Origin of the sequence: Sorangium sp. So ce726 (assembly GCF_051521405.1) — a bacterium.
GTDB lineage: Bacteria > Myxococcota_A > Polyangia > Polyangiales > Polyangiaceae > Sorangium.
Genome location: NZ_CP150349.1, coordinates 8,924,743 through 8,982,413, shown reverse-complemented (window position 1 = coordinate 8,982,413; position 57,671 = coordinate 8,924,743). Strand labels below are relative to the sequence as shown.

Annotated in this window: 47 protein-coding genes (2 of these 47 only partly in view); 33 read left to right on the top strand and 14 right to left on the bottom strand. The window is 70.5% G+C overall.

The features are described 5' to 3' along the window. The 10 genes from WME79_RS33215 to WME79_RS33170 form a co-directional block, all read left to right on the top strand. Positions 1 to 772 carry the 3' portion of a hypothetical protein gene (locus tag WME79_RS33215; protein ID WP_437523003.1) on the top strand. It extends 92 nt beyond the left edge of the window, so the window shows 772 of its 864 coding nt (coding positions 93-864); its start codon lies beyond the left edge, outside the window; its stop codon occupies positions 770 to 772. Between the two features lie 26 nt (positions 773 to 798). Beyond that, positions 799 to 3,207 carry a tetratricopeptide repeat protein gene (locus WME79_RS33210; protein ID WP_437523001.1) on the top strand — a complete coding sequence of 803 codons (2,409 nt, stop codon included), beginning with the start codon at positions 799 to 801 and terminating at the stop codon, positions 3,205 to 3,207. Then, a complete protein-coding gene (locus WME79_RS33205) occupies positions 3,204 to 7,595 on the top strand; it encodes a tetratricopeptide repeat protein (protein WP_437522999.1) in 4,392 nt (1,463 codons plus the stop codon). The genes WME79_RS33210 and WME79_RS33205 overlap by 4 nt, the downstream gene beginning before the upstream one ends. Then, positions 7,592 to 8,944 carry a tetratricopeptide repeat protein gene (locus WME79_RS33200; RefSeq protein ID WP_437522997.1) on the top strand — a complete coding sequence of 451 codons (1,353 nt, stop codon included), beginning with the start codon at positions 7,592 to 7,594 and terminating at the stop codon, positions 8,942 to 8,944. The genes WME79_RS33205 and WME79_RS33200 overlap by 4 nt, the downstream gene beginning before the upstream one ends. Positions 8,945 to 8,958: 14 nt before the next feature. Continuing rightward, positions 8,959 to 9,207: a hypothetical protein gene (locus tag WME79_RS33195; RefSeq protein ID WP_437522996.1), complete on the top strand. Its 249-nt coding sequence runs from the start codon at positions 8,959 to 8,961 to the stop codon at positions 9,205 to 9,207. An 8-nt stretch (positions 9,208 to 9,215) separates the two neighbouring features. Further along, a complete protein-coding gene (locus WME79_RS33190) occupies positions 9,216 to 9,827 on the top strand; it encodes a hypothetical protein (RefSeq protein ID WP_437522994.1) in 612 nt (203 codons plus the stop codon). Between the two features lie 190 nt (positions 9,828 to 10,017). Next, positions 10,018 to 11,466, top strand: coding sequence for an AgmX/PglI C-terminal domain-containing protein (locus WME79_RS33185; protein WP_437522992.1), 1,449 nt, complete (start codon positions 10,018 to 10,020; stop codon positions 11,464 to 11,466). A gap of 207 nt (positions 11,467 to 11,673) precedes the next feature. After that, a complete protein-coding gene (locus WME79_RS33180) occupies positions 11,674 to 12,249 on the top strand; it encodes a hypothetical protein (RefSeq protein ID WP_012238568.1) in 576 nt (191 codons plus the stop codon). Between the two features lie 38 nt (positions 12,250 to 12,287). Further along, complete coding sequence (locus tag WME79_RS33175; RefSeq protein WP_437522990.1) at positions 12,288 to 13,670, top strand: hypothetical protein; 1,383 nt, start codon at positions 12,288 to 12,290, stop codon at positions 13,668 to 13,670. 95 nt (positions 13,671 to 13,765) lie between these two features. After that, the gene (locus WME79_RS33170) at positions 13,766 to 14,263 is read left to right on the top strand and encodes a polysaccharide biosynthesis/export family protein (protein WP_437522988.1); all 498 of its coding nucleotides are present in this window, start codon (positions 13,766 to 13,768) and stop codon (positions 14,261 to 14,263) included. A 50-nt stretch (positions 14,264 to 14,313) separates the two neighbouring features. Here WME79_RS33170 and WME79_RS33165 read toward each other — a convergent pair whose 3' ends face one another. Together WME79_RS33165 and WME79_RS33160 are read right to left on the bottom strand one after the other, a co-directional pair. Then, on the bottom strand, positions 14,314 to 15,216 hold the full coding sequence (locus tag WME79_RS33165) for a PPC domain-containing DNA-binding protein (RefSeq protein WP_437522987.1): 903 nt from the start codon (positions 15,214 to 15,216) through the stop codon (positions 14,314 to 14,316). Beyond that, positions 15,213 to 17,234: an OmpA family protein gene (locus WME79_RS33160; protein WP_437522985.1), complete on the bottom strand. Its 2,022-nt coding sequence runs from the start codon at positions 17,232 to 17,234 to the stop codon at positions 15,213 to 15,215. The genes WME79_RS33165 and WME79_RS33160 overlap by 4 nt, the downstream gene beginning before the upstream one ends. Between WME79_RS33160 and WME79_RS33155 the strand changes: the two genes are divergently transcribed. The 3 genes from WME79_RS33155 (at position 17,167) to WME79_RS33145 (ending at position 19,952) form a co-directional block, all read left to right on the top strand. Further along, on the top strand, positions 17,167 to 18,069 hold the full coding sequence (locus WME79_RS33155; protein ID WP_437522983.1) for a Maf family protein: 903 nt from the start codon (positions 17,167 to 17,169) through the stop codon (positions 18,067 to 18,069). The genes WME79_RS33160 and WME79_RS33155 overlap by 68 nt on opposite strands. After that, entirely contained in the window at positions 18,066 to 19,604 is a 1,539-nt protein-coding gene (locus tag WME79_RS33150; protein ID WP_437522981.1) for a hypothetical protein, read from the top strand. The genes WME79_RS33155 and WME79_RS33150 overlap by 4 nt, the downstream gene beginning before the upstream one ends. A gap of 84 nt (positions 19,605 to 19,688) precedes the next feature. Continuing rightward, positions 19,689 to 19,952 (top strand): hypothetical protein, encoded by a 264-nt coding sequence (locus tag WME79_RS33145; RefSeq protein ID WP_437522980.1) that lies wholly within the window; start codon positions 19,689 to 19,691, stop codon positions 19,950 to 19,952. Here WME79_RS33145 and WME79_RS33140 read toward each other — a convergent pair. Both WME79_RS33140 and WME79_RS33135 read right to left on the bottom strand, forming a co-directional pair. Beyond that, the gene (locus WME79_RS33140; RefSeq protein WP_437522978.1) at positions 19,933 to 20,991 is read right to left on the bottom strand and encodes an RluA family pseudouridine synthase; all 1,059 of its coding nucleotides are present in this window, start codon (positions 20,989 to 20,991) and stop codon (positions 19,933 to 19,935) included. The two genes, WME79_RS33145 and WME79_RS33140, sit on opposite strands and share 20 nt — an antisense overlap. A gap of 66 nt (positions 20,992 to 21,057) precedes the next feature. Further along, positions 21,058 to 21,618, bottom strand: a complete 561-nt coding sequence (locus tag WME79_RS33135; RefSeq protein ID WP_437522977.1) for an SMI1/KNR4 family protein — start codon at positions 21,616 to 21,618, stop codon at positions 21,058 to 21,060. A 728-nt stretch (positions 21,619 to 22,346) separates the two neighbouring features. Here WME79_RS33135 and WME79_RS33130 point away from each other — a divergent pair. Beyond that, the gene (locus WME79_RS33130; RefSeq protein WP_437522975.1) at positions 22,347 to 24,296 is read left to right on the top strand and encodes a MopE-related protein; all 1,950 of its coding nucleotides are present in this window, start codon (positions 22,347 to 22,349) and stop codon (positions 24,294 to 24,296) included. A gap of 80 nt (positions 24,297 to 24,376) precedes the next feature. Next, a complete protein-coding gene (gene sixA / locus WME79_RS33125; protein WP_437522974.1) occupies positions 24,377 to 24,904 on the top strand; it encodes a phosphohistidine phosphatase SixA in 528 nt (175 codons plus the stop codon). A gap of 16 nt (positions 24,905 to 24,920) precedes the next feature. Here sixA and WME79_RS33120 read toward each other — a convergent pair whose 3' ends face one another. After that, on the bottom strand, positions 24,921 to 25,955 hold the full coding sequence (locus WME79_RS33120; RefSeq protein ID WP_437323915.1) for an AAA family ATPase: 1,035 nt from the start codon (positions 25,953 to 25,955) through the stop codon (positions 24,921 to 24,923). A gap of 130 nt (positions 25,956 to 26,085) precedes the next feature. Here WME79_RS33120 and WME79_RS33115 point away from each other — a divergent pair, with 130 nt between their 5' ends. Beyond that, the gene (locus WME79_RS33115) at positions 26,086 to 27,630 is read left to right on the top strand and encodes a flavohemoglobin expression-modulating QEGLA motif protein (protein WP_437522972.1); all 1,545 of its coding nucleotides are present in this window, start codon (positions 26,086 to 26,088) and stop codon (positions 27,628 to 27,630) included. 60 nt (positions 27,631 to 27,690) lie between these two features. On the opposite strand, the gene WME79_RS33110 is transcribed toward WME79_RS33115, so the two are convergent. Together WME79_RS33110 and WME79_RS33105 are read right to left on the bottom strand one after the other, a co-directional pair. Continuing rightward, on the bottom strand, positions 27,691 to 28,539 hold the full coding sequence (locus tag WME79_RS33110) for an RNA polymerase sigma factor (protein ID WP_437522971.1): 849 nt from the start codon (positions 28,537 to 28,539) through the stop codon (positions 27,691 to 27,693). A 169-nt stretch (positions 28,540 to 28,708) separates the two neighbouring features. Continuing rightward, the gene (locus WME79_RS33105) at positions 28,709 to 29,500 is read right to left on the bottom strand and encodes an enoyl-CoA hydratase/isomerase family protein (RefSeq protein ID WP_012238553.1); all 792 of its coding nucleotides are present in this window, start codon (positions 29,498 to 29,500) and stop codon (positions 28,709 to 28,711) included. Between the two features lie 84 nt (positions 29,501 to 29,584). On the opposite strand from WME79_RS33105, the gene WME79_RS33100 reads away from it, so the two are divergent. The 5 genes from WME79_RS33100 (at position 29,585) to WME79_RS33080 (ending at position 35,616) form a co-directional block, all read left to right on the top strand. Beyond that, on the top strand, positions 29,585 to 29,851 hold the full coding sequence (locus WME79_RS33100) for a phosphopantetheine-binding protein (RefSeq protein WP_044969499.1): 267 nt from the start codon (positions 29,585 to 29,587) through the stop codon (positions 29,849 to 29,851). Between the two features lie 25 nt (positions 29,852 to 29,876). Further along, positions 29,877 to 32,189: a beta-ketoacyl synthase N-terminal-like domain-containing protein gene (locus WME79_RS33095; RefSeq protein ID WP_437522969.1), complete on the top strand. Its 2,313-nt coding sequence runs from the start codon at positions 29,877 to 29,879 to the stop codon at positions 32,187 to 32,189. After that, positions 32,186 to 33,100 (top strand): hypothetical protein, encoded by a 915-nt coding sequence (locus tag WME79_RS33090; protein ID WP_437522968.1) that lies wholly within the window; start codon positions 32,186 to 32,188, stop codon positions 33,098 to 33,100. The genes WME79_RS33095 and WME79_RS33090 overlap by 4 nt, the downstream gene beginning before the upstream one ends. Beyond that, a complete protein-coding gene (locus tag WME79_RS33085; protein ID WP_437522966.1) occupies positions 33,097 to 35,007 on the top strand; it encodes a beta-ketoacyl synthase N-terminal-like domain-containing protein in 1,911 nt (636 codons plus the stop codon). The genes WME79_RS33090 and WME79_RS33085 overlap by 4 nt, the downstream gene beginning before the upstream one ends. A gap of 123 nt (positions 35,008 to 35,130) precedes the next feature. Further along, positions 35,131 to 35,616 carry a hypothetical protein gene (locus WME79_RS33080; RefSeq protein WP_012238548.1) on the top strand — a complete coding sequence of 162 codons (486 nt, stop codon included), beginning with the start codon at positions 35,131 to 35,133 and terminating at the stop codon, positions 35,614 to 35,616. A gap of 234 nt (positions 35,617 to 35,850) precedes the next feature. On the opposite strand, the gene WME79_RS33075 is transcribed toward WME79_RS33080, so the two are convergent. The 4 genes from WME79_RS33075 to asnS form a co-directional block, all read right to left on the bottom strand. After that, positions 35,851 to 36,765 carry a patatin-like phospholipase family protein gene (locus WME79_RS33075; protein WP_437522963.1) on the bottom strand — a complete coding sequence of 305 codons (915 nt, stop codon included), beginning with the start codon at positions 36,763 to 36,765 and terminating at the stop codon, positions 35,851 to 35,853. A 41-nt stretch (positions 36,766 to 36,806) separates the two neighbouring features. After that, a complete protein-coding gene (locus WME79_RS33070) occupies positions 36,807 to 37,433 on the bottom strand; it encodes a hypothetical protein (protein WP_437522962.1) in 627 nt (208 codons plus the stop codon). 100 nt (positions 37,434 to 37,533) lie between these two features. Beyond that, complete coding sequence (locus WME79_RS33065; RefSeq protein WP_437522960.1) at positions 37,534 to 38,271, bottom strand: class II glutamine amidotransferase; 738 nt, start codon at positions 38,269 to 38,271, stop codon at positions 37,534 to 37,536. Positions 38,272 to 38,827: 556 nt separating this feature from the next. Further along, positions 38,828 to 40,168: an asparagine--tRNA ligase gene (asnS, locus tag WME79_RS33060; RefSeq protein ID WP_437522958.1), complete on the bottom strand. Its 1,341-nt coding sequence runs from the start codon at positions 40,166 to 40,168 to the stop codon at positions 38,828 to 38,830. Between the two features lie 64 nt (positions 40,169 to 40,232). On the opposite strand from asnS, the gene WME79_RS33055 reads away from it, so the two are divergent. Then, positions 40,233 to 41,054: a PDZ domain-containing protein gene (locus tag WME79_RS33055; RefSeq protein WP_437522956.1), complete on the top strand. Its 822-nt coding sequence runs from the start codon at positions 40,233 to 40,235 to the stop codon at positions 41,052 to 41,054. 15 nt (positions 41,055 to 41,069) lie between these two features. Further along, entirely contained in the window at positions 41,070 to 41,597 is a 528-nt protein-coding gene (locus WME79_RS33050) for a TrmH family RNA methyltransferase (RefSeq protein WP_437522954.1), read from the top strand. A gap of 41 nt (positions 41,598 to 41,638) precedes the next feature. Here WME79_RS33050 and WME79_RS33045 read toward each other — a convergent pair whose 3' ends face one another. The 3 genes from WME79_RS33045 to groES form a co-directional block, all read right to left on the bottom strand. Then, positions 41,639 to 42,172 carry a GNAT family N-acetyltransferase gene (locus WME79_RS33045; RefSeq protein ID WP_437522952.1) on the bottom strand — a complete coding sequence of 178 codons (534 nt, stop codon included), beginning with the start codon at positions 42,170 to 42,172 and terminating at the stop codon, positions 41,639 to 41,641. A gap of 128 nt (positions 42,173 to 42,300) precedes the next feature. Next, positions 42,301 to 43,929 carry a chaperonin GroEL gene (groL, locus tag WME79_RS33040; RefSeq protein WP_012238540.1) on the bottom strand — a complete coding sequence of 543 codons (1,629 nt, stop codon included), beginning with the start codon at positions 43,927 to 43,929 and terminating at the stop codon, positions 42,301 to 42,303. Positions 43,930 to 43,962: 33 nt separating this feature from the next. Further along, positions 43,963 to 44,253 carry a co-chaperone GroES gene (gene groES, locus WME79_RS33035; protein ID WP_437522950.1) on the bottom strand — a complete coding sequence of 97 codons (291 nt, stop codon included), beginning with the start codon at positions 44,251 to 44,253 and terminating at the stop codon, positions 43,963 to 43,965. A gap of 506 nt (positions 44,254 to 44,759) precedes the next feature. On the opposite strand from groES, the gene WME79_RS33030 reads away from it, so the two are divergent. The 10 genes from WME79_RS33030 to WME79_RS32985 form a co-directional block, all read left to right on the top strand. Further along, positions 44,760 to 45,311: a hypothetical protein gene (locus WME79_RS33030; protein WP_437522948.1), complete on the top strand. Its 552-nt coding sequence runs from the start codon at positions 44,760 to 44,762 to the stop codon at positions 45,309 to 45,311. Then, positions 45,311 to 45,979 (top strand): hypothetical protein, encoded by a 669-nt coding sequence (locus tag WME79_RS33025; protein ID WP_437522946.1) that lies wholly within the window; start codon positions 45,311 to 45,313, stop codon positions 45,977 to 45,979. Before WME79_RS33030 ends, WME79_RS33025 begins: the two co-directional genes overlap by 1 nt. A 126-nt stretch (positions 45,980 to 46,105) precedes the next feature. Further along, positions 46,106 to 46,951 carry a response regulator transcription factor gene (locus WME79_RS33020; protein WP_437522944.1) on the top strand — a complete coding sequence of 282 codons (846 nt, stop codon included), beginning with the start codon at positions 46,106 to 46,108 and terminating at the stop codon, positions 46,949 to 46,951. Positions 46,952 to 47,294: 343 nt separating this feature from the next. Further along, positions 47,295 to 49,235: a hypothetical protein gene (locus WME79_RS33015; protein WP_437522942.1), complete on the top strand. Its 1,941-nt coding sequence runs from the start codon at positions 47,295 to 47,297 to the stop codon at positions 49,233 to 49,235. Positions 49,236 to 49,307: 72 nt separating this feature from the next. Continuing rightward, the gene (locus tag WME79_RS33010; protein ID WP_437522940.1) at positions 49,308 to 50,312 is read left to right on the top strand and encodes an AAA family ATPase; all 1,005 of its coding nucleotides are present in this window, start codon (positions 49,308 to 49,310) and stop codon (positions 50,310 to 50,312) included. An 18-nt stretch (positions 50,313 to 50,330) separates the two neighbouring features. After that, complete coding sequence (locus WME79_RS33005) at positions 50,331 to 51,284, top strand: DUF58 domain-containing protein (protein WP_437522938.1); 954 nt, start codon at positions 50,331 to 50,333, stop codon at positions 51,282 to 51,284. 2 nt (positions 51,285 to 51,286) lie between these two features. Continuing rightward, the gene (locus WME79_RS33000; RefSeq protein ID WP_437522936.1) at positions 51,287 to 53,194 is read left to right on the top strand and encodes a vWA domain-containing protein; all 1,908 of its coding nucleotides are present in this window, start codon (positions 51,287 to 51,289) and stop codon (positions 53,192 to 53,194) included. Next, positions 53,191 to 56,013, top strand: coding sequence for a VWA domain-containing protein (locus WME79_RS32995; protein WP_437522934.1), 2,823 nt, complete (start codon positions 53,191 to 53,193; stop codon positions 56,011 to 56,013). The genes WME79_RS33000 and WME79_RS32995 overlap by 4 nt, the downstream gene beginning before the upstream one ends. Positions 56,014 to 56,239: 226 nt before the next feature. Then, positions 56,240 to 57,181: a homocysteine S-methyltransferase family protein gene (locus WME79_RS32990; RefSeq protein WP_437522932.1), complete on the top strand. Its 942-nt coding sequence runs from the start codon at positions 56,240 to 56,242 to the stop codon at positions 57,179 to 57,181. 73 nt (positions 57,182 to 57,254) lie between these two features. Then, positions 57,255 to 57,671 carry the 5' end (the start) of a glutamate--cysteine ligase gene (locus tag WME79_RS32985; protein WP_437522931.1) on the top strand. 915 nt of this gene lie beyond the right edge of the window, so only the first 417 of its 1,332 coding nucleotides appear in the window; it begins with the start codon at positions 57,255 to 57,257; its stop codon lies off the right edge, out of view.

The window sequence follows — 57,671 nt, the reverse complement described above, 5'->3', positions numbered from 1 at the left end:
ACCGGCTGTCCCCGCAGCGCCTGCACCCGTCAACGGAGCGCAAGCGGCCCCTGCGCCAGCTTCCGCGACGGTCGCGCCGGCTGCGGGCGCGGCGGCGCCTTCCGCGACGGTCGCCCCCGCTGCGGGCGCGGCGGCTGCGCCCGCCCCGGCGGCGCCTGCTGCTCCGACGAGCGCTCCGGCTGCGGGCGCGGCCGCCGCTCCGGCGATGGATGGTCCGACCTATGCGGTGCGGCTGCGCGATCTGGAGCAACGCATCGACGAGCTCAAGGAGCAGATCCGCCGCAGCCACACGCGGCTGTCGCTCCTCAGCGACACGATCCTCTCCGGCGGCGGCGCCGGCTCGCGCGCCGCGATCCGATTCAATAACGAGCTGTCGTCCGCGTTCCGCGTCACCCGCGTGCTGATCGTCCTGGATGGCGCCGTCCAGTACAACAAGACCGATCAGTCGGGCGCCCTCGCCGAGCAGAGCGAGATCCCGATCTTCAACGGCTCCGTTCCGCCGGGGGATCACACGCTCCAGGTGCTCGTGAACCTGCAGGGCAACGGCTACGGGGTGTTCTCCTACCTCCGGGGCTACCGCTTCGAGGTGCGCTCCAGCCATTCCTTCACGGCGGTCGAGGGCAAGACCATCAACCTTCAGGCGGTCGCGTTCGAGAAGGGCGGCGTCACGACCCCGCTCGAAGAGCGGCCAGCCGTCCGCTTCGTTGAGAAGATTGTGAGCGGCCTCTCGGATGCTCCCGGGCAGCCGTCCGCCGCCGCGGGTGGGAAGTAGGTTCGAGCTCGTTAGGACAAGCCACCATGACCTGGGACACCGGATCGCGGGTACTCCCTGCCTTGCTTGGCGTGCTCGCGCTCGGCGCGGCCACGACCGCGGCCCCCGCCGAAGCGTGGGCCCTGGACGCAGAGCGCGCCTACACGAGCGCCTCTCAGCAGATCGGCAGCGTCACCTCCGGGCTGGGCGCCATCCAGGCGGCGATCCACAAGTCCCGCGGCGAGCAGCGCACGCCGGCCCAGCGCATCGCGGATGCCCAGATCCTGATGAACTCCAGGGATTACGAGCGGGCGGCGAACGTGCTGAACCAGGTGGTCGAGAAGTACCCCGACCATCCGACGGCGTTCCCGGACGCGCTCACGCTGCTCGGGGAGACGTACTTCCGCTCGAAGCAGTACCTCTCGGCCCGCCGGGTCTTCCAGCGGATCGTCGCGAGCAGCGCCGAGCCGCGCTTCGCCGCCTACCAGGCGAAGGCGCTCGGCCGGCTCGTGGACATCTGCCTCCGGATCAAGGACTACGACGCGCTCGACGCCATCTTCGCGTCGATGAACAGCGTCCCGGCCTCCACGGCGGGGAGCGCCCTCGCGTACGCGCGCGGCAAGGGCCTCTACGTGAAGAAGGACTTCGGCGGCGCGAAGGCCTCGCTCGGCGCGGTCGACCCGCAGAGCGAGTACTTCCACCAGGCGAGGTACCTGCTCGGCCTGATCGCGGTGAAGGAGGCGACGCCCCCGCCCGAGCCGCTCAAGGAGGGCGAGGCGCCCCCGGCGGTGCCCAAGACCCGTTACGTCGCCGCGATCGATCTGTTCCAGAAGGTGACGCAGCTGCCGGCCGACACCCCGGAGCACCAGCGCGTCATCGACCTCGCGTGGCTCGCGATCGGGCGGCTCTTCTACGAGGCCGACCAGTGGTCCCAGGCGGTGCAGGCCTACGGCCACATCGACCGCATCTCGCCCGAGTTCGGGACGATGCTCTACGAGCTCGCGTGGGTGTATGTCCGCCTGGGCGACGTGGATCGCGCCCAGCGATCGCTCGAGATCCTCGCGATCGCCGAGCCGGACAGCCAGAACATCGCGGACGGCTCGCTGCTCCGCGGCGATCTGATGCTGCGCGCGGGCCGCTTCGAGAAGGCGCTGAAGGTGTACGAAGGGGTCCGCGCCACCTACGACCCGATGCGCGCGCGCGTGGACGCCTTCCTCGGCTCGACGAGCGATCCCGCGGTCTACTACGACAAGCTGAGCCAGGAGCAGCTCGAGGCGCTCGACACGACCACCTCGCTCCCGCCGCTGGCGGTGCAGTGGGCGCGCGAGGCCGAGGACGGCCCGGCCGCGTTCGCGGTGATCGACGACATCAACCACTGCCGCGAGCTGATCAAGCAGTCGAATGAGCTCATCGAGAAGCTGAACGCCGTGCTCAGCTCGCCCAACCGGGTGCGCGCGTTCCCGGAGCTCAAGGCCGGCGAGGAGAAGGCGCTCGCGCTGCTCAACCGGGTCGCGCTGGCGCGCCTCGCGCTCGGCCAGGGCATGGACGACGTGGAGGACGACTCGCTCTCGGGCGAGATCGGCAGCGCGCGCGCGAGGCGTAGGGCGCTGGAGAAGCGCCTCGCGCGGGTGCCCGTCACGGACGCCGACTTCCAGGATCGCGAGGCGCAGGCGCTCAAGCAGTGGAACACCCAGTCGCAGCGCCTGCAGCAGCTCACGCTGCAGATGGACTCGCTGCAGGCGACGGTCAACGGCCTCAGGCGGCTGCTCCGCGATGGCCCGCACGCCGGGGTCGTCCGGGATCCCGCGAGCATCGCCCGGTTCGAGATCGAGCTCGCTCAGAACGAGCGCGATCTCGCGCTCTACCGCCAGCAGGCCGACGTGCTCCGCAAGCAGGTCAGCGCGGGCCGGGTCCAGGTCGGCTTCGGCGATCAGCGCTTCATCGAGGACGCGCAGACGCGCAAGGCCCACCGCGACGCCTTGACGCGCGAGGTGGAGCTGGCCGCGGCGGGCGCCGGCGGTCCGGATCTCGCGGCGTACGCGCAGCGGATCACGCCGGTGCTCCGCGCAGGCGACGCGGCGGACGCGAGGGTCGAGGCGGCGCTCCGCGACATCGAGGGTGAGGTCGCCCAGAAGTCCTCCGGGCTCCGGCAGATCGTCGGCCGGGAGACGGCGAACGTCGTCCACTACTCGGTGCAGCTCGATGGGCTCGACAGGGAGGCGCGCCTCGTCGTCGGCGAGGTCGCGATGCGAAACTTCGGCCTCGTCCGCGACCGGCTGAAGAACATCATCCTGCGCGCCGACGTCGGCATCACCGAGGAGGCGTGGGAGGTCCGCGAGGAGCAGATGACGCGCGTTCGCAGCCTGCAGGTCGAGCGCGCCCGTGAGGATCGGGTGCTCAAGGAGGAGCTCAACGAGGTCCTCGACGACAGCGGCGATCCGGAGGACGAGAAGTGAGCAAGGAGCGTGGCGGCGCGAGCGCGCCGCAGATCTCTGACGCGCCGCGAAGAGGGGCAGGGGCGCAGATCGTCGAACCGGCGGGCGCGCGCGCGCCGCTCGGCGTCGTGCGAACGGGGCGCCGTCGCCCGCGCGGCGCGCTCGGGTTGGCCAGCCTTGCCCTGGTGCTGGCGGTCGCGCCGCTCGCGCTCTCCCAGCCGGGTGGCCAGCCAGCGCCGGCGGCGTCTGCCGTCCCCGCGGCTGTGCCGACCGCGTCTGCGCCTGGCGCCACGGCTGCGCCGACCACGGCTACACCCGGCGCCACGGCTGCGCCGACCACGCCTGCGCCTGGCGCCACGGCGCCGGCTGCGCCAGCGGTGCAACCCTTCGCGCCGCCGATGTCGGTCGGGCGCAAGCAGGCGCCGCCGCCTCCTCCTCCGACGCCGGCCCAGCTGGAAGCGCTCGCCGCGCTCGAGAAGGAGGCGGCCGCCTACGAGAAGGCGGCGCGCGACTACCGGAGCGCCATCACCCGCATCGTGCAGCACCACTACGAGGACAGGCGCCGCCGCATCCTCTCGTCGCTCGACCGCGAGATCGAGATCGAGAGGAAGGGGCTCCGCGACGCCCGGGAAGAGGCGATCCGCCGGCTCGAGGTGTTCGTCGAGCGCTACAGCGGCCCCAACGCCCACCCCGAGAACACGCCCGACGCGATGTTCCGCCTGGCCGCGCTGTACGAGGAGCGCGCGCGCACCGACAACGACGCGAGCGAGGATCTCAGCGTCGCGCTGCTCCCGGCCATCGCGCTCTACAAGCGCGTCATCCGCGAGTTCCCCCAGTACCGTGAGCTCGCCGGGATCTATTACTACCTCGGGCATGCGCTGAACGATTCGGTCCGGTTCCCCGAGGCGCAGCAGGTGTGGCGCTCGCTCGTGTGCCACAACAAGTATCCCTATCCGGTCGCGCTCGACCCGAAGGATCCGACGCGCGACACCGTCGGCAAGCTCCCGCAGGACCACGACAACGATTACTGGACCGGCTGGGAGGCGCGCCACCCGACGCCCATCGGGTCCACGCCGGGCGGCCGAGCGTCCCAGGCCACGCGCAAGGGCGCGCGGGGGCGGGCGCCCGTCACCGAGGACGAGACGGCGTACGTCGATCCCTATACGGACGATTGCCAGCCGATCCCGCAGAAGACGGCGCTCGGCGCGGAGCCCCGCTACATCGCCGAGGTCTGGTGGCAGATCGGCGACTACCATTTCAACGAGATCGACCGCGCCGGCGGCCCATTCAACTACAACAGGGCGGAATCGGCGTACCGGCAGTCCATCAAGTACAAGAAGCCCCCTGTCCACGGCGTCGCGATGTACAAGCTCGCCTGGACGTACTTCAAGCAGCAGCGTTACGAGACCTCGGTACGCCAGTTCATCGAGCTGCTCCGCTACACCGACGAGCAGGAGAAGCTGACGGGCGATCCTGGCGCGGATTTCCGCGCGGAGGCGTACACCTACATCGCCGGCTCGCTCACGTACCTCGACTTCGTCGGCCCCGCGCCGGACGAGCCCTACATCCCGCGGAACGACGTCCTCGACGTCGAGACCGATCCGCGCATGGCCGAGCAGAAGATGCGGATCGCCATCGAGCGCGTCCAGGATCCCAAGCTGATCCCGCAGGATCAGAAGTGGACGGTCGAGATCTACAAGGCGCTCGCGCTGGAGTTCAAGGAGCTCAATCAGTATCGGAACACGATCGAGGTGAGCGAGATCCTCCTCAAGAAGTGGCCGATGCACCGCGACGCGCCCGTGGTCCAGAACCAGATCGCGGACATCTACGACACGCTCACCTCGCAGTCGCGCGAGGGGACGGCCGAGCGGGCGATGAACTCGGCGAAGGCGCTCGAGGCGCGCACGAAGCTCGCCCAGTACGTCGGGACGACCCCCTGGGTCGAGGCGAACAAGGACGATCCCGAGGCGATCCAGACCGCCGAGCGGCTCGTGCGCGGCGGGCTGCGCCGGGCTGCCGCCGATCACACCAACGCCGGCAGCGCGCTCGTGCAGCAGGCGCTGACGGTCGGCGACAAGGAGACGCGCGACCCGATCTTCGAGCGGGCGCTCGGCGAGTACCGCCTCGCCGCGCAGGGCTGGGCCGGCTACCTGGCCCAGGATGAGAACGCCCCGGACGCGTACGAGAGCCGGTACTGGCTCGCCGACGCGTACCACATGGTCGTGGTCATCACGGTGGCGATGGATCGCTCGCCCGCGACGCACGAGATCGAGCAGGCGAGGAGCTCGGCGGTCAGCGTGCGCGACTCCAACGAGGACGACAAGTACCTCCAGCCCGCGGCGTACATGGTCGTCGACACCGCCCACCAGGCGCTCCTGGATCGACACAAGCTCTTCCAGCGCACGAGCGGCGCCGAGGGCATCGAGCCGCGCGAGAAGGTCAAGATCGTCGGCGAGGGCGACCAGCAGCGCGTCGTCGCCGAGCCGCTGCCCCCCCAGGTCCAGGCGGCCGTCACCGCGCGGGACGAGTACATCCAGCGGGTCCCTCCCGCGCTCGACGCCCCGAAGAACATCGACCTCTACGCGTTCCAGGCGGCGGACTACTACTTCCTCTATGGCCAGTTCGCCGAGGCGCGCAAGCGGATGGAGCCCATCTACGAAGCGCAGTGCGGCAAGACGGAGTTCGGCTACAAGGCGTGGGAGCGGCTCACGACGATGTCGAACCTCGAGAACAACGTCGAGCAGAGCCGCAAGCTCGCCGAGGCGGCGCTCACGCGGAGCTGCGCCGTCAGCGAGGAGCAGAAGCTGAAGGAGGGCGACATCGCCCGGCCGACGATCTCTCGCGGCTACTACATCGACGCCGCCCGGGCCTTCGAGAAGGCCGAGAAGATGCCGGACGGCCCGGCGCGCGTCGCCGCCTGGCGCGAGGCCGCGGCGCTCTACAAGGTCGCGCTCGAGAAGGCGCCGGCCCGCGACGAGGCGCCTGAGGCCGCCATGAACGGCGCTTACTGCTACAAGCAGGTGGGCGACTACGACCAGGCCATCGCGATGTACTCCCTGTTCATCAAGGAGTACGGCAGCGAGGAGAACCTGTCGAAGCTCGAGAAGGGCGATCCGGGCGCGAACCCTCCGAAGAACCCCGATCCGAAGCGCTACGCCGAGCGCGTGAAGTACCTGAAGCAGGCTTACGACGCGCTCTCCGCCGCGTACGTCCTCTTCTTCAACTACCGCAGCGCGGCCGAGACCTACGACACCATCGCGCGCAACGGTCGGTTCGAGCAGGCGGCGCGCCGCGACGCCGCCAGGAACTCGGTGCTGCTCTACGCGAACATCGGGGAGCGCGACAAGATGACCGCCTCGCGCGCCACCTTCATGAGCCTGAACCCGCCCCCCGAGCAGAAGGCCGACATCGATTTCCTCGTCGCCTCGGCGGACCTGAAGGCCTGGGACGAGCGGGGGGCCGACGAGGGCCCGAACCGCGCCGCTCGGACCAAGGCCACGCAGTCGATGGAGGCCTATTACGCGGCCAACAAGAACAACCCGGCCGCGAGCGGGTATGTCGTCCAGGCCGCGTACCACGCGTCCAAGATGCGCGCCGCCGGCGGCGATCCGAAGGCCCGGGATTGGTGCAAGAACACCATGACGGCGTTCACGTCCTTCCGGAGCTCGGCGACCGGCGACAAGGTGAAGGCCCTCGGCTCGGTGCAGGCCGACATGGCGGCGGAGTGCGCCTACAAGGCCATCGACGATCGCATCAAGGCCGAGTTCGATTACGACACCGGCCACCACCGCTACGAGGGGGTCATCGACCAGGTGAAGCGGGCCTTCGAGGCGGACCTTGCGAAGGCCAACGACAGGTACTGGAAGGAGCTCCAGGAGGTCATCACCGCCTACGAGTCGCGGCCGTGGTCGGTGGCCGCGCGCGCGCGTCAGGGCTCGCTCTACGACTCCTGCCGCACCGGCCTCTACAACGCCCGTCCGCCGGGGCTGAGGCTCTACACGGACAAGGAAGAGAAGCTGCTCAAGCTCGCCGAGACGAGCGATCGCGAGGATCTCCAGGAGACGGCCGACGCGCTCCGGCAGAACCGGCGCGAGCAATGGCGCTCGGCGCGCGAGCGGCTCCTCGCCGACGCCGACAAGGCGATGGTCAAGTTCTACGTCGAGTCCGTCGTCTGGGCGAAGGCGTGGAAGGTCCGGAATCCTGCGGTTGACCTCGCGATCCAGCGGCTCGCGTTCTTCACGGACATCCTCGGCGACGCCAAGCTCCGCGAGTGGAGCCAGGGGGTCATCGATCCCGAGACGAAGCGCCCGTTCGAGTACAAGGATGGCCTCTTCCTCCGGACGCGGCCCGGCATGACTCCGCCGCTCGCGCCCGACGGCCTCCCCCTGCCCCTGCCGGTCGTCCCATGATGCGCCGCCTCCCTGTCACCCTCTTCGCCAGCCTGCTCGCGGTCACGTCGCCGTTCGCCCTCGCGTCCTGCGGCGAGGAGGCGACGCCGCCGCCCAAGGCGCCCACGGTTCCAGCGGGGCCTGCCGCGACCGCGCCCGTCCAGGCGCCGTACGGCATGAACGACACGCCGAGCTCGGCGCGCCCCTACGATCTGCCCGCCCAGACGGCTGCGCCGGCCATGAACGCCCGGGCGGCGGCGTTCTATCAAAGCGGCCTGCAGGCGTTCGCGACCGGTGACCTCGTCAACGCGAGGGCCCAGTTCGGGCAGGCGACGCAGGCCGATCCGCGCGCGCACCAGGCCTTCTATTCGCTCGGCGTGGTGCAGGAGCGGCTCCGCGACGCGGGCGCTGGCGCGAGCTATCGCCAGGCCTTCACGCTCGTGCCGGACTACGAGCCCGCCATCATCGCGTACGCGATGCTCCTCGCCAGGAAGAACCAGCTCGGCGAGGCCGAGCGGCTCTTGACCGAGAAGCGCGGCCAGATGCCGAAGTCGGCGGCCGTCGCGGCGACGCTCGCGGAGGTCAAGTCGCTCCAGCGGGACACTGGCTCTGCCCAGCGGATCGCGCAGGAGGCGCTGAAGATCAACCCCGACTACCGGCCGGCGATGGTGATCATCGCCCGCGATCACTACAGGAACCGGCGCCTCGATCTCGCGCTGTACGCGCTCCAGGCGATCCTCGACGGGTTCGAGCCGGTCAGCGAGAACCCGCCGCGCGACAGGGACAACGCCGAGGCGCTGCTGCTCCGCGGCCTGATTTACCGGGAGCAGGGGCAGCGCGCCGCGGCGCTGGAGGAGTTCCGCAAGGCGGTGACGCGCCGCCCCGATCTCGTCGAGGCGCGGGTGCAGCTCGCGACCTACCTGCTCGAGGCGGGCAACGCCCAGGAGGCGCTGCCGCTCCTCGAGGGCGCCGTCCGCTTCGATTCCGAGCACGTCGCCGCGCACCTCAACCTCGGGGACGCTTACCGCCTTCTCGAGCGCTACGCCGACGCGAAGCGCGAGTTCGACTGGGTGCTCGCCCGCGACCCGAACCTGGCTCAGGTCCACTACGACCTCGGCCTGCTCTACCTGTTCGCCCCCGCCGTCCCTGGCATGACGCCCAAGCAGCAGGTGGCGGAGGCGATCAAATCGCTGACGAGGTTCCAGGAGCTGCGCAACAAGGGCCAGCGCGACGACTCGGAGGAACTCCTGAACCGCGCCAAGCTCAAGGAAGGGGAGCTCAGCGCGGCTGCCGCCGCGGCCCAGCCCGCGGCTCCTCCTCCTGCCGCCGCGCCGGATGGAGGCGTCGCCGACGCCGCGACCGACACGTGAGGGAGACCATGAGCATGTACAAGGCACTTGCGCTGGGTTCGGTCCTGCTCGCGATCCTCGGCTACGGCGCGCGGGCGAGCGCGCAGGAGAAGGGCAAGCAGCGCGGGGTCATCACGCTCGCTGAGGTGACGATCACGGGCCGCATCCAGAAGCCGATCGCGGCCGTCGACGTCAGCCGGATCCAGCCGAAGCTCACGCTCGCCGAGCTGCGTCAGCCGTTCCTGGACCGCATCGAGCAGGCGATCTTCAAGGAGCCGTTCTAGGCGGCGGCGTGTCCGCCGTCGCCGTGCTCTTGAGCGCGCTGTCGATCGCGTCGAGCGCCGCCTGCGCCGCGATCTCATGGAAGCACCCCGCGCAGGTCGCGCGCGCGACCGGCGGCGACCTGATGTCGCTCGCGCGCTCGCTCCGCGCGCTGCCCGGCGAGGCGCGGCTGCCGGAGCTCGCGAGGCGGTCGCCGCCGGAGAGCTGGGAGCGCCGCCTCGCGCTCGAGGTCATGGCCGCCGCCGACCCGCGCGCGAAGATCGCGGCGGCGAACGAGCTCCTCGCCGAGATCGAGCAGCGGCTCGACGCCGGCGCGGGGTGGCCGCGCGCGGCGGCGCGCCTGTCGGCGCTCGCCGCGCTGCTCCTGGCCACGCTCTCGTACCTCGCGCAGGCCGGGCCCTCGGTCATCGCGCTCGTCCTGGGCGCGGGGGGCGCCGGCGCGATTGCGTCCGCGGCTGCTGGGCGCGCCGGCCGCGCCGCTGCCGCGCGAGGGCGCGAGGCGATCGACGCGCTCGTACGGGTCGCCCTGGAACCACTCGATCGCGCCGATAACGTCGATGGCGTTGGGGGCCCCGGGGCCCCTTCCGGAACACCTCGACGTGCCCGTCGGGCGCCCCGGTGAGCGCGGCGCGCTCTCCTGGACCGCCCCGAGCTGTCCGTGTACCCTCGCAAATTATGGTGCCCTCCGCTGCGCGGCGCGTCGCTCGCGGATCCGGGCCCGGGGCCTGCCGGGCCCCGGAGCGCGGCTCCGCAAGCCACGCGCGATCGCGATCGGCGCCCGCTTCATCCCCCCTCTCCCGGAGTCCTTTGGAATGACCCAGCAGCACCCGCACCCCACCCCGTCGCGCCCCGGGCAGCCCGGGCAGATGACCGCGGTCATGCGGGCGGTCGCACCGGTGACCGGCCCGAAGGTCCTCAGGATCGGCCTGGTTCAGGGGGGAAAGGTGATCGAGGAGCGCGTCATCAAGCAGCGCACCCACGTCACCATCGGCCCCAGCGAAAAGAGCATGTTCGTCATCCCGAGCAAGAGCATCCCGCCGAACTTTCGGGTGTTCGAGCTCGTGGGGGGCGAGTACTTCCTCAATTTCCTGGACGGGATGACCGGTCGGGTCGCCTTCAAGGCCGGCGTCTCTGAGCTCTCCGCGCTCAAATCGTCCGCCAAGCGTGTGGCGGTCGGCAATGTCCAGGCCTACCAGGTCCAGCTCAGCGAGGAGGCGCGCGGCAAGCTCGTCGTGGGGGAGACGACGTTCCTCTTCCAGTTCGTCGCGCCGCCGCCCGTGCAGCCCAAGCCGCAGCTGCCCGTCTCGGTGAAGTCGGGGATCGCGAACGACATCGACTGGACGACCACGATCATCGCCGCGTTCTCGTTCCTGTTCCACTTCGGCGCCGTGGGGTCGATCTACTCCGACTGGATGGACCCGGTGGTCGACGACGAGATCGACGTCGCGCAGCTGCTCGAGTCCGTGAAGCAGCTGCCCCCGCCGCCGGTGGAGCAGCCGCCGAAGGAGGACGCCGAGACGCCGGCCGCGACAGCGGCGCCTACGGCCGAAGCGCCGAAGGCCGCTGGCGGTGGGAACAAGGGCGCGGCGGCTGCCAGCCCGGGGAAGGGCTCTGGCGGGATGAGCGACGCCCGCGCGTCGGCGCTCACCAACGAGCTCGCGCAGCTCGACATGCAGATGCTGGGCGCGCTCAACTCGAGCGGGAACGCGACCGCCAGCGTCCTGAGCTCGGGAGACGTGCCGACCGGCTTGCTCGAAAACGCGGCCGCCTCAGGGGCCGGCGTCGGCAAGGGCGGTGTGGCGGGATTGAACATGGGCGGCGCCGGGGGTGGCACTGTGCGACCTGGCGCGGCCGGCGGTGGTGGCCTCGCCACGATTGGCAACACCGGGACCAGCGGCCCTGCGACGGCCGGCTCGGCGCAGACGGTCAAGGGGCCGGTGGGCAACGCCCAGGTGGGCGGCGCCGCGGTCTCCGGCGGGAGCGTCTCGAACGCGCCCTCCGTCGTGGCTGGGATGACCGCTGGCTTTCGTCGTTGCTACAACAAAGGCCTTCAAGAGGACCCGAGCATGAAGGGGTCGGTCCGGATCACCGCGAAGATCGGCCCCAACGGCGAGGTGCTCTCGGCGACCCCCTCCGGCGGCGGCGGGCTGTCCGGTACGGTGGTCTCGTGCGTCGTCGCGCGCGTCCAGAGCGCGCAGTTCGCGCCGCCCGAGGGCGGCGGCGCGACGGTTGTGATTCCTGTCACTTTCGTGAGCCAATAGCCCCGATGCTTCCCGGATCCGTCGACAAGACGCAATCCTCTCTCCTCGCGTGAACGTGAATGGCGTGCTGACGTCGCGCATCGAACGGGGAAAGCGCCGTACGGGTGCTCCCGACGGACGCGCGCTGCTGCTCGGCATGTTCATTGCGTTTTGACAATTACGTCTGCCCGCACCTATACTGCGCGGGTCTGACTTCCGGAGGCTTCGATGAAGCGTGAACAGATCCCTGGCTTCGCCGCAGTGGCGCTGATCTCGGTCGTGGTCGGCCACGGGATCGCCGCTGCGCAGGCGCAGACGGCGCCTCCGCCGGACGCCTCCGCCGGCCTCGCGCGGCAGGTGACGCTCTCGCCCGCAGAGCAGCTCGCGCAGAGCGAGACCTACCTCGCCCGTATGGACGGAGCCCGCACGTCGGTTCGTCGCCAGCTGGAGACGGCCCGGTCGCAGCGCGACGTCGTGAAGACGCTCTGTCTTGACGACAAGCTGAATCAGATCGACGTCGCCATCCGCTCCGCCCGCGAGCGGCGGCAGGGCCTGGAGCTCGCCGTGAATCGGCGTGACGTCGATCTCTCCAACCATGAGTTCACGATCCTGACGGTGCTGCGGCAGCGGACCGAGCAACTGACGGCCGAGGCCAACCAGTGCATCGGACAGGAAGCGGGCTTTATCGGCGATAGCGCCGTGACGGCCACGATCGATCCGAACCTCCCCAAGGACGATCCTTCCGAGTATCCCGTCAGCCAGATCATCATCGAGCCGCCTGCGTGCAGTAGCTGTTTTCGGTAGGCGACCGCCTCTCTCGGATTGCCACTGCCCAATAGGCGATGAAACTTCGTGAAACCATAGCCGCCGCTGCAGTCACACTCACTCTGTCCCCGGCGTTGGCCCTGGCGCAGGATCAGCCGTGGCTCAAGGATCGGCGCTACACCGAGGGCATCGGGATACGCACCGGCGATCTCGAGCTGCATCCCGGAGTCGCTGCGGAGTTCGGCTATGACTCCAACTTCTTCCGCCGAGCGGAGGATGACCAGGCTGCTTCGGATGACGTCGGGCCTGTGGGCTCGTTGCGGCTCCGGATCACGCCGTCCTTTTCGCTCTCGACGCTGAGCGCGCAGCGGCAGGAGGTGACACCGGACGCGCCACCTCCGGACGTCGAGTTTCGCGGCGGCATCTCCGCGACCTACGAGGAGTTCTTCCCGGTATCCGGGATGGAGAAGGGGAAGGAACGGCTGGGTCAGCAGCGGAACATCGGCGGCCTGCTCGACGCCAACGTGACGATCCTGCCTCGACGCCCATGGTCCGGGATCATCGACGCGTCGCTCGGCCGGACGATTGCCCCTTCTGATCTCGGGATTACCAACGAGAGCTTTCGGCGCGTCCACGCGGACGCCGGCGCAGAGCTGGTATGGACGCCGGGCGGGGGGCTGCTCGATTGGCGGCTGGGCTATCGCTTCCTCGGCACGTTCTTCGAGCTCGATGAGTTCGATAGCCTGACGAATATGCAGCACAGGCTCCGGACGCGGGGCCGCTGGCGCTTCTTGCCGCGCACCGCGCTCATTTATGACGCTTCGCTCGGGTTCGTGAACTATCCGAATCCGGGCTCTCTGCCCTCCTCTCACCCGCTGCGCGCGCAGCTCGGTATCAACGGTCTCGTGACGTCGTCGTTCGGCCTCCTCGCGATGGCCGGCTGGGGCGCGAGCTTCTACTCGTCAGACGGCCAGGCCGAGGTGCATGACTTCGACAGCGTCATCGGTCAGCTCGAGCTGAAGTGGTACCTGACGCCGAACCCGTCGACCGACCCCGAGGCGGCAACGCTCGCGCTGTCGTCGCTCTCCGCCGGCTTCACGCGCGACTTTCAGGACAGCCTTCTCGCGAGCTATTACGAGCGCAATCGCGGGTACCTCAAGCTCACCTACTTCTTCGGTGGGCGCTTTCTCGTGATCGCAGATGGCGGCGTGGCAGCGAACGTGTATCCCGTGATCCCGGCAGGCGGCGCTACCGAGGAGCACCCCCCCTGGACTGATGTCCGCATCGATGCCTCTCTGTTCGGCGAGTACCGGATAGGAGACTCGCTGGGCGTCAACTCGACGCTACGTTACGGCAACAACATCAGCGGCACATCGCTGACGCCTGAAGGCGGGGGCACGTCTAACTCCCTCGGGTGGCAGCAGTTCGAAGCCTTCCTCGGCGTGCGCTGGTTCATGTGATGCGGCGTCCTGGTCGGTGGACCGCCGCCGTGCTCGCGCTGGCGCTTGCTGCGTGCTCATCGCGAACGCCCCAGCCAGCGAACCTGCCTCCGCCGGTGCAGGCGACGACCATCGGGGTCGGCGACGTGTTCGAGCTCCGCATCGTCGGAGAAGAGAAGCTGCCCTCGACGTTCACCGTCGCGCCGGATGGCACCGTCGACTTCCCCTACGTGAAGCGGCTCAAGGTGTCGGGCCTCGAGCCTCAGGAGGTCGCGGAGCTCGTGCGCGCGAAGCTCATGGAGGGGCAGGTCCTCACCGATCCCAGCGTGAGCGTGAGCATCAAAGAGTACAACTCGAAGCGGGTCGAGGTGCTCGGCGAGGTGCAGAAGCCTGGGTCCTTGCCGCTCCAGCCCGGCATGACGCTGCTCCGCGCCATCTCGATGGCGGGAGGGTTCAACAGCATCGCGGACAAGGATCGGGTCACGATCCGCAGGAAGTCCCAGGGCAAGACGGTGTTCACCACCGTCTCGGTCGAGGACATCATCGACAACAAGATCCCCGACGTGCCGCTCCAGGCCGGGGACTCGATCCACATCGCCCAGCGCGTCTTCTGAGCGCCCAGGCGCCGCCGGCCACCTCGTGACCGAGGTGGCCTCGGTCGCTCTCAGTTCTTCCGCGCGAGGCGGAACTGCTTCCTGCCTGTCGCCGCGTCGACGGTGGGGGGTTCGATGCGGAGCATCGTCAGCGAGACCTCGCGCACGCGGCCGTCGCGCTCCTGGCGGAGGCGGATCCGCTCGCCATCCGAGCTGATCACGGTGCAGTCGCCGAAGTGAAAGTGGGTCACGCTGTCGCCCACTTCCGGATAGGGCTCGTCCTCCTGGCGAGGACGGGTCGGGCGCTGCGGTAGCGGCGCGGCGGCGAGCTCCGCGGAGCCCGTTGAGGCTGCGCGCGGCGGCTCCACGGCGGGCGCCGGAGGCGCCGCGCGCAGCGGCTCCACGGCGGGCGCCGGGGGCGCCGCGCGCGGCGGCTCCACGGCGGGCGCCGGAGGCGTCGCGCGCGGCAGCTCCGCGGCGTGCACCGGAGGCGCCAGGCGGGGCGGCTCGCCCGCGAGCGCGGGGAGGGCGGACGACTGGGTTGCGAGCTGCATCGCGCCCGTTCGATCGTCGAACACCCGCACCAGCGGCAGATCGTCGAACGCCGTGACGCGGAGCTCGAGCCCGTAGACGCGCGCCCACACGAGCTCGCCGGCGGCGAGCTGGAGGCCGACGCCGGACTCGCGGGCGAGCGTGGCCGACAGCCGAAGCGAGGTCTCTCCCTGCTGGAGCGCGATGTTCCCCGAGAGCGCCACCACGTCGCACGGGCCGTCGAGGACGCGCGTCTTCGCGTAGCTGCGGGAAGCTTGATCGAACAGCGCCACTTCGGCCTGCTCCAGCGAGCCTACCCCCTCGATCCAGCCGGCGCGCGCCTCGGCCTCATCGAGGGCGCGCACCAGCGCTGCGGGGAGCTCCTCGCCCCGGTCGAGGCGGATGATCAAATGGCGGGCACGGCGTGCCTCGAGGACATTCATCGCTGTTTCTTTTCTCCGGTCGTCGAGGGGGCTGCGCCCGGAGCACCCGGGGCTCCTTCAGAGCGCCGAGCGCGGGTCGCCGTCACCTCGATCTGGGGCGCGCCAGGCGCGCGCTTGGCTGATGGGTCGCCAGCGGCGGCCGTGATCCGGTCCGCCGGCAAGCCCGCTGTTGCAAGGAGCTCCTTGACGGCGCTCGCGCGCGCGCCCGCGAGATCGAGGGCGCGCGTGGACTGATCGCCCTGACGATCGGCGTAGGCCTCCACGATGACGATGTCGAGGGGCATGCGCCCGCGCATGAGCTGCGCGACCATGGCGAGCTGCGCCGCGAGGGCTGGTGGCACGCGGGCGCTCCCTGCCGGGAAGCGGACCAGGCCGTCGAGGACGACCTGATCGCCGGACCACCGCGGCAAGGACCTGCCGGTCGGCTCAGGGCAGCCGTCGGCGTCGTTCGTGCCGTCGATCGTCTCGGCGGTCATGGGGCATGCGTCGGCCGCATCGGCCACGCCGTCCTCGTCGTTGTCGCGCTCGGGGCAGCCGTCGTCGTCCTGGAAGCCGTCGCGATCCTCGGCGTTGCCCGGGCACTGGTCGCTGGCGTCAGGGACCTGGTCGATGTCGTTGTCGGGATCCGGGCAGCCGTCGTCATCCTTGAAGCCGTCGACGTCTTCCGCGCCCATGGGGCACGTGTCGCGCGCATCCAGGATCCCGTCGCCATCGTTGTCGGGATCGGGGCATCCGTCGCTGTCCTGGAAGCCGTCTCGGTCCTCGGCGGCGTTCCGGCAGGTGTCGGCGTCGTCCGGGACGCCGTCGCTGTCGTCGTCCGCGTCAGGGCAGCCGTCGCCGTCCTGGAAGCCGTCGATCGTCTCGGGCTCGTCCCGGCACCTGTCGCGACCGTCGGGGATCCGATCGCCGTCGTTGTCGGGATCGGGGCAGCCGTCGCCGTCCTGAAAGCCGTCGCGATCCTCCGCGACGAGCGGGCACTCGTCGTCGCGATCGAGGACGGCGTCGGCGTCTGCATCGCGCCCCGTCGGCGCATAGCGGAGCCCCAGGTTGAACCGGAAGCGCGGCGCTGTGAGCGCGCCGCCGGAGGCGAACGGGATGGCGCTGCCGCCGCCCACGGACAGCGAGACGTCGCCTGCGAGCAGCGGGGCGCTCGTGGCCGAGAGGATCCACTCCGCAGGCACCAGCGCCGGGGCTCCGGCGGGCTGGTCGGCGAGCGTGTAGAGGGCGAACGCCTCCGCCGACGCCGTGAGCCAGCGGTCCGGGAGCACGTCGACCGAGGCGCCGAGGGCGCCCAGGAGCTGTGGGCCGACCTCGGTGTCGATCAGCGTGCTCGAGCCACGGAGCCGGGCCCCGACCTCGGCCGCGAGCAGGAGCTTGCCGAGGCGGTACGCCGCGGTGACGCTCGGCGCGAGCGTGACGGTCCCGGCGCTGGCGAACACCGACCCGTCGCCGGTGGGCACACCCAGATCGAGGCGCGCTGCCAGCGAGAAGCCATCGAGCGGACCACGCTGGGCCGGCGGCACGATCGCGAACGCGGCGCCCAGGCGAGCGTCGCGCATCACGCTGCGCTGGAGCTCCGTGTCGGTGCCGAGGACGTCGGAGAAGCCTGCCCCGTCCTGGTACAGGGTGACGGGAGCGGCGACCGTGACCTCCAGGCGATCGGTGAGCCCGAACGACGCCAGGAAGGTCGCGTCGAGCATGTTGTCCAGCGCATGGATGACCGTCCCCTCGGGGTCGGGCGAGGCGGTGCGCAGGCCCACCGGCCGCGATAGGTAGCTCGCCACGAGGCCGAACGAGGCCTTCGCGCTCGGAGCCGTCCCTGTGCTCCCCACGGCGAAGAAAGGGCCGCCGCCTGCGTGAGGCCAGAGGTTGTCGGCGTCGATACAGCCCGACAGCCCGCTGGCCGGCGCGCACTCGTCCGCGCGCACCGGCGCTGGAAGGAGGGTCGCCATGAAGACCCCGGACGCCACCAGCAGCGGGAGGCTTGATCGTGCAGGCACCCTCCGGTTGGCGCGCATTGCGCCCGACCCTCTACTACTGCCGGGGGGAGAGTCAAAACAGCAATCGACGCGTCGCGATCCGCTGGCGTCCGAGGCTCAGTTTGCGTCGGACTGCGTCGTGCTCCGCGGTCGCGCTCGCGCCGTGCTAGGACCACGCCCGGCCGGGGCCGGCGCCGCCGGCGTCCGCACGACCATGATCGACGACTCGCACCCGCTCCTGCTCGGCTCCGGCTCGCCGCGCCGGCGAGAGATCCTGACCACGCTCGGCCTGCCTCTCCGCGTCGCGGCAGCCGAGGTCGACGAGGCGGGGCGCGCCGGCGAGGGCGCCGCGGCCTACCTGGAGCGCGTGACCCTGGCGAAGCTCGCGGCCGCGCGGCGCCTGCGCCAGGCGGCCGGGGCCGGCGCGATCCTCGTCGCCGACACGTCGGTCATCCTCGGCGATTCCATCCTCGGCAAGCCGCGAGACGAGGTCGACGCGCGCTCCATGCTCCGCGCCCTCTCGGGCCGCGAGCACGAGGTCTGGACCCGGTTTGCGATCGCCGACGGCGATCGGGCCGACGTCGCGACGGCATCCGTCCCGGACCTCGCCGAGGCGCTCCACGCCGAGACGGTCGTGACGCGGGTGCGCTTCCGCGAGCTCGACGACGGCGAGGTGGCGTCGTACGCGGCGACCGGCGAGGGGCTCGACAAGGCCGGCGCCTACGCGATTCAGGGCATCGGCGCGTTCGCCGTCGCGCGCATCGACGGCTCCTATTCCAACGTCGTCGGTCTGCCCGCGTGCGAGGTCGTCGCCGCGTTGCGGACCACCGGCTTGCTTGCGCGCTTCCCGCTGTCGCTCGCGCGCTCGTCATGAGCGACGGCGCCTCGGTCGTCGCGCGTCGGCGCGACGCGGGCGCGATCTTCGCGCTCGCCCTCGCCGCGCGGCTCGCCATGGTCGTCTGGGCGGCCGGGCGCTTCCCGCCCACCGCCGACGGAACGTACTACCAGCGCATCGCCGAGCGGATCGCGGCGGGGCTCGGCTACACGTGGCTCTGGCCGGACGGCGTCGTCACGTACGCCGCGCACTACCCGGTGGGCTATCCGGGCGCGGTCGGCGCGCTGTACGCGCTGCTCGGCGCGCACCCCGCGGTCGCGATGCTGCTGAACGCCGTGCTCGGCGCGCTCGCGGCGCTCGCCGTCCATCGCCTGGCGGCCCGCGCTGCGCCGCGCTCGCGCGCCGTGCCGGCGCTCTCCGGTGGGCTCGTCGCCCTCCACCCCGGGCTCGTCGCGTATACCCCGGCACTGATGACCGAGGGCGTCACCGGTTCGCTCGTCGCCTGCGCGGCGTGGGCGTCCGCCAGGGCGCGCGAGCGCCGCCCCGCGCTGGCCCCGTTCGCCGTCATCGGGCTGCTCGTTGGCGCTGCCACCCTCGTCCGTCCGCAGGCGCTCCTGCTCGCGCCCCTGTTCGCCGGCCTCGCCCTGTCGGGCTCTCCGCCTGCAGGCGGTCCCCGGTTCCTCCTCCCGTTTGCCGCGCGCGCGGCGCCCGTCCTGCTGACCGTCATCGCCGCGCTCCTCGTGTGCGCGCCCTGGACCGCGCGCAACTGCCTGCGGATGAACCAGTGCGCTCTGGTGAGCGTGAACGGCGGATGGAATCTCCTCATCGGAGCGGACCCGGCGTCCACCGGCGCCTGGGCGCCCGTCCAGGTCCCCGAGGCGTGCCGCGAGGTCTTCGATGAAGCCGGCAAGGACGCCTGCTTCGGCCGGGAGGCGCGCCGGTACATCGCCGAGCACCCGGGCGAATGGCTCGGGCTCGTGCCCAGGAAGCTCGCGGCGACGTTCGACTACTGCGGCGCGGCCGGGTGGTACCTCCACGCCTCGAACCCGTCGGCGTTCAGCGAGGCCGACAAGATCGCGCTCGGCGCCGTCGAGACCGTCTTCGAGCGCATCGTCCTCCTCGCCGCGCTCGTGTGGGCAGCGCGAAGGCCCGCGCAGGCGCTCGGCGCTCGCCGTCCCTCGCTCGCGCAGCGCGCGCTCGACATCGCTCGGCTCGCGCTGTTCGCGCTGGGGGTCGTCGCCGCGCTGCACGTCCATGCATGGGTGGGCTACGTCGCGCTCCTCGGCCTCGCGCTCATCAAGGGCCGCGCGCTCCTCCGGGCGCCCGTGCTCGTGGGCGCCGCGCTCGCCGTCCTCGCTGCGACCGCGGCGACGCACGCCGTGTTCTTCGGTGCCGGGCGTTACGCGCTGGTCGCGTTCCCGCTCCTCTCGGGGCTCGCCGCCCTCGCCGCGGCGCGCCAGGAAGCGGATCGGCCTGCCGCCGGCGCGCCCGGTGCGACCACCCACATGCTCGCCGCGCCCCTCGCGCAGCCGCGCGGGGGCGGGGGCGGGTCGCCGGACGACGAGCTACTTTGACAGCGCCGCCTGGGCTGCTGCATCCTAGGCCCCCGTCGGTTCGGGAGCGCGTGCCCCCGGCTGGCGAACCTGGAGGAGAGACGGATGCCCTTGATTGAAACGGAAGAGGCGGCGCGCCGCCTCGCGCGCGCCATCGCGAGCGATCTCTCGCTCTACAACGAGGAGAAGATCGTGCAGGGCATCCAGCAGGATGACCTCTTCACGGTCTTGGCCGAAGAGATCGAGGAAGGGCGCGCCCTCTACAAGAGCCGCGTCTCGCCGGACCTCTACCAGAAGAACTTCTACGACCGCGCCCTCGTCGACATCCTCATCAAGTCCAAGGGCCACATCAAATCGAAGATCTGGTAGCGAGCGCCCGCAGCTGGTCGAGCGCCTTGCGCATGTCCGCTGGCAGCGCGCTCTCCCAGCGGACGGGCTTCTGCGTGGCGGGGTGGATGAACCCGAGCACGCGCGCGTGGAGGGCCTGCCGCCCCAGCTCCTCCGCGATCGCCCGTATCGCTGGCTTCTTCGGCGGCTTGCCGTAGAGGGGGTCTCCGAGGACCGGTGTCCTGCCGCGCTCGGCGAGGTGCACCCGGATCTGGTGGGTGCGGCCCGTCTCGAGCGAGCACGAGACGACGGTCGCCGCGTCGCCGAGCCTCTCGATCACGCGGACGTGCGTCACGGCGCGGCGCGGCGCGGCGACGTGTGAGCCGGGCGCGCCGGCTCCGGAGCTGGGCGCGCCGGCGCCGCCGCGGATCCACGATGTGAACCGGAGCCTGTCGGTCGGGTGCCGGCCGTGGAGCGTGTCGTAGGTGGCGTCTCGCGCCTCGCCGGCGACGATCGCGGCGTACTCGCGCTCGATCGCGTGCCTGGCGAACCGCTCTTTCAGCGCCTCGCGGGTGGGCTCGTCCTTCGCCACGACGAGCAGGCCGCTCGTCCCTCGGTCGAGCCTGTGCACGATCCCGGGGCGGACATGGCCCATGGGATCGCGCGGATCGGCGGGCGCCAGGGTGAACCCGGGCAGGGCGAGCAGTCCGTTGACCAGCGTGCCGGACGCGTGGCCGCGGGCCGGGTGCACGACGAGCCCTGCAGGTTTGTCGATCACGAGCAGGTGCTCATCCTCGTACACCACCGGGATGGCCACGTCGGGCTCGGCCGCGGTGGGCGAGGGCGACGGCTCTTCGGGGCGGACCTCGACCAGCGCGCTTGCGCGCACCGCCACCGACGCGCGCGCGGGTTCCCCGTCAACGAGGACCCGACCGGCGGCGATCCACCGCTGCACCGCCGCGCGAGAGGCCGCGTGGCCGGCGCGGTCGAGCAGGTGGACGACCAGCTTGTCGAGCCGGTCGCGAGGGTCGCCGTCGTCCACCCGGAACCGGAGGTGGAGCGCTTCTGCACCGGCAGCCATCGCGTTCGTCACGGACGTCGTTTGCGGCCGAGCGGCGCCAGGGTGAGGGCGCCGCGGCCCGCGCGATCAATACTCCGTGTCGCCCTCGTCGTCCTCTTCGGCGGTCCCGAGCTCGGGATTGAGCGCCACGTGCGACTCGAGATCCTCGAGCCGCTGCGTTTCGCGCAGCCTGATGAGGCCGCACTGCTCGGCGAGGTACAGGTCGAACGCCGTGTAGCGCGGGAAGACCCGGACGTTCGTGTCCTCGTTGTCGAGGCCGAGGATGACGAGCTCGCCGTCCCGCCTGGCCTCCCCGAGGTAGAGCGCGTTCCACGGCTGACCGGGGAGGTTGGGCAGCCTCACGACCTTGGCCCGGAGCCGCGATTCGGTCCAGCCGAGGTCGGTCTTCGCCTCGGCCAGCTTGCGGACCGAGGTGAGCTTCGGTCGAGGCGCCGACGGGTCCTGGCCGAAGCGATGCCGCCCCTTGAACCGCGGGCCCAGGCTATCGAGCGTGAAATCGAACTCGAGGAACGCCCGCAGCGTGGGCGGCAGCTCGACCATCAGCTTCGACTCGAGCGCATCGAGAGCCGCCTGGCTCGCTCCCACGGCGGTATGGCTGGAAGGGCGCTTCTTCAGTTGCGCGATCACGCGATGCACAAGCTCAACGCCACGTTCGATCGGTGCCATGTATCCACGGGCCGCGGTTGCGCGGTGTTCTTCAGGACCCAAAGGGCCTCACTGGGGCCGCGTCTCTGGGCCCCGGTTGTTGCAGGCTCGTCGCGCGCTCGGTCGGCGGTCTACATCGGCCGACCGGGTGCGCGTCCCTCTATGGTGCCTACCGGTCCGGTCCGCTCGGTGTCAACCTGCGATCGCACTGCGGTCGATCATTCCTCCTCCCCCTGAAGTGATCGCCTGGTTTCCCGTCACCCTCGACTTGAGGAGCGTGGTCCGCCTCTCCCACGTGCGCTGAAGGCGCGCCGCGCTCGCCAGATCAGGACGGCGGCTGCGATGAGCACCACCGCGGCGCCGAGCCCCAGGATGACCCATTGTGGCGCAGGGTAACGCCCGCGCTGAAGGCCAGGAGGCGGCCGCTCGTACTCGATCTGGAGCTGCGCGCCCACCGGCCCTCGTTACACGCGGATGCTCCGACCCGCAACTGATCCGCGCGCGAGCTGGCCGGGCTCGGCGTGCAGGCCAGCTCGTGAGTAGCCCTGGCAGCTGCTCGATCCAGCCGCGCAGAGCGAGGAAGTGCGCTCCAGATCAACGCGTCGCCGACCGGCCAACGCCAGCGGATCAGAACTTGCTTTCCTGGAAACTCGGGCTTGTAAAGTGGACCGGAGCGCGGGCACCGTGCGGCCGGTGCGAGAGGGTGAGAGATGAAGCCGGGCTCTTCAGCGTGGGTCGAGGGGGCGCCTCCGCGGCCTTCCCGGATTCGACGGTACCTCCTCGCGATCGGCGCATGGGCGGCGCTCGGCGTCCTGGCGGGAGCGTGCGGCCGGACGAGCCTCCTCGACCTCTCGAGCGCCAGCGCTGGAGGGGGCGGCTTTGGTGGCGCGACGAGCGGCAGCATGTCGACCTCATCGAACGGAGGCGAGGGCGTCGGAGGCTTCGACGCGTGTGGCGGTCCCACGGACTGTGACGATGGCGACGACTGCACGAGCGACGACTGCACAGACGGGCGCTGCGACCATCGTCCCCGCGACGACGATCGGGACGGCGTTGGCCCGACGTTCTGCGGCGGGAGCGACTGCAACGACCTCAACCCGTCCGTCTTCCCAGGCGCGCCGGAGATCTGCACGGACGCCGCGGACAACGACTGCAACGGCGTCAGCGACTGCTTCGATCCTGCGTGCGCAGCAGGGGAGATCTGCGGCTGTACCCCGAGCCCTGCCGGCGAGCGCTGTCAGAACGGCGCCGACGACGACTGCGACACGATCGTCGACTGCTTCGACGCGGACTGCTCGGGAACGCCGGTCTGCGGCTGCTCCACCTCGGAGGCCGGGAAGTGCGGCAACGGCGTCGATGACGACTGCGATCTCGCCTTCGACTGCGACGACGCCGACTGCGGCTCCGAGCCGCTTTGCGCCTGCAGCTCCCAGCGCGAGCGCTGCGACAACCGGGAGGATGACGACTGCGATCTCCTGGTCGACTGCGGCGATCCGGACTGCCGCGGCATCTTCCCTTGCGCGTGCGAGCCGCCTGGCTCGCCGGAGCGGTGCGAGGACGGCGCTGACAACGACTGCGACGGGCGCGTCGACTGCGCGGATCCGCAGTGCATCTCCGCGCCGGCCTGCGAGCGCTGCGTGCCGGAGATCTGCGACGACGGCGTCGACAACAACTGCGATGAGCGCGTCGACTGCGCGGACAACGCCTGCGCCTTCGCGCCGAACTGCGAGCCGACGCCAGAGCGGTGCAACAACGGCGTCGACGACGACGGCGACGCCCTGGTTGACTGCCAGGACCCGGACTGCGCGAGCAGCCCGGTGTGCGTGCTCGAGCAGGCCAACTGCCTGTCGCCGAAGCGCATCCCTGGGACTGGCACCTACACGGGGGACACCACCGGGCACGTGAGCGAGACCCGGGGTGAGTGCGGCGGCGACGCCGGCGAGGCGGTCTTCTTCTTCGTGCTCACCGCGCCCTCGCGCGTGCTCATCGACTCGCGCGGGTCGGCCTTCGACACGGCGCTCTACGTCCGCACAGGCGTCTGCAACTCCGGCCGGGAGATCGGCTGCGACGACGACAGCGGCGGGTCGCGGGCCGCCCTGCTCGATTTCAGCATCCTGTACCCCGGCACCTATTTCGTCTTCCTCGACGGCTTCACGATCGATCCCGCGAGCGGACCGAACGAGGGCCCCTTCGTGCTCAACGTCGAGATCGCCCCGAACCCGCGCGAGATCTGTGACGACGACCTCGACAACGACGGCGATCACTACGTCGACTGCGCAGATCCCGGCTGCGCCACCTTCGGGTCATGCCGGAGCTGCGCGAAGGGCGCCGCGCCTGGCCCCGAGTTCGGGACCGCCGCGTGCACCGACGGGATCGACAACGACTGCGACGGCGCGCTGGACTGCGCTGACGAGGACTGCAGCGCAAGCGACATCTACGTGACCGAGTGCTGCAACGGCCTTGATGAAAACGGGAACGGGTTCCCTGACGATTTCAACTGCCGATGCGCCTCCGATGCCGACTGCGGCGAGGGGCAGATCTGCTACACGCACACTTCTTTCACGTGCGGTTTCCCGTGCGAGAGCTTCCGCGGGAGCATCTGTCCCTTCGTGGCGCCGGGCTCGCACTGCAACGATGCGACCCATCAGTGCGAGTTCTGATGGGCGCCGAGGCGGCGCCGCTGCCTCTTTCGCGCGCACGGCGCTCCCCGGCTGGCGCTCGTCCGGGCTAAGGTCAGGTCATGGAGATCCTGATCATTCGCCACGGCCATGCCGTGGATGACGCGCCGGACCTCGGCGACGCAGGTCGCTGGTTGACGGGCAAGGGGCGCAAGCTGACCCGGCGTGTCGCCAAATGGCTCGCGAAGCAGAAGGACCGTTGTCCTGGGGCGATCTGGACGAGCCCTCTCGTGCGCGCGGTGCAGACCGCGGAGATCGTCGCCGAGGCTGCCGGGCTGACCGAAGAGGTGACGGTGGTCGCCGAGCTCTCTCCCTCACGCGATACGGCCGAGATCCTTCGTCTGCTCTCGCAGCACCAGGGGGCTCAGCCGCTGGCGCTGGTGGGGCACGAGCCTTCGTTGTCGGCGCTGGTGACGTCGCTGCTCGGCGATGGCGGCTGGGCGGGCCAGAGCCTGAAGAAGAGCGGCGTCGTCGCGGTGAGCTGGGACGGGCGCGGGCCAGGGACGCTGCGCTTCGCGTTGGATCTGAAGGCCATGAAGGCGGTCACGCCGGTGAAGGAAGCGCAGCAACAGGCGCCTCGCGCCCGGTGACGGGCGTCCGCGCCGCTCAGCGCACCGATCTCTCCACGGCGCTCAGCACGTCGACGTCGCGGACGCCGTCCGCCTCGGCGCGGTACGACAGCACGATCCGGTGCCGCAGCGCCGGGATCAGCAGCGCCCTCACGTCGTCCACGTCTGCGGCTGCTTCGCCGCGCAGCGCAGCGCGCGCCTTGGCCGCGATCACCAGCGCCTGGCTCCCGCGCGGCCCCGCGCCGTAGCGCACATAGTCCCGGACCTCCTGCGCTGCGCGCTCCGCTCCCGGCCGCGTCGCCCTGGCGAGGCGCACCGCGAGGTCCACGGCCTCGTCGGTCACCGGGATCCTCGGGACGAGGCGCCCGATCGCCAGCACCTCTCTCGCCTTGAGCACCGCCGCGATCGCCGGCGGCTTCCCCGAGGTCGTCCGTCGCGCCACCTCGCGCTCCTCGGCCTCGCTCGGGTAGGTGACGTGAATCTCCAGCAAGAAGCGGTCGAGCTGCGCCTCTGGCAGCGGGTAGGTTCCTTCCTGCTCGATCGGGTTTCGCGTCGCGAACACCTGGAACGGGTCGGGGAGGGCGTGCGTGGTGGTCCCGACGGTCACCTTGCGCTCCTGCATCGCCTCGAGCAGGGCGGCCTGCGTCTTCGGCGGCGTCCGGTTCACCTCGTCCGCGAGGACGAGGTTGTGGAAGATGGGGCCGGGCTGGAAGCGCAGGCTCCGCGACCCGTGCTGCTCGTGCAGCACGTCGGTCCCCGTGATGTCGGCGGGCAACAGATCAGGCGTGAACTGGACGCGCCCAAAGCTGAGGTCGAGCGCCCTCGCGAGCGACGACACGAGCAGGGTCTTGGCGAGCCCCGGGACGCCGACGAGCAGCGCATGGCCGCGCGCGGCGAGCGTGATCAGCATGGCCTCGACGACATCGTCCTGGCCTACCACCGCCGCCGCGATCGCCGAGCGGAGCCGCCTGGCCCCCTCTGCTGTGCGCTCGAGGAGCGCGGCATCCGAGAGGGCGGTCGATTCCTCATCGGCGGTCGTCTCGGCGTCATTCCTGTGCTCGGGATCGCTCATACGGGCAGGGCTCGTACCCCGAGGCCGCGATGCCGACAAGGACCCGGCGAAGCCGGCTCTCCCCGCGGCGCTGGTTCTGGCCCGTGGAGGTTTGCTCGGACCGGTGAGCCGGTGTTAGCAATCGATCGCAATGGCGCAGAGCTCTGAGGCCCGGGAGAGGAGAGGGGCGCACGCGGCCGACATGGAGGCGCAGCGCGAGCTCAAGGTGAGCGAGCCAGCGGGCGAGCCGCGCAGCGGCAGCGCTGGCGCGGAGGAGGACGGCGCGGGAGCGGCCGCGACCGGCGGCCAGGGCGGCCCTGGGGAAGGCGGCGCGGAGAGCGGTGAAGCGCCCTCGGCGCCGCTCGAGTCCCTGAGCTTGCACGACGGACCGATCCCGCACGCGCCGCTCCCGCCGGTCGCGGGGCCGTGGCGGTCCTACAAGGAGATCCTCGCGACGCTGGCCCAGCGCGTGCTCGATGCGCAGCGGCCGATCCGCATCCTCCAGGCACTCCGCTGGGAGGCGGACGTCGAAGAGCAATTTCTCCGCTCGAAGCAGCGCGAGCTGCCGGAGGTCGCCTACTCGGACGATCTGGGGTTCGACCCGGAGGCCAAGCAGCGCGAGCTCGAGGAGATCCTGCGCGACGCCGAGCGGGAGCTCGGCAAGCGCGATCGGCTCGGGCAGATCCTCCGCGCGACGGCGGACGAGTACCGGAAGGTCGTGAGCATGCTCATCGGACGGGGAACGAAGGCGTTCTACGCGCTGTCCCGCGAGCTCTACGGGTCCCCGAAGGACAAGCTGCCAGACGGAAAGACGAGCGTGCGGGACATGGGGTTCGTGCTCTACGACCTGCTGACGGCGATCGGCGGAGAGCGGCTCGGCCCGTCGCAGCAGCGGGAGATCACGGCGGAGATGGCGGCGCTCGATCTGAACGCCCGCTTCGACCGCTTCTTCGGCGGCGCGTCGATCCGCGTGCAGGTGGACGACTCGCTCCTCGCGGACGCCGCCGCGGGCAGCGACTACGTGAAGATCCGGAGCGGCGCGATGTTCTCCAAGAGCGATGTCGACATCCTCGAGGCGCACGAGGGGTGGGTGCACGTGGCGACCAGCTTGAACGGGCAAGCTCAGCCGGTGGCGCGCTGGCTCGCGAAGGGGCCTCCGCGCACCACAGCGGTGCAGGAAGGGCTCGCCGTTCTGGTGGAGATCCTCACCTTCAGGAGCACTCCGCGCCGCGCGAAGAAGCTGAACGACCGCATCCTCGCGGTGGACAAGGCAGAGGACGGGGCGTCGTTCCTTGACGTGTTCGAGTGGTACCGCACCGAAGGTTACGAAGAAGACGAGTGCTTCCAGAATGCCAGGCGCGTCTTCCGCGGCGGCGTGCTTGCGGGAGGGGCGCCGTTCACGAAGGACGCCTGCTACTGCAAGGGGATCGTTCTCAACTACGCCTTCATGCGCGCGGCCATTCAGCACGATCGGGCGATGCTGATTCCATTCTTGTTCGTGGGGAAGGTCGCGCACGAGGATGTCCCTGTCCTCCATGCGCACGTTACCGACGGGATCATCCGCCCGCCTCCGTATCTCCCGCCGATCTTCGACGACATGAACGGGCTGGCGATCTGGATATGCTATTCTTCCTTCTTCTCCCGCCTGGGAGGGACGGCGCTTGCCGAGCACTACGGCAGGATGCTGGAGCACTGAGAGCGGCCGACCCCGGGGCCTCGGTTGCGTCGGCCTTCTTTCGGTGCGTGCGGCGGTCGCCTAGGGAGCTGGCGCGGCGCAAGCCTGGGCGCTCGGGCCCGCGGCGTGCGCCTCGGCGATCGCGCGCATGACCGCGAGCCAGATCCTGCGCCGGAGCGTGTCCGGCACCTCGGGGATGAGCCTGGCCGTGCTCATGAGCGACTCTGCGTCCGCCCCGCGGGAGCGCTCGGCGACCTGGAGGCTCAACGGATCGTGGAGTGCGCGTCGGTCCTCGGCGTTCATGCGCTTCACCGCCACGCGGAAGTCTTCGCGGGCCAGCCGGAGGCGGTTGCGCACCGTGTTCTCCTTCACGTCCAGGTCGCGCGCGATGTCGGCGGTCGTCACATCGAGCAGATCGTGCATGATCAAGACCACGCGTCGCTCGGTGTCGATCGCGCCGAGCAGCCTGCCGACGAGCTGGCCGCTTTGCTCGCGTGCGAGCAGCTGTTCCGAGGTCAAGCCGGGGTCGGCGAGCTCGAACGGCCAGCTCGTCCCGGCGCCGACCGCGATCTCTCGGCGTCGGTGGGCGCGCTCGCGGTAGTGGCCGACCTGTCGCCAGGCGATGCCGAACAGCCAGCGCCTGAGGGGCTCGCCGAGCGGGCTCGCGGTCTGTGGCGCCCCGCGTTCCAGGCTTGGGGCGTGGCCGCAGGGGTGATGTCTGGTGCGCGCCTCGTCGGAGCAGCGCCTCGGATCGAAGCGATCCAGCGCGTGATAGGCAGCGATCATGACGTCTTGCAGGACGTCGTCGACGTCGCGCTCTGCCACCCCGAGCCAGCGGAGCGCTTGTCGGAGGAATGACAGCCCGACAGTGTATACGGTCTCGAAGCTGGGCCGCTCCAGCAGGGGCCCATGCTCAACAAGCTGTTGCATGCCTGAACTTACGTGCAGCAGCCCCCGCTGATTTGAAAATCGTCCAACCCTCCGACGTTGCCACTCAAAATGTATCTATTGTTACATTTTAGGCGATCTCAGCCTGGGCGCCGGCTGTCCCATGGAGAAGAACGGCGAGGCAGCGCATTGCTCGACGTGCGGCGTGCGCTCACTTGCCTTGGAACACCGGCTTCCGCTTCTCCATGTACGCGGCGAGCCCCTCGCGGGCGTCCTCCGACGTGAACAGCTCGGCCTGGAGCTCTCGTTCGAGGGCCAGCCCCTGTTCGAGCCCTACCTCGAAGCCTGTCTGAACGGCGCGCTTGATGCGCCCGACCGCCAGCGCCGCGCGGTCCGGCAGCGTGAACGTGTGGCTGTACGCGAGGATCCGGTCCATGAACTCGTCATGGGAGGCCGTCTCCCAGACGTCATTGATCAGGCCAACCGCGAGCGCTGTCTCGAAATCGAACGTCTGCCCCTCGCACATCAGCTGGATCGCCCGCGATTTGCCGATGAGCCTGGCCAGGCGCTGGGTGCCCCCCGTGCCTGGCAGGACGCCCAGCGCGACCTCGGGTAGGCCGACCTTGCCGGCGCCTTTGCGGGCGATGCGGAGGTCACAGGCCATCGCGATCTCGAGACCACCGCCTACCGTGTGGCCGTTCAGCGCGGCGATGCAGAGCTTCGGCGTGTGCTCGAGGCGGCTCAATGTCTCGTTCGCGTGGAGACAGAAGTAGTATTTGAACGTCGGGTCCGACTCGCGGAGCATGTTGATGTTCGCTCCTGCGCAGAAGAACTTTTCGCCGTGCCCGGTGATGACGATGACATGGACATCGTTGTCGAAGCGGGCCTCGAGGATGGCCGCGTCGAGGTCCTTCATCATCTCGTGGGTGTAGCCGTTGACGGGCGGATCATTGAGCGTAAGCAGCGCGACGCCTGCAGAGGTGGCGTAGTCGACGAGGGCCATGGGCGCTCTTTACCAAACCGTCAGAAAAAGCGCTGCCCCCTGGTGGAAAGGCGCGGAATTGTGCTACCCCGCAGGGACGTGCTCATGAACGCGCAGGACGTGCGGCAGAAGTTAAAAGAACTCATGGTCGAGGAGCTGAACCTCGAGGGGAAGACGCCGGCCGACATCGACGACGCCGCTCCGCTGTTCGGCGCGGGGCTGGGCCTCGATTCGCTGGACGCGCTCCAGCTCGCCATGAGCGTGGAGGAGCGCTTCGGCGTCCGCATCCCGGAGGGCGACGAAGCGAGGCCGATCTTCGCATCGGTGGACGCGCTCGTGGCCCACATCGTCAAGTCGACCGCGGCGGCGTGAACGCGCCGCAGAGAGCCGTTCGGGCGTGCGCATCTGGGTGACGGGCATCGGGGTCGTCTCGCCCCTGGCGCGTGGGGCGAGCGAGACGATGGACCGGCTCATCGCAGGAGAACGGGCCTTCGCGCCGATCTCCTTGTTCGAGATCCCCGGGACGCGCGGGCGCATCGCCGCGGAGGTCCGCGACCTCTCCCCCGAGGAGGTCGCGCCGCCCGGCGAGGCGGAAGGGTGGTCTCGGACCGACGCGATGGCCGTGCTCTCGGCCCGCGAGGCGCTCGCGCACGCGGGCATCGACCCGAGGGCCGTTCCGGTCGACCTGGTGGTCGGCGGGACGACCGCCGGCATGTTCGAGACGGAGGACTTGCTCGCCCGGCTGTCGCACGACCCCAGCGCGATCGCCCCCCTGAAGCGGATGCTCTCCCATCCGCTCTCCTCGACGGCCGACCACGTCCGCGCCGCCGTCGGTCCGTTCCGGCGGGTGAGGAGCGTCTGCAGCGCCTGCTCGAGCGGCGCGAACGCCGTCTTGCTGGGGGCGGCCTGGCTCCGCGCCGGCCTCTCCACCCGCGTGCTCGCGGGGGGCGCTGACGGCCTGTGCCGGCTGACGTACACCGGCTTCGGTGCGCTCGCGGCTGTCGATCCGGAGCCGTGCCGCCCGTTCGATCGGCGGCGCGCCGGTCTGAACCTCGGCGAAGCCGCGGCGTTCCTGCTCCTCGAGTCCGAGGACGCCGCGCGCGCGCGGGGGGCGGAGCCGATCGTCGAGCTCCGCGGATGGGCGACCGGCGCCGAGGCGCATCACATCACCAACCCCGAGCGCGAGGGGCGCACCGCCGCGCGCGTCATGCGCGACGCTCTCCGGTGCGCGGCGCTCACGCCCTCGGATCTGGACTACGTCAACGCGCACGGCACCGCGACGCCGCTGAACGACGTCATGGAGAGCGCCGCCCTGCGCGCCTGCCTCGGCCACGAGGTGAACCGCATCGCCGTCTCCTCATCGAAGGGGCAGATCGGGCACACGCTCGGCGCCGCGGGCGCGGTCGAGGCCGCGATCACCGCCCTCGCCATCGCGCGTGGCGTGATGCCCCCGACCGGCGGCCTTGAAGAGGTCGATCCGGAGTGCCAGCTCGTGCACCTCAAGGAGGCGCGCGAGGCGCCGATCCGGTCGGCGATGTCGAACTCCTTCGGCTTCGGCGGCACGGACAGCGTGCTCGTGCTCGCGCAGCCCGACCGCTTTCCTCCGCCGCTCGACGCCGGCAGCGCGCCCCGGCGGCGCTCGGTCGTCGTGACCGCGGCCGCGACGATCGGCCCGCTCGGCGTCCTCGCGTCCCGCGGCAGCGCCGCGTATCTCGAGCCTGGCCCTCCGCCAGCGGAAGGGGCCATCCCCTTCAACACGGCCGCGCACCTCGATCTCGCGCGGGCGAGGCGGCTCGACCGAGCTGGCCGGCTGACGACGGCCGCGATCCTGACGGCCCTGTCGGAGGCCGGGCTCGGTGGCGCGGTTCAGGCCGAGGCGGGCGCGGGCGATCCGGCGGCCGACGTCGCGCCGAGCCGCACCCTGCCCGGCGCCATCGTCGGCGCGTCCTTTGGCAGCGTCGACGCCTCGACCGCCTACATGCGGCGCATCTACGACAAGGGCGCGAAGTACGCGAGCCCCGCCGATTTTCCGAACCTGGTCCCGTCGTCGCCGGTCGGGCATGCCTCCATCTACCTGGGCCTCCGTGGCCCGGTGTTCGCGATGGCCGACCTCGGAGCGACCGCGGAAGCGGCCATGGTCACGGCCATCGAGCTCATCACGGCCGGGGAGGGGGAGGCGCTCGCCGCCGGCAGCGTCGAGGAGACGAGCCCGATGATCGAGCGGTGCCTCGGTCCGATCTGCTCGCAAGTCGTCAGCAGCGGTGTCCGCAGCGAGGGCGCTGCCGTGCTGCTCTTCGAGAGCGCCGCGCGTGTGCGTGAGCGAGGGGCGCGCCCGGTGGCGATGGTGTCCTGGTGGAACTCCTGGCGGGGTGACGGCGTGGGGATGCTCGCGGGAGCGCCAGCGCCGGCGCGCCTCGGCGCTTCGGGAGAGGTCGCCCTGCGAGGGCAGGCCACCGTCCCGTCGCCAGCCGCCGTGTTCGTCGGACGGGAGGAGGAGCGCCTCGTCGCCTGCCTGCATGGCTCACCGTGGGCCGAGCTGCCGCGCTCCACGCTCGCGTCGCGCTCAGGCGATCACGAGGGCGCCGGCGGGTTCGCCGCTGCTGCGGCGGTCGCGGCGCTCGCCAGCCGCGACCTCGCGAGCGTGCTCGTCCTCGGCGGCGCACCCGACCGGGGATACGCCATCCTGCTGGTCGCTCCCGGCGACGCGTGACGACATCGCTGCCCGCTCCTCGCCGTCGTGCGCGGCGCCTCGTCAGCGCCGGGCGCCTCCTGCTCTTGCTCGCGAGCCTCCCTGCCTGCGCCGCGAGCGCTCCGCGGCGCAACGGCGCGCTCGACGCCGAGCTAGCGCGCCTCCTGCCTGGCCCATCGGCGGGCACGTCCGCCGCGCGGCTCGACCCCTCCGCGTGGCGCGAGGGGCGCGAGCGCCTCGCAGGTCTCCGCCGCGAGGTCGAGGGGGCTGGCCCGCGAACGCTCCGCGTCCGCCTGGCATTGCGGGAGCCGCGCACGGGCCACGTGCTCGAGGCGCGCGGCGCGATCGCGGTCGCCCCGCCGGCGATCGAAGGGCGCGCACGCGCGGCGGGGAGCGACATGCTCGAGCCCGAGGGCGCGCTGCGGATGATCCTCCTCGGTCCGGGCGGCACCACCGCGCTCGACCTGTGGGCGCGCGGCGATCGCTTCCGTTTCGCCGTTCCCGCGCTGGATCTGCTGAGGCGCGGCGACGCCTCGACGCCAAGGACTGCACTCCGCGGTTTGCCGGTAGATTTCCTGCGCTGGTGGATGCTCCATCCGGCGGCGGGGACGCTGCTCTGGTACTCGCGCGCTGCGAGCACGGATTCCTTCGTCCTGCGCGACGGCGACGCCGTCATCGATCTGCGGGTCAACGACCGGGGTGTGATCGGCGCGCGCCGCACCACGTGGTCGACGGTGGAGGGCACCCGCCGGCGCCGGCTCGACGAGGAGGTCGTGATCGCCGAGGGCATGGGATGCGGCAACGTCCGCTACGCGCAAGCGTCGACCGGGCTGCTCATCACGGTGCTCTGCGAGGCCGAGGAGCGGGATCGCGCGCCGGATCCACGCGCGTTCGTCGATCCCGACTCGCTCCGGCCGGGGGGCGGCTCATGAGCGACGCCTGCGTCATCGCGTCGGGCGCTGTCTCGGCGCTCGGCCTCGGCCCTCTCGCCTACCGCGTCCCTCGGGCTGGCGAGCCTGCGCCTGTCGCGATCGCGCGCGACGCGGAGCTGGCTCGCGCCGGCCTGCTGCGGCCCTTCGCCGCGCGCGCGCCCGCGGAGCTCGGCGTCGCTCCAGGCGCCGATCGCGCCACCGACCTCCTGAAGGCGGCGCTCTCGCAGACCCTCGCGGCGCTGGAGGGCGTGCGCCCGGGCTTTCGTGGCGAGCGCATCGGCATCGCCCTCGGTACCTCCAGCGGCGGCATGCTCACCGCGGAGCGGTTCTTCGCCGCCCGCGCCGAGGGGGCCGACGCCGGCTCGCTCGCCGCGCTGGCCTCGCGCGCGACCTATTTCGCGCCGTTCAACGACGCGCTCGCCGCGTTCGGGCTCGATCGGACCCCGCTGCGCACGCATCTGCTCGCGGCGTGCGCGGCGAGCACCCTGGCGATCGGCCTCGGTCTCCGCTGGCTCGATCGCGACGCTTGCGATCTCGTGCTCGCCGGCGGCTACGACGCCGTCAGCGTCTTCGTCGCCGCCGGCTTCGAGGCGCTCCGCGCGACCACGGCGTCCACGTCGCGCCCGTTTCGGGTCGGCCGTGACGGCATGGCGCTCGGCGAGGGCGCCGCCGTCGTCGCCCTCGTCCGCGAGGACCGCCTCCGTGGCGCCCCGGTGATCGTCCGTGTCGCCGGCTTCGGCGCGTCCACGGACGCGGTGCACATCACCGCCCCGGATCGAACCGGCTCGGGGCTCGCGCGCGCCGGCGCCGCGGCGCTCGCTGACGCCGGGTGGCCTGCCTCGCGCGTCGGTCTCGTCAGCGCGCACGCCACGGCGACGCCTTACAACGACGCGATGGAGTCGCGCGCGATCGCCGCGCTGCTCTCGCAGCGCGGCGCCGTGGAGGGCTCGGATGCGCTGGCCGGCGCGGACGCGCCTCCGCCGGTGGTCCACCCGTTCAAGGCTCAGATCGGACACACGCTCGGGGCCGCGGGCGTGCTCGAGGCGCTCGCTGCAGCGGCCGCCCTCGAGGCATCCATCGCTCCACCGGCGGCCTCCGAAGGCGAGCTCGACCCCGACGCACCGGCTCACCTGCTCGAGCGCGCCGAGCCCCGCCCGCTCTCTTCGGCGCTCAAGCTCTCGGCAGCGTTCGGCGGCGCCAACGCCGCCCTCTTGCTCACGTCCTCCGCGAGCGGGCGCCGCCCGAGGCGCCCCCGCGCCGTGGTTCTCCGGGCGCACGCGCACGTGACGGGCTCCGATCTCGGGCGCCTCGCCGAGGCGACCGGCATCGCGCGCGACCGCCTCGCGCGCCTCGACGCGCTCTGCCGGCTCGGGCTGACCGCGGTGGCAGCCCTCGCCGCCATCGTCGGCGCCGAGCGCTTGCGGGCGGCCGGCATCGTCGCGGGCCACGCGCTCGCCACGATCGACACCAACGATGTGTACGACGCCCGCCGGCGCGCGCGCGGAGCCCGCTTCGTCGAGCCGCGCCTCTTTCCTGCGACGTCGCCGAACGCGATCGCGGGCGAGTGCGCCATCGCGTACCAGCTCACCGGGCCGAGCTTCGCGGTAGGCGCTGGGCTCGGCGGCGCGCTGGAGGCGCTCCGCGCCGCGGCCGATCTCATCGCGTCCTCGGACGCCGACCGCATGGTCGTCCTCGCGGCCGACGACGCGGGGCCGGTCGCGCGCGAGCTGCTCGGCCTCACCGGCGCCCCGCACCGCGCGCTCGCCAGCGGCGCCGTCGCGCTCCTCCTGCAGGCGGATCCCGGCGACGAAGAGCGCCTGCGCAAGGTCGATCCGGACCTGCCTGTCGACCACGACGGGCCGGTCGGCCATCTCGCCCTCCTCCGCTGGCTCGAGGAGCACGCGTAGCGGGCGCGCCCGTCCCCGTCATCCTTGGTGATCGTGATCGCTTCGCTTGCCGATCCGCGCCTCGATCTGGCAAGGTTCCCGGCTGGAATCAGCTGCTTCCCCCGAGCGTTGTCCTGCCCGCGTATGTTCTGCCGCCAAACAAAAGCTGTCGCTTCGCTCCTCGTCGTTGCTTCGGCCGTCCTCGCCGGGTGCGCCACCCACTACATCCCGAACACGGACGTGGAGGACAACGACGACAACCGCAAGATCATCTCGTTCTGCGAGAAGTATCGCAACGCGGTGGAGAGCAAGAACGTGGGCGAGCTGCTCAAGCTCGCGTCGCCCAAGTACTACGAGGACGGCGGCAACATCGATGCGGCGGACGACCTCGATTACGCTGGCCTGCGCGCGTACCTCACCGGCAAGTTCCAGGACGCGCGCGCCATCCGCTACGAGATCCGCTACCGGCGCGTCCTCAAGGGTGATGATGTCATCTACGTCGACTACACCTTCAGCGCGAGCTACCGCATCCCGGGTGGCAAGGGCGAAGAGTGGCGCCGCAAGGTCGACGACAACCGGCTGGAGCTGGTGGAGTACCAGGACGGGTACCGCATCGTCGCGGGGATGTAGCGGTCGGTCGCTGCGCGACGGCGCCGTCGACGGACGCCAGGGCGTGCGGCGGTAGCTCCGCCCGCCAGATCTAGAGCGGTTTCCGCCCACCTCTGCACCATGCCGAGTAGAGCGGCGGTCACCCGCACAGGAGACGGGCCCAGATCGGCGTTTTCGGCGCGCAAGCGCACGCCCGGTGCGCTGAGCACCGAAAACGTCGAGGTGGGCCCGTCTCCGAAGCGGGTGACCGTCGCTCTAGTTCAGCGCGCTCTTCGAGGAGGGGGCATCGAACACGCCCTTCTCCTTCGCGGCGGCGAGCACGCGGAGCGCAGTGCGGTAGCCGCGCAGGACGAGCGGCTTGGCGGCGAACCGGTTCATGTAGCTGTACCGGCCGATCGCGGGCGCCACGTCCAGGAAGGTGACGTTCGGGTAGAGCTTGGAGAGGAGCTCGACGCCGCGGCGCTCCTTCTCGGCCAGAAGGATGCTGAGCGACTGCCGGACGACGCTGGGCGCGCCGCTCCTCGCGATCGAGCGCTGCGACTCGTCGCGCTCCTCGGGACGGTAGATGTTGGAGATGATCACGATGTTGGCGCCGGCATTCACGGCCACGTCGGCGGAGAGCGTCCGGATCACCTCGCCGCTCAAGTGATAGCGGCCGTTGATGCGGTAGGGCCGGAACAGGCCGGGCACGCAGCAGCTCGCGGCCACCGCCTGGCTGATCGGCGTCGCCTCGTCGTAGCCCGGGCCAAACACGACGCGCTTGGCGCTGTCCACGTCCACCGCCGTCACGTAGACGGCGTGCGGCAGCTGCCGGAAGTCGTTGATCGGCAGCGTCCGGCGCACGTAGCGCTCGAGCTTGTCGATCGAGAACACCCCCGAGCAGAGGTATCCCGGGTCGAGCAGATCGCGCAGGGCGGGAGCTCCGAAGAAGCTCGACACGTGGAGGCGAGGCCCGCGGTGACGTCGTCTCCAGGGGAGGCGGTAGGCGTCGAGCAGCACATCGAGCGGGATGTCTTGCCCGTACGTCGCGCTGACCAGCGCGCCCGCTCCCGCGCCCACGTAGATCTCTGGATGGATGCCCAGCTCCTCGCAAGCCTTCAGCACGCCGAGGTGCGCAAGGCCTCGCGCCGCTCCCCCGGAGCCCACGAACGCGATCTTGAGGCGGCTCATCGAGCCCCGATCTTGTCGGAGATATGGCACAAGCGCAAAGCCTACTGTAACTGGAAGTCCTCGAGCAGCCGATAGATCCTGAATCGCGGGCCGTCGCGGCGCAGCCAGACGACGATCTCGTCGCCGAGCAGGCGATCCGTGGCGACCCGAGCGGTCGCGATCGGCACGCGGATCACGACGTCCTGGTCATCGAGCGTCTCCGGCTGGATCGCGGGGTGTTGCGGCGTCGCGAGCACGTCCTCGGCCCGGAAGATCTGGAGCTCTGACTCCCGATAGACCGGCTCTCCGGCGAGCTTTCCGTACTCGAGTCGCCGGAACCGCTGCTCCCACCAGAGCCCGGCGCTCGGCGGCTGCCCCGATCCGCCCGAGCCGGTGTGGATCGCGAGGGCATCGCGCGTCAGCAGCTCGCTCAGGGCTTCGCTGTCCTCGGCGACCACCCGCCGGAAGAACTCGTCCACGACGTCCAGCGCGGCGCTGATGCCGAGAGGTGTCCGGAGGGTCACGACGCTCTCCTCGACGTCTGCCTGGTTCGTCGGTGCCGGCGGGGTGCTCGCCGGATCGAGCGCAACGCCGTCGGGGCGGCGGCGCTCGTCAGAGAGCTCGGCGGCGGTGGGAAACGAGGCCGGTCCTCCGCGGCCGCACCCCAGGAGCGACCAGCCCGCGATCACGGCGACGAGCAGCGATGGACACGCTGGCGACGGCCGAGAGGTGTCCGGAGAGCCGGCCGGCAGTGCATGCGCCCTGGCCTCCTGCGGGCCCTTCGGGCGTTCAGATCGGCTCGATCGCGGGAGCATCGGCGCGGGTGAACGTCACGATCGCACGCTCGCCGACGTGGGTCCACCCCGCGGGGGCCTGGTCGTCATCGAAGTCCGACGCGACGAGCGTCAACCGGCTCGCGGCATAGTCGGGCATGCGCATTCGGCCCAACCCGCCGTCGCTGAGGAGCCGCTCCATGTCGTCGCTGCCCTGGTAGATGCGGTACGCCATCGACGTGCCGCCGTGGGCGGCGAGCAGGTACTCGGGGTTCGTGACCACGATGTTCATCGCGCTCGGCCCCGCCCCTTCCTCCGCGCAGAGCCGGTCGACGAGCGCGATGGAGGACCGGAGGGCCGTCCGCGCGCTCGCCGCGTCCACGTTGGGTCGATCGAGCTGGCCGCTGTCGTGGAGGAAGGACAGGAACAGGTGGAAGAGGATCTCGCTGTCCGTCTCACCACGAACGTCGCGCTGGAGGAACTGCGGCAGCGAGTCGCTCAGCTGGCTCCGCAGGCGGGCGAACCCTTCGACCGTGCCCGTGTGGGCGAACAGCCACTGCCGATAGCGGAACGGGTGCGTGTTCTCGGTGCGCAGGCTGCCGACGGTCGCAGCCCGGACATGCGCCACGAGGATGTCGGCGCGCACGTCCTTGGTCATGTCGACCAGGCTGATCTCCGGTCGATCGTCGATCGGCCGGCGCTTGAGGAGAATCTCTCCTCCCTGGTAGAAGCCGACCCCCCAGCCAGGGATCACGCCCTCCCTTCGGCGAACCGTGAGGGCACGTTCTTCGAGCTCGATCGCACGCGCGCCGAGATCCGGACGGTTACCGATAAAGCCGACGAGACGAGCCATAGCTTTGTCCTCGCGAGTTGGGTCGGGGAGGCGGGGGCAGGGTCCGGCTCGCCGGTAGAGCGCTCCCTCATCTGCAAGCAGGGGTGGCTCCGTCGGTCGGCCGAGTGAGCGTGGGTCGCGGGTTGCGCCCTATGCTTTCTTGATACGACAGAGTCGCCCTGCAAGCGGAGCAAAAACGGATCCCCAGCGGCGAGGCGCGGCGCGGGCACGGCCTGACCACACTGCCCGCCGTTGTCGCGCGGGTTTGCCGATCGCGTTACCTCTTACTCACGCTCCTCGCACAGCGTCGCGATTCCGACGCGTGGGTGCGCGCGAGGAGCGGCTAGCCTCGTCTGCTCCCACGCTTCCTTGCTCCCACGCCTCGGCCCGTCGCGTCGGCGCCGTGGCGCATCGCGCCGTGAACGAGGAGCTGCCAGGCGACGCCCAGAACTTCCTGCAGGGTCTCTGACGCGCGGCACTAAGGCGAGAGCCGATTCAGCATGCGCGGGAACGGGATCGTCTCGCGCACGTGCGGCAGACCGCAGATCCAGGCGACGCTTCGCTCGACGCCGAGCCCGAAGCCCGCATGCGGGAAGGTGCCATACCGGCGCAGATCCAGGTACCAGCCGAACGCCTCGGGGGGCAGCTGATGCGCCTCGATTGCCCGCTCGAGGGTGGCGAGATCATCCTCGCGCTGCCCGCCCCCGATCACCTCTCCATAACCTTCCGGCGCCAGGACATCGACGCAGAGGGCGACCCGGTCGTCCGTCGGATCGCGCTTCATGTAGAAGGCTTTCACCTGAGCCGGATAGCGGTGGATCATGACGGGGCGATCGTACCGGCCGGAGATGATCGTCTCGTCCTCGCCGCCGAAGTCCTCTCCCCAGGGAAAATCCGGAATTTCAGCCTCTCCATCCATTTTGCGTTTCTCCGCGCGCGCCTCGTTCAGGATGGCGACGGCCTCGTCGTAGCGGATGCGCGGGAACGGCTTCTTGACGGCCTCGAGCTTCCCGACGTCGCGCTCGAGCACCGCGAGCTCGGGGCGGCGCCGCTCGAGGACCCGCTCGACGATGAAGCAGAGGAAGTCTTCCGCGAGGTCCATGTCGCCCGCGAGGTCCATGAACGCCACCTCGGGCTCGACCATCCAGAACTCGGCCAGGTGGCGGCGGGTCTTCGACTTTTCCGCGCGGAACGTGGGGCCGAAGCAGTACGCCTTCCCGAACGCGGCCGCTGCCGCCTCCATGTAAAGCTGCCCCGATTGGGTGAGGTACGCCTTCTCGCCGTGGTAGTCGGTCTGGAACAGCGTGCTCGTCCCCTCGCACGCGTTCGGCGTGAAGACCGGCGCATCGACGAGCGTGAACCCGCGCCCGTCGAAGAAGTCGCGGATGGCCTGGATGATGGTGTGACGAACGCGCAAGATCGCGTGCTGTCGCTTCGATCGCAGCCAGAGGTGGCGGTGATCCATGAGGAAGTCGGTCCCGTGCTCCTTCGGGGAGATGGGATACTCGCCGGCGGTGGGGCCGAGCACACGGAAGCCGGATGCGGCGATCTCGTAGACCCCGGCGCGCTTCGGGTGCGCCTTCAGCTCGCCGACGACATCGATCACGCTCTCCTGGGTGACCTTGTCGGCGGCCGCGAAGACCTCGTCGCCGACGTCGCTCTTCGCCATCACGCACTGGACGGTGCCGAAGCCGTCGCGCAGCTCGAGGAAGTGGAGCTTGCCGCTCGATCGCTTGTTGTAGAGCCATCCGCGGAGCACGACAGTGCTGCCGACGTGCGCGCTGAGGTCGCTGGTAGCAATGACGGGCTGATCCTGCATGGGCGCCCGAAATAGCACGGTTTAGTTGCGGCTGACGCCGGCTCCGGCCAAAAATGGCGCCATCTTGGTCCTCCGACGGCATCGCGCGCTCTCGCTCTGCTTGCCAGCGTTCATCTTGCTGCTCGCCGCGGGCGGCTGCTCGGCGCTCTATCCCGAGCTCTCGACCCGCCTGCACGAGCCTCCTGCAGACCAGGAGCTGCATCCTCCGCCGCCCGAGGACGTCCGATGGCTCCGGGTCGTCCGTGCGAGAATCCCGGAGCGCACTCGGGACGGCCGAGCGTGGGATTCCGGCGCCGGCGACCTCCCGGACCCCTATGTCCGCGTCTTCGTCAACGGCGCGGAGATCTTTCGGACGGCAGAGCAAGCGAACACGCTGGAGCCGACCTGGCCCGAAGGACCCAGCGGAAACTTCCAGATCTTGCCCGAGGACCGGCTCCGGGTGGAGGTCTGGGAAGCGGATCCGCTCGTCGACAAGCCGATCGGGGTGCGCGACATCGGCCGTCCGAGCGATACGCACCGAGCCGCAGGCGAGATCGAGATCGAGCTCGATGCGGGCGGCTCGCTCACGCTCGCGTTCCAGCCGGCGCACGCCAAGTTCGGCCTCGGCCTCTGGTACCAGCTGCATTCCGGCTCCGCATTCATCTCGCGGACCATGGAGGGCGGGCCTGCAGAGCGCGCCGGGCTCCGCAAGGACGACGAGGTGCTGGAGATCGCCGGGCAGCCGCTGCGGCGCATGTCCGTCGCGGCGATCCGGGGCGCGCTCGACGCCGTGCCGCGCGCCGGGCTCGTGCTCCTGGTCAAGCACGCCACGGGCACGACCGAGCGGATCAGGGTCCACGAGGGGCCCATCTATCCGCTGTTCGATCGCTTCGCCGCCGCCGAGTAAGGGAGCCAGCGCGCCGTGAAGATCCCGCCCTTCGGGCTCACCACCCGGGAGATCCGCGAAGAGCTCGCCCCCTTGCGGAACGACTTCTCCATCGCCGTCTGCCGCGCGAAGAACCCGTTCAACATCGGCGCCATCATCCGCGTCGCGCACTCGTTCCTGGTGCGGGAGATCTTCCTGATCGGGACCGAGCCCTACTACGAGCGCGCTTCGATGGGCATGCAGAAGTACGAGACCATCGTCGAGTGCCCCGACGAGGCGAGCTTCCTGGAGGCGGCGCGCGGCCGCCCGCTCATCGGCGTGGAGCGCGATCACGCGCGGCGCACCCTCTGGGAGGCGCCGTTCCCCCGCGGGCTCGTGTTCCTCTTCGGCAGCGAGGATGACGGGCTGCCGCAGGCGCTGCTCGACGCGTGCGAGGACGTGATCGCGATCCCCATGTACGGGATCAACCACTCGTACCCCGTGGCGATCGCGGCGGGCATGACCCTGTGCGAGTGGGCCCGGCGGCGCGACCCGCGCGGCGGCGCGAGCCCCGCAGGAGGGTGAGCGGCGCCGAGGCGGGCCCCCCCGCCGCGGACGACAGGGCGCTACGCGGGGTAGCGCTCGAAGACGAGGAGCTCGCCCAGGAGGTCGTGATCGAGCGTTCCAGCAGGGCGCATCCCGAGCTTCTCGATCACCCGGAGCGACGCGCGGTGCCAAGCCGGCGTGGTCGCGATCACGCGCCTCACGCCCGGCTGCTGCAGCGTCCAGTGCAGGACGGCGCGCGACCCCTCCGTCGCGTAGCCTTGGCCCTGGGACTTGCCCTCGACGCCGTAGCCGATCTCCACGGTGCCGGTCGCGTCGGGCCGGCCGTTCAGCACCACGCTGCCGACGACGACGCGCTCCTCCTGCCCGCGCGTCACCATCAGCCGCGTGCCCCACAGGAACGCCTCTGGATCGTCGCGCAGCCGGTCCAGCGGCGAGCTGAAGGCGCGCTCGACGAGCGCGCGCCCAGGCCAGGCGTCAGGGAAGCGCGCGCCGGACAGGGCCTCGGCCTCGGCGCGATCTCCGTGGATGACCGCCTCGAGCAGGGGCAGCGAGACCGGGGTGAGCGCCAGGCGCTCGGTAGTCAGGGTGCTCATCGCGAACCTGCGCCAGATCAGATCATGCGCCGCGGCCCGCCGGAAGTCGAAATGGCGAAGGGCCGACTTCCTGAGAAGGAAGTCGGCCCTCGCCCGCCGGGCTTAACGGTCAGCGCGGCGCGTCGCGATCAGAAGTCGTGGCCGTGGCCCGCGTGGGCGCCACCAGCCGCCGGCTTCTCCTCCTTCGGCCGCTCAGCGATGAGCGCCTCGGTGGTGAGCATCAGGCTGGCGACGCTGGCCGCGTTCTGGAGCGCCGACCGGACGACCTTGACCGGATCGATGACGCCCATCTCGAGCAGGTTGCCGTAGTCGCCCGACGCCGCGTTGTAGCCGTACGAGTCCTTGCCGTCGCGCACCTTCTGCACGACGATCGAGCCCTCTTCCCCGGCGTTGGCCGAGATCTGGCGGAGGGGCTCCTCGATGGCGCGGCGGATGATGTTCACGCCGAACCGCTGCTCGTCGTTGACCTTGAGCTTCTCGAGCGAGCTCTGCGCGCGGATGAGCGCCACGCCGCCGCCCGGGACGATCCCCTCCTCGACGGCCGCGCGGGTCGCGTGGAGCGCGTCCTCGACGCGGGCCTTCTTCTCCTTCATCTCGGTCTCGGTCGCAGCGCCGACCTTGACGACCGCGACGCCGCCCACGAGCTTCGCGAGCCGCTCCTGGAGCTTCTCGCGGTCGTAGTCGCTCGTCGTGTTCTCGATCTGAGCGCGGATCTCCTGCTGCCGGGCCTTGATCTTGTCCTTCTTGCCCTGGCCGCCGACGATCGTGGTGTTGTCCTTGTCGATGATGACGGTCTTGGCGCGGCCGAGATCGCTGATCGTGACGTTCTCGAGCTTGAGGCCGAGCTCCTCCGCGATCACCTGGCCGTCCGTCAGGGTGGCGATGTCCTTCAGCATCTCCTTGCGGCGATCACCGAAGCCCGGCGCCTTGACGGCCGCGCAGTGCAGCGTGCCGCGGAGCTTGTTCACGACGAGGGTCGCGAGCGCCTCGCCCTCGACGTCCTCGGCGATGATGAGGAGCTGCTTCTGGCTCTTGGCGATCGCCTCGAGCACCGGGAGCAGGTCCTTCATGTTGGAGATCTTCTTCTCCGAGATGAGGATGTAGCAGTCCTCGAGGTTCGCCTTCATGGCCTCGGGATCGGTCACGAAGTACGGCGAGAGGTAGCCGCGGTCGAACTGCATGCCCTCGACCACGTCGAGGGTCGTGTCGGCGCTCTTGGCCTCCTCGACCGTGATCACGCCCTCCTTGCCGACCTTCTCCATCGCGTCGGCGAGGAGCTTGCCGATCGTCTCGTCGCCGTTCGCGCTGATCGTGCCGACCTGCGCGATCTCCTTCGCGTCCTTGGTCTGCTTGGCGGAGCCGCGGAGGTGCTCGACGATCGCCTCGACCGCCTTGTCGATGCCGCGCTTGATCTCCATCGGGTTGTGCCCGGCCGCGACGAGCTTGGAGCCCTCGCGGTAGATCGCCTGAGCGAGCACCGTCGCGGTGGTCGTCCCGTCGCCGGCGATGTCGCTCGTCTTCGAGGCGACCTCGCGGACCATCTGGGCGCCCATGTTCTCGAAGCGGTTCTCGAGCTCGATCTCCTTGGCGACCGTCACGCCGTCCTTGGTGACCGTCGGCGAGCCGAAGCTCTTCTCGATGACGACGTTGCGCCCCTTCGGGCCGAGGGTGACCTTGACCGCGTCGGCGAGGGCGTTGACCCCCGCGAGGATCATGCTGCGGGCGGACTCGTTGTAGATGATTTCCTTGGCTGCCATGGTGTCTCTCCTAAGTTCCTTCTGTCGCCCGCGTCACTTCTCGATCACGCCGAGGATGTCGTCCTCGCGGAGGATGAGGTGCTCCTCGCCGTCGATCTTGACCTCGGTGCCCGAGTACTTGCCGAAGAGGACGCGATCGCCCTCCTTGACGTCGAGCTTCCGCACGGTACCGTCCTCGGCGACCTTGCCGTTGCCGACGGCGATGACGGTCCCCTCGATCGGCTTCTCTTTCGCGGTGTCCGGAATGTAGAGACCTCCCTTGGTCTTCTCTTCTTCCTTCACGCGCTGAACGATCACGCGGTCCTGGAGCGGTCGAATCTTCATCTTTGCAAATCCTCCGGGGACGAGCGCCGCGTCCCACGAACGGCAAGACCCAGCCGGCCCACCTGAGCAGCCGCAAGGTCCCATACGATTGCAGTCTGGGCACTTTGCTAGCACTCACCCATGGCGAGTGCTAGCGAGCGCGCGGAAGATAGCCACCCCCTGGAGGGTGTCAAGAGTGGCCCTAGGCCGGCACTTTGCGCGTTGGCAGCCAGGCGCAGAGGTGGCTGTAAGTCCTGGAGATCGCAGGGGAAGGGGCGTGGCCTAAGGCTGGGCTCGGCGGAGCCCCTCGGCTAAAATGCGCTTATGAGGGCAAAGCTGCGGCAGCACAGTGACGCGATGCCCTCACGGTCTCCAGCCCGAGGGAGGCCGCCAGGACGTGTCTGGTTGACCTGAGCGCGCGGTGGCCCGGGTTACGTCGGTATCCAGGGCACCCGCATAAGTGAGGTGCCGCTGTGAGCCAAGCGATCTCTCTCTCCCCGAGCATGACCCGCTATTTCCAGGAGGTTGTGGACGAGGCGCTCCGAGTTCGGAACGTCGCTGCGACCGAGGCGGCGTCGAGTTACCTCGTCGGTCTGCTCTGTGCTTTTGCTCACCCGGACGAGCAGGCCGAGTCTGCCTTCAACCAGCCCCTGACCTTTCTTCTGCGCGATGCGCTGGAAGCCTCCGGGGCCGAGCGTTTCCAGCGGCTGCGCAACCTGGGAGACAGCGTCCTCTACGTGGTCGGCTTCTTCGGCGGCCACATCGAGGTCAAGGGGATCGATCGCGGCTATGTGGTCGGGGTCGGGTCGACCGCCTACCACCATGCGGCCGCTATGCTGCGCCTCAATGCGCGGGTCGGCCAGGGGCCCGACGTTCTTTCGGAGATGGCCGAGAAATTCGAGCGGTTCGTGAGCGTCCTGAACGATGTGGCCGACGGTACGCTCGCGTCCGGGGCTCGGGACGAGCGCTCGGTGCTCCGGCTGTACGAGCGCTGGGTTCGCACGGGATCGAGCCGCCTCGCGGATGAGCTCGGGGCACGAGGGCTCGTACCGAGCCGTGGCACGGGCGGGCTCAACTGATGCGGGGGCCGACCTTCCCGGCCCGGATCCAGCAGCACCTGGCGCGCACCTATGCGCTCGATGACGCGCCCGCGGTCGACGATTTCATCCAGCTGACGGACGGCAGCGCCCGCGAAGCGCTGCTGATCCGGCACGCCGCCGACGGGGATATCGAGGTCGCGCTGCACCTGCCCCACCGGGCGATCACGCGGGGGCGAGAGGGGACGTTCGACGAGATCTGCCAGATCGTCGAGGGCGTGAGCCACTTCCTCTATGTGGCCGAGCGGGCCCGCAGGGAGCTGCCGGCGACCCAGCTCGAGCTCGAGCTCCAGGCCGAGGTCGACAAGTACGTGCTGCTTGTCTATGGCGATCTGGCTGACGAGGTCGCGCCGCCAGGCCCGCCGCTCCGGCGCCGCCACGAGGCGGCGCCACCGGGGGCGGGACGCTTCGAGCCCGAGCGCGCCGCGCGGATCCGCGCCCATCTCTTCGAGCGGGTCACCTTCATGGATCCACCGGGCACGGAGACCGGCGATCGCTACCGGATCGCGAACGATCTGGCGGCGCGGTTCGCGGGCCGACTCGAGGCCGAGTTTGCCCGCCATGGGCGTCATGCCGAGCTGCTCGCCGCGCTGCGACGCTTCTATGCGGCGGGGCAGACGGAAAAGATCGCCCTCGCGCGCGCCGCCTGAGCGCATCCTCCCTGGCGCTCGGGATCGCTCGGGAGGACGGCGAACGGCCAAGAGCGCTGGCTGCGGCCGCGCGGTCTCGTTCTCTCTTGACCGGTTCGCGCGCACGTACTCTCATCCGCATCCACGATGCCTTCCGCGAGCACGATGCCGCCCCGTGTGCTGGTGGCCGAAGATGAACCGGCGATGTTGAGCCTCGTTGCGCGTCACCTGAGGAACCTCGGGTTCTCTGTGATCGAGGCTTCCGAGGGCGATGCCGCCTGGGATCTCGCGCGCGAGCACCAGCCCGATCTGGTGATCCTCGACGTGATGATGCCCGGCATGAGCGGCTGGGAGATCTGCAAGCGGCTGAAGAGCGACACGTCCGACGGACGGCCGTTCGCGAGCACCGGCGTCATCATGCTCACCGGCATCGGCGAGAACCTGAACGAGATGACCTCGCCGCTCTTCGCCGCAGACGCCTGGTTGAACAAGCCGTTCGATTTCGCGGATCTGGACGCGCGGGTGCGCGAGACGCTCGCGCGTTATGCGAAGCAGGTGCCTGACGCGAACGGGGCCAGAGCGCAGGCGAGCGCTGTTGGCGAGGAGCTTGAAGCCGCGGAGCAGCCGTCCTCCAGAGCACGGGCGACGGGGGCGAAGAAGTCGGCGGCAAACGGTGCCGTGGCAGGCCGAGCGGCTGCAAAGCGGCCGGCCGTGGCGAAGAAGCCGGCCGCCAAGGCGGCGAAGAAGCCGGCCGCCAAGACGGCGAAGAAGCCGGCCGTGGCGAAGAAGCCGGCCGCCAAGGCGGCGAAGAAGCCGGCCGTGGCGAAGAAGCCCGTCGCGGCGAAGAAGCCGGCAGCCAAGGCGGCGAAGAAGCCGGCCGTGGTGAAGAAGCCGGCCGCCAAGGCGGCGAAGAAGCCGGCCGTGGCGAAGAAGCCCGTCGCGGCGAAGAAGCCGGCAGCCAAGGCGGCGCCCAAGAAGAAGTCGACGAAGTAATCCAATTCGAGGCGGGCGCCGTGCGCAGTGGCCCGTCTCCTCGTTCCCACGGAACGTACGTGTGCCGCCGCCGAGCCGTGCGATCAGCGCTCGGAGGGAGGACCCCCACCCACCACCGGCAGCGCGCATCCACGCCGGCAGCGCGCTGAGCGCAGAGGCTGCCCTGCACGGGAATCATCAGGGCTCGCCGGGCGTCATTCCCTCGTACGTCGCGCGTAGCCTTCTACGTACGTCGCGCGGAGCCTCCCAGGAACTTTCGGGCGCCTGACCCGTCAGCAGGTACAATGCTGCGACGTTTCCCCTTCGAGGGCCCCCGCGGGGGGCGCCCGGAGCGCTGAGCACCGTGAGCGACTCTCGCACGAAGCAACTGGACCGCATTCGCAGCGCCGCGCTCGCGGTTGAGCTGAGGCTCCGGTTCAGGCGCGCGCTGCGCGCGCTGCCGAGCGCGCTGACCCTCGCGCTCGCGCTCGCCGCTGGGACGCTCGCGGTGCACAAGGCGCTCCCGGCGTACCTCGGCGAGCCGCGCGCGCGCCAGCTCCTCCTCGGCGCGGGGCTGCTCGTGCTGGCCACCCTCGTCGTGGCGATGCTGCGCCGCTTGCCTCCCCGCGCCGGCACCATCGCCCTCGATCGGCACCACGGCCTCCACGACCGGCTGACGATCGCCCTCGCCTTCGAGGCGCTGCCCGCAGCGCAGCGCACCCCCCTGATGGAGGCGGCGATCGACGACGCCTGCGAGCACGCCGCAGCGCTGCGCCCCGCTGGCGCCGCGCCGCTCACGGTCCCTCGCGAGCTCTGGACCTCCGCCGCGGTGGGTCTCGGCGTGCTCGCGGTGGCGCTGCTGGAGGTGCGCACCCCGCGCAAGCAGGCGCCAGTCGCGGCGACCATCGACGCGCTCACCATGTCGCCCGACGACATCGAGCTCTTCAAGGACGCGGCGAAGGCGCTCGATCGGCAGGACCAGAGCCCCGAGATGAAGTCCGCGGTCGAGCGGTTCAACCAGCTCATCGAGGACATCGCCAACAAGCGCCTCGATCGCACCGAGGCGTTCCGCCGCATGGAGGCGCTCGAGCGCGAGCTCCTCAAGGGCGCCGAGGCCGACCTGAAGGCGCTCGAAGAGGCGCTGAAGGAGACGGGGCTCGACCTCAAGAAGAGCGACCTGACAAAGGGCGTGGGGGAGTCCCTCGAGAAGAAGGATCTCGAGAAGGCGAAGAAGGACCTGAAGGAGCTCGCCGAGAAGCTCCGCGACAAGAAGCAGAAGTTCGACAAGGCCGAGATCGAGCGGCTGCGCAAGGCGCTCTCCGAGGCGGCGTCGCGCCGCAAGGAGGCCCTCGCCGCGATCAACGAGAAGCGCGCCGAGGCGCGCGAGCAGCTCCTCAAGCAGAAGCAGAAGGCCTCCGCGAACGATCAGCAGAGAGCCGAGCAGGAGAGGCTGCTCAAGAAGAAGGAGCGCGAGCTGGAGCGGCTCGACCGCGACGCCGAGCAGAAGGAGCGGACCGGGCGCCAGCTCGATCGGCTCGATCGCGAGCTCGCCAAGGCCGCCGAGGATCTGATGCGCGACCTCGGGATGTCAGCGGAGGATCTCGAGCAGGCGGCCGAGGACATCAACCGGATGCAGCAGGAGGAGATGTCCGAGCAGGAGAAGGAAGAGCTGCGCCAGCGGCTCGAGGAGCTCCGGGAGCTCGTGCGCCAGCAAGGGCAGGGGGGCAAGCAGCGGATGGCCAGGATGCTCCGCTTCGGAAAGCGCGCGCGCGGCAGTCAGGGCGGCGGTGAAGAGCAGCAGGGGCAGGGCCAACAGGGGCAGGGCGACGGCGAGCAGGAAGGGCAGGAGGGCCAGCAAGGCCAGGGCGGTCAGGGCAAGGGCGGGCAAGGCCAGGGGCAGGAGCTGGTGATCGGGCCCGGTGGCAAGAAGATCCTCATGCCCGGCGGCGGGCAGGGGCAGGGGCAGGAGGGGGCCGGGAGCGGCCAGGGCAACAGCAACGGCGGCAACCAGCCCGGGGGTGACGGCGTCGGCTCCGGCCGTGGCGGCGAGATCGCGGGCAAGCGCACCGACCCGAAGATGGGGACCCAGGACGTCCAGGCGCAGGGGCTCGATACGCAGCAAGGGCCCTCGAACAGCGAGGTGATCCTCAGCGCGGCCGAGCGGGGCTTCAAGGGGACCGGCTACAAGAAGGTCTTCACCGACTATCACACGGTCGCAGAGCAGCAGATCAACAAGGACCAGATCCCTGATGGATACCGGTTCTACGTGAACCGGTATTTCCAGCTCATCAGGCCGCGCGAGTGAGTCGAGCCGGCGGCTCGGACGCGACCGCGCCTCTACAGGCGCTCCGCGACAGCGGGCGCGAAGCAGGAAGTTATGGCCGAGAAGACGAAGGAAGCAGCGCGGGCCGAGGTGGACGAGTTCCGCGCGAGCATCGGAGAGCTGCGCGAGGAGGTGGGGAAGGTCATCGTCGGCAACCGCGAGGTGGTCGACGGCGTGCTCACGTGCATGCTCGCGGGCTCGCACGCGCTGCTCGAGGGCGTGCCGGGGCTCGGCAAGACGATGCTCGTCCGCACCATGGCCGAGGCGCTCGACCTCCAGTTCTCGCGCATCCAGTTCACGCCCGACATGATGCCCGCGGACATCATCGGCACCACGGTCATCGATGAGAACGCGGGCGGGCAGCGGTCGTTCTCGTTCCGCAAGGGGCCGATCTTCGCGAACATCGTCCTCGCCGACGAGATCAACCGGGCCACGCCGAAGACGCAGAGCGCGCTCCTCGAGGCCATGCAGGAGCACCGGGTCACGGTCTCGCGGCAGAGCTACACGCTGGAAGAGCCGTTCTTCGTCCTGGCGACGCAGAACCCCCTCGAGAGCGAGGGGACGTACCCGCTGCCCGAGGCGCAGCTCGATCGGTTCTTCTTCAAGCTGCACGTGCCCTTTCCCAGCCGCGACGAGCTGAACTCGATCCTCGAGCGGACGACCGGCACCGACGCGATCGAGGTGCGGCCGGTCCTGAACAGGGAGCGGATCATCGCCATGCAGCGGCTCGTCCGCGAGGTGCCCGTGGCGAAGCACGTCCAGGACTACGCGGTGCGGCTCCTCCAGGCCACCCACCCCGCCGAGGGAGGCAGCCTCGACGAGGTGAAGCGGTTCGTGAAGTTCGGCGGGTCGCCGCGCGGGGCGCAGGCGCTCCTGCTCGCCGCGAAGATCCGCGCCCTCTTCGAGGGGCGGTTCGCGGCGTCGGTCGACGACGTGCGCGCGTGCGCCCTCCCCGCCCTTCGGCACCGCGTGCTGCTCAACTTCGAGGGCGAGGCCGAGGGCGTGAAGACCGACGAGGTGCTGCAGGCGATCCTCAAGCACCTTCCGGAGAGCAAATGAGGCGCCGTCGCACGTAGCATGGGGCTCTTCGACGCGTTCAAGAGGGCCGCCGCGCCGCTGCGCCGCTTCTCCGCGCTCTCCGCGAGCGCCCCCGACGAGGAGCTCTTCGACGACGAGTTCCAGCGCAAGCTCGACTACCTCGCGATGGTGAGCCGCCGGGTCTTCTCGGGGGCGATGCGCGCGGAGCGTCGCACCAAGAAGACCGGCTCCGGGGTCGAGTTTGCCGACCACCGCGACTACGCGCCCGGCGACGATTTCCGGTACCTCGACTGGGCCGCGTACCAGCGCTTCGACCGGCTCCTCATCCGGCTCTACGAGGAGGAGGAAGACCTCTCGATCTACTTCATCCTCGACACCTCGGCGTCGATGGCGTTCGGCGACGGAGAGAAGCTGCGGCACGCAAAGCGCCTCGCCGCGGCGCTGGCGTACGTGGGGCTCGCCAACCTCGACCGCATCGCGATCGTCACCGCGACCGACGAGATCAGCGGGCGCATGCAGTCGACCCGCGGCAAGGCGCGCATCTTCAGGATCTTCCGCTTCCTCGGGCAGGCGCGCGCCGAGGGCCCGACGGACCTCGGCGAGGCGATGAAGACCTTCGTGGCGCAGCACAAGCGGCGCGGCCTCGCCGTGATCCTCAGCGATCTCTACGATCCGGCGGGCTTCGAGCGCGGCATCAACGTCCTCCGGTACAACCGGTTCGAGCCGTTCGTGCTCCACGTCGTCGACGCGCGCGAGGCCCGGCCTGCGCTGCGCGGGGACGTGCGCGTCTACGACTGCGAGACCGGCGACGAGCGCGAGGTCACGGTGACCCCCAAGGTGCTCGATCGCTACGCCGAGGCCTACGAGCAGTACCTCGACGAGATCCGCCGCTTCTGCACGTCGCGGCAGGTGAGCTACTTCCGCGCGGACGTGTCCGTCCCCTTCGATGAGCTGATCCTTCGCGTGTTCCGCAGAGGCGGCTTCCTCCGGTAGCGATGCTGCACTTCACCGGCGTTCCGCTGCAGACACTGCTCCAGATCGGCGCCCTCGCCGGGGCCGTGGTCGTCGTCTTCTACATCCTCAAGCTGCGCCGGCGGCCCGTCGCGGTCCCCTTCTCGAGGATCTGGGAGCGCATCCTCCGGGACAAGGAGGCGACGAGCCTGTTCTCGCAGCTGAAGCGGCTCCTGTCGCTGCTGCTGCAGCTCGCGCTCCTCGCGCTGCTCCTGCTCGCGCTGGGGGATCCGCGCCCGCAGGCGAACCTCGTCGAGGGGCGCAACATCGTCGTCCTCATCGACGCGAGCGCGAGCATGCAGGCCATCGACGTCGCGCCTTCGCGCCTCGAGCTCGCGAAGGAAGAGGTCAGGAAGATGGTCCGCGGCCTCTCCGGCAGCGACCGCATGCTGCTGGCCCAGATGGACGCGGCCATCACGCCGCTGTCGACGCTCACCGGAGAGATCTCGGAGCTCGAGGCGGCCGTCGCGGCGGTGAGGCCGACCGACGCCACCGCCGACTTCGCGCGCGCGCTCCGCTTCGCGAGCGACACCCTGAGCGGGCTCCCGTCGCCGGAGGTCATCGTCGTGAGCGACGGCGCGCTCGGCGAGCCGACCGACGCCGGCGGACAGGTGCGCCTCGGCGACATCAAGCTCTCGTACCTGCCGATCGGCAAGGGATCGAGGAACGCCGCCATCACCGAGTTCTCGGTGCGGCGTTACCCGCTCGACAAGAGCCGCTACGAGGTGATGCTCGAGGTCACCAACACGAGCGACGAGCCCCTCGATCTCGAGCTGTCGCTGCTCGGCGACGGCCAGCTCACGGATCTGACGCGCATCCGGCTCAAGCCCAAGGAGAAGCTGCCCCGCTTCTACCCGAACCTCTCCGGCGCTTCGAAGACGCTCGAGGCGAAGCTCGCGCTGGCCGACGGCAGCTCGGACGACCTCCCCGCGGACAACCGCGCCTACGCGCTCCTCCCCGAGCGGCGCCGCGCGCGCGTCCAGGTCGTCTCCGCGGGGAACATGTTCCTCGAGGCGGCGCTGCTCCTCGACGAGTACCTCGACGTGACATTCGTCGATCCGCAGCGGTACCCGGCGGCTTCCTCGTTCGACGTGACCATCTTCGACGGCGTGGCGCCGAGCGTCGCGCCGGGGAGCGGGAGCCTGCTCTACCTCAACCCGACCGGGACCAGCGTCCCGTTCGAGGTGGGCAAGGAGGTCCTGGACGACGACCCGAACTACCGCCTGGGCTTCGACGAGCTCGACGCGAAGCACCCGCTCCTGCGCTACACGGCGCTCAGCGACGTGAACGTCGCGCGCGCCCACGTGCTCAAGGGCAACAAGGAAGACAGGGTCGTCGGCCGGAGCTACAAGGGCCCGCTGCTGATCGAGGGGCGGCGCAGCGGCGTGAAATTCGTCGCGCTCGGCTTCGACGTTCGCGAGAGCGATTTCCCGCTCCGCATCGCCTGGCCGCTCTTCCTCCTCAACGCGATCAACAACTTCGTCGAGGAGGACACGAGCTACATCTCCTCGTTCCGCACGGGCTCCGTCTGGCACATCCCGGCGGCCTCGTCCGCGGAGGTGGCCAGCCTGGAGCAACCCGACGGGACGACGCGCACGGTCCCCATCCAGGAAGGGCGCGCCGTGTTCCTCGGACAGCACGCCGGCTTCTACACGCTGCGCGTCGGCGCCGCGGGCGCGCAGGAGGAGAGCATGTTCGCCGCGAACCTCTCGGCGCCGGAGGAGAGCGCGATCGCCCCGGCCGCCGAGCTCAAGGTCGACGGCCGCGGCGCGGGCGCGGTGAGCGAGTTCAAGATCGGCGTCCGCCGTGAGCTCTGGGTCTACCTGCTCGCGGCGGTGCTCCTCGTGACCGCGATCGAGTGGTTCACGTACCACAGGAGGGTGACGGTGTGAGCGCGTTCCGTGGTCGCAGGCTGCGCATCGCCGCGTGGGCCATCACATGCGTCGCCCTCGGCGGGATCTTGTTCTGGGCGTACCGGAGGTATGTCCTCCTGCACCCGGATCCGACGCTGACGTGGGTGCGCGAGGGGGTGAAGTACGAGCTCCTCAACCCGAAGATGCTCGGCGCGATCCTGCTCGCGCCCTGGTTCGTCGGGGTCCTCGCGGGATCCCTCGCCGACCTTCCCCTGCCGCAGCGCGTGCTCTCGGTGCTGCTGCGGGTCGCGTTCGTCGCGCTGATCGCGCTCGGGCTGTCGCGGCTCGCGAGGTCCGCGACCACGGAGAAGGTCGCCACCATCTACCTCATCGACGTCTCCGAGTCGGTCACGGACGAGGCGATCGACGACGCGCGCGCGACGCTCGACAAGGCGTTCGCCGAGAAGCCCGAGGACGGCGTCATCAAGGTGATCACCTTCGCGCGGCGGCCGCGGCTCGTCGAGCGCGCGGCCGGCGAGGCGGCCGGTCGCGAGGCGGAGCGGCGCGCGCCGCCCATCGGCCGCCACGTCGACGAGAACGGACAGCGCGGCGATCTCGGCGCAGGCTCGAACCTCCAGGCCGCGCTGCAGCTCGCGTACGGGCTGTATCCGCCCGGCTACCTCAAGCGCGCCGTGCTGATGTCGGACGGCGTGCAGACGGACGGCGACGTGCTCGCCGAGGCCAACCGGGCGCGCGACGTCGGGGTGCGGCTGTTCTCCATCCCGTACCGGCGGCCCGCGCCGCCCGAGGTCGCGGTGCGAGAGCTCAGGATGCCCGACCGGGTCAAGGTCGGGGAGACGTTCGAGATCCACGCCGACATCTACGCCAGCCGCGCCACCAAGGCGCGCGCGCGGCTCTTCCAGGGGGAGGCGCTGAACGGCCTCGAGGGCATCCGGGACCTCGAGCTCAAGGCAGGGCCGAACGACGTCGTGTTCAAGAGCGTCGTGCGCATCGCGGGGCAGGTGACCTACGCGCTCGAGCTCGACCAGATCGCGGACGACAAGTTCAAGGAGAACAACCGGTACGCGACGACCATCGACGTGCCTGGGCGCCCGTCGGTGCTCTACATCGAGGGGACGCCGCAGCACGCCGGCCCGCTCTCGAGCGCGCTCACCGCGCAGCAGCTCGACGTCGACGTCAGGCCGCCGGCAGGCTTCCCCGGCTCCCTCAAGGAGATGGAGCGCTACGACTTCCTGATCGTGTCCGATACCCCGAAGGAAGCGCTCAGCCTGCAGGGGCAGGAGATCATCGAGAGCTACGTGCGGGATCTCGGCGGGGGGTTCCTCTTCGCCGGCGGCGAGTCGGGGTACGGCCTCGGCGGCTGGTACCGCACCACCATCGAGCGGATCCTGCCCGTTCGGATGGACAACGAGCGAAAGAAGGACATGCCGAGCGTCGCGATGGCGCTCGTCATGGATCGCTCGGGATCGATGACCGGGCTGCCCCTCGAGATGGCCAAGGCCGCGGCGAAGGCGACCGCCGGGGTCCTGTCGTCGGACGATCTGATCGAGGTGATCGCGTTCGACTCGGCGCCGACCCGCTACGTGAAGATGCAGCCCGCGCGCAACCGCTCGCGGATCGCGGGCGAGATCGCGCGCATCCAGCCGGGCGGCGGGACCGAGATCTTCTCCGCGCTCGACGCCGCCTACCAGGACATGACCGTCACGCAGGCGCGCAAGAAGCACGTCATCCTCCTCACGGACGGCAAGGCGTCGACGGGCGGCATCCGGGACCTCGTGTCCGCCATGATCGCCGAGTCGATCACCGTGACCACGGTGGGGCTCGGGAACGACCTCGATGAGCAGCTGCTCAAGATGATCGCCGACGTGGGCGGCGGGCGCTTCCACGCGGTCCCGGATCCGAACAACCTGCCGAGGATCTTCACCAAGGAGACCGAGATGGTCGCGCGCGCCGCCGCCGTCGAGGAGTGGTTTCCGGTGACCCAGGTCGGCGACGCGGCGTTCCTCCGCGGCGTCGACGTCCGCACGGCGCCCAACCTGCACGGCTACGTCTCGACCAAGCTGAAGCCGCCGCCAGCCCAGGAGCTGCTCACGAGCGACACCGAGGAGCCGATCCTCGCGCGCTGGCGCGTCGGCCTCGGGTGGACGCTGGCCTGGACGACCGACGTCAAGGCGCGCTGGGCCGTCGAGTGGCTGAGGTGGCCAGGCTTCGAGAAATTCTGGGGGCAGCTCGTCCACGAGCACATGCGCCAGAAGCACCGGCGCGAGCTCGACATGAAGGCCGAGATCGTCGACGGCGAGCTGCGCGCGTCCGTCGATGCGTTCGGGGCTGACGACCGGTTCGAGAACAACCTGACCTCCCGGCTCACGCTCATCGGGCCCGAGCCAGGCGGCGCGACGCGGGTCGTCGACATGCGTCAGACCGCGCCGGGGCGCTACGAGACGGCGCTTGCGCTGGATCGGTACGGCTCGTTCCTCTTGCGGGCGGAGCACCTGCGTGAGGCCGAGGACGGCTCGCTCCGGCCCGTCGCCGTCAGCTACGGGCACGTCTCGAACCCGTACCCCCGCGAGTACGCGAGCTTCGAGCCCGAGCTCGCGATCCTCGAGAAGGCCGCGACGTCGACCGGCGGGGCGGTCGATCCGAACGGGGTGGCGGCCATCTTCGACCCGGCAGGGGAGAAGGTGACGTTCCACGAGGAGCTCTGGCAGCAGTTCATCTACGCTGCGATGGTCGTGTTCCTGCTCGATCTGTTCGTCCGCCGGGTGCGGCTCTTCGACCGGAAGTTCGTCGCGCGCCGGGGCCGAGGGGTAGGGGGTCGGCGCCTCCCGGCCACATGACGGCCCATGGCAAAGCGGAGCCCCTCCATGACGTCCGATCCCCCGTTCCTCCGCGGCGCCGCGCCCAGCGCCGGCGCGCGTCCGTCAGGTTGCCCCCGACTCCGCTGCGTGGAACGCTGTGCTCCAGCCCGCTGGCCTGCACCATTTCGCGACGCGGAAGGGCCGTCTTGGGCTAGTTTCCCCTTATAGACCGGTGGTAGAGGAGCCCTGGAAAGCAGCGAAGGACGTGAACGCGCTCGAGGCCTCCACCTCTCGGCCTCCCGTAGGTCGTCCGCTCATCATCAGCGGCGATCCGCTCGCTTCGCTCCGTGGACGAGGCACGGCGGTTTCCTCCAACACCGCCCTCGGCCGGCTGCTCCGCGAGTCGCCTCAGGCGATCGCTGAGCTGCACGAGCAGGAGATCGCGCTGGGGATCGACGTCGTCCGGGCGCTCACGTCCGCCACGACGACGCGCGCCCTGGCGCCCATCGGCATGGCGTTCCGCGCCGCCGCGCTGACCGGAACCGCGGTCGAGCTCGCGACGGAGGCGGCGGGCGCGGCCGCGCGCCGCGTGGCGGTGGCGGGTATCCTGGGCCACACTGCTGCCGCGCCCATGGCCGACCGGATCGCGGAGGATTACGCCGTCCATGCGGCCAGGCTTGCGGCTGCCGGCTGCGAGATCCTCGTCGCGTGCGGCTTCGATCCAGCCCAGGCAGCGTGCGTCGGCCCCACGGTCGCGCGGCTCGCGCGCCGCGCGGCGGTGGTCAGCGCCAGCACGACCCAGCTGGCGACGTGGGCGCTCGTGGAGCTCGACAGCGCGGGGCGCACCGCCGATGGCGAGGGGTTCGAGGAGGTCGCCCGAGCGGCCCTCGACAGCGGCGCGGACGCGCTGCTCTTCGAGGTGCCGTCGGTCGAGCTCGGGCTCAACGTGCTCCGGCGCCTCGAGGGCGTCGCGCACGAGGTTCAGGTCGGCGTGCTGCTCGGCGCGGAATCGGCGCAGGCGGACGGGGCCGACTGCATCGCGCCCGCCGAGATCTGCGATGCTTGGGCGGCGTCAGCGGCGCGGCTCATCGAGGCGGGCGCGCGAATGCTCGGGGGAGGGACGGGGACAACGCTGGCGCACCTCGGCGCGCTCGCGAAGATGCTCCGTACGACGCAGCGCGCGCCCCTTCTCAGGCGCGCGCTCTAAGCGAGAACAAAACCCAACCGGAAACGTGATGATGGCCGATGCAAGCCACGGGAGTGATTCGAAGTCTCAACCGTTGGAGACGTTCGACGATCTGCTGTTTCCCTTCCACGAAGCCACGAAGCCCGAAGCCCTCCACCGGATCGGCGCCGAGGCGGAGAAGTTCGGGGTCGACGCCAGGACGGGCGCCGCCCTCCCCTACGAGGGCGAGCGGAGCGTCCTCACCATCCTCCAGGCGCTCGTCGAGCGGCACGGCTGGGCACCCGAGCACGAGACCCCCGGCGGGCCGCTGATCGCGCTCGCCCGGGCTGGCGCCTCGGTGACGCTCGAGCCAGGCGGGCAGCTCGAGCTGTCCGGAGCCCCCCTCGAGAACATCCACCAGATCTGTATGGAGATGAGCGGGCACCTCGCGGAGCTGCGAGACATCTCTGCCGAGCTCAAGCTGACCTGGCTCGGCATCGGGTTTCACCCCTTCGCGTCGCAAGCCGAGCTC

What these genes read in the sequence shown, in the direction of transcription:
- WME79_RS33210 (WP_437523001.1), top strand. Translation starts at nt 799, where the DNA reads ATGACCTGGGACACCGGATCGCGGGTACTCCCTGCCTTGCTTGGCGTG.
- WME79_RS33200 (WP_437522997.1), top strand. Translation starts at nt 7,592, where the DNA reads ATGATGCGCCGCCTCCCTGTCACCCTCTTCGCCAGCCTGCTCGCGGTC.
- WME79_RS33195 (WP_437522996.1), top strand. Translation starts at nt 8,959, where the DNA reads ATGTACAAGGCACTTGCGCTGGGTTCGGTCCTGCTCGCGATCCTCGGC.
- WME79_RS33185 (WP_437522992.1), top strand. Translation starts at nt 10,018, where the DNA reads ATGACCCAGCAGCACCCGCACCCCACCCCGTCGCGCCCCGGGCAGCCC.
- WME79_RS33180 (WP_012238568.1), top strand. Translation starts at nt 11,674, where the DNA reads ATGAAGCGTGAACAGATCCCTGGCTTCGCCGCAGTGGCGCTGATCTCG.
- WME79_RS33175 (WP_437522990.1), top strand. Translation starts at nt 12,288, where the DNA reads ATGAAACTTCGTGAAACCATAGCCGCCGCTGCAGTCACACTCACTCTG.
- WME79_RS33165 (WP_437522987.1), bottom strand. Translation starts at nt 15,216, where the DNA reads ATGAATGTCCTCGAGGCACGCCGTGCCCGCCATTTGATCATCCGCCTC.
- WME79_RS33155 (WP_437522983.1), top strand. Translation starts at nt 17,167, where the DNA reads ATGAAGACCCCGGACGCCACCAGCAGCGGGAGGCTTGATCGTGCAGGC.
- WME79_RS33160 (WP_437522985.1), bottom strand. Translation starts at nt 17,234, where the DNA reads ATGCGCGCCAACCGGAGGGTGCCTGCACGATCAAGCCTCCCGCTGCTG.
- WME79_RS33150 (WP_437522981.1), top strand. Translation starts at nt 18,066, where the DNA reads ATGAGCGACGGCGCCTCGGTCGTCGCGCGTCGGCGCGACGCGGGCGCG.
- WME79_RS33145 (WP_437522980.1), top strand. Translation starts at nt 19,689, where the DNA reads ATGCCCTTGATTGAAACGGAAGAGGCGGCGCGCCGCCTCGCGCGCGCC.
- WME79_RS33140 (WP_437522978.1), bottom strand. Translation starts at nt 20,991, where the DNA reads ATGGCTGCCGGTGCAGAAGCGCTCCACCTCCGGTTCCGGGTGGACGAC.
- WME79_RS33130 (WP_437522975.1), top strand. Translation starts at nt 22,347, where the DNA reads ATGAAGCCGGGCTCTTCAGCGTGGGTCGAGGGGGCGCCTCCGCGGCCT.
- sixA (WP_437522974.1), top strand. Translation starts at nt 24,377, where the DNA reads ATGGAGATCCTGATCATTCGCCACGGCCATGCCGTGGATGACGCGCCG.
- WME79_RS33120 (WP_437323915.1), bottom strand. Translation starts at nt 25,955, where the DNA reads ATGAGCGATCCCGAGCACAGGAATGACGCCGAGACGACCGCCGATGAG.
- WME79_RS33115 (WP_437522972.1), top strand. Translation starts at nt 26,086, where the DNA reads ATGGCGCAGAGCTCTGAGGCCCGGGAGAGGAGAGGGGCGCACGCGGCC.
- WME79_RS33110 (WP_437522971.1), bottom strand. Translation starts at nt 28,539, where the DNA reads ATGCAACAGCTTGTTGAGCATGGGCCCCTGCTGGAGCGGCCCAGCTTC.
- WME79_RS33105 (WP_012238553.1), bottom strand. Translation starts at nt 29,500, where the DNA reads ATGGCCCTCGTCGACTACGCCACCTCTGCAGGCGTCGCGCTGCTTACG.
- WME79_RS33100 (WP_044969499.1), top strand. Translation starts at nt 29,585, where the DNA reads ATGAACGCGCAGGACGTGCGGCAGAAGTTAAAAGAACTCATGGTCGAG.
- WME79_RS33085 (WP_437522966.1), top strand. Translation starts at nt 33,097, where the DNA reads ATGAGCGACGCCTGCGTCATCGCGTCGGGCGCTGTCTCGGCGCTCGGC.
- WME79_RS33080 (WP_012238548.1), top strand. Translation starts at nt 35,131, where the DNA reads ATGTTCTGCCGCCAAACAAAAGCTGTCGCTTCGCTCCTCGTCGTTGCT.
- WME79_RS33075 (WP_437522963.1), bottom strand. Translation starts at nt 36,765, where the DNA reads ATGAGCCGCCTCAAGATCGCGTTCGTGGGCTCCGGGGGAGCGGCGCGA.
- asnS (WP_437522958.1), bottom strand. Translation starts at nt 40,168, where the DNA reads ATGCAGGATCAGCCCGTCATTGCTACCAGCGACCTCAGCGCGCACGTC.
- WME79_RS33045 (WP_437522952.1), bottom strand. Translation starts at nt 42,172, where the DNA reads ATGAGCACCCTGACTACCGAGCGCCTGGCGCTCACCCCGGTCTCGCTG.
- groL (WP_012238540.1), bottom strand. Translation starts at nt 43,929, where the DNA reads ATGGCAGCCAAGGAAATCATCTACAACGAGTCCGCCCGCAGCATGATC.
- groES (WP_437522950.1), bottom strand. Translation starts at nt 44,253, where the DNA reads ATGAAGATTCGACCGCTCCAGGACCGCGTGATCGTTCAGCGCGTGAAG.
- WME79_RS33025 (WP_437522946.1), top strand. Translation starts at nt 45,311, where the DNA reads ATGCGGGGGCCGACCTTCCCGGCCCGGATCCAGCAGCACCTGGCGCGC.
- WME79_RS33020 (WP_437522944.1), top strand. Translation starts at nt 46,106, where the DNA reads ATGCCTTCCGCGAGCACGATGCCGCCCCGTGTGCTGGTGGCCGAAGAT.
- WME79_RS33010 (WP_437522940.1), top strand. Translation starts at nt 49,308, where the DNA reads ATGGCCGAGAAGACGAAGGAAGCAGCGCGGGCCGAGGTGGACGAGTTC.
- WME79_RS33005 (WP_437522938.1), top strand. Translation starts at nt 50,331, where the DNA reads ATGGGGCTCTTCGACGCGTTCAAGAGGGCCGCCGCGCCGCTGCGCCGC.
- WME79_RS33000 (WP_437522936.1), top strand. Translation starts at nt 51,287, where the DNA reads ATGCTGCACTTCACCGGCGTTCCGCTGCAGACACTGCTCCAGATCGGC.